Raw genomic sequence first — 53,128 nt, forward strand, 5'->3', positions numbered from 1 at the left:
ATTTCAACGTGATGTCAGATTGCCTTCTGGCGGTTCCATTATTATTGATCATACCGAGGCTCTCGTTTCCATCGATATCAATTCAGCTAAATCGACTAAAGGTGGTGACATTGAAGAAACTGCTTTCATGACTAACCTGGAAGCTGCAAATGAAATTGCGCGTCAACTTCGCTTGCGTGATATCGGCGGATTGATTGTGATCGATTACATTGATATGACGCCCATCCGTAATCAACGAGAAGTTGAAGAACGATTAAAGAAAGCATTATCGATGGATCGCGCGCGCGTTCAAGTCGGAAGAATTTCTCGCTTTGGGTTATTAGAAATGTCGCGTCAACGATTACGACCCTCGCTGGGAGAATCAAGCCGCGTGACCTGTCCGCGCTGCCTGGGACAAGGCACCATCCGCGGAATCGAATCACTCGGTTTATCAGTCATTAGAATTATTGAAGAAGAAGCATTAAAAGAAAATACAGCTCAAGTTCGTACTATTTTACCTTCGGAAATTGCAGCTTATCTTTTGAATGAAAAACGCCAAGCCATTATTGATATTGAAAAGCGTCAAAAAGTGGCGGTGATAGTTGTACCAAGCGTCCATTTACTAACCCCTCAATATGAAGTTGAACGCATCCGTATTTCTGACTTAACGGAAAAAGATGAAAAACTCGCGAGTTATAAATTAGCACTTCGACCGGAAATTTCTACGCAAGCCTCAGCAACACTCACTCAAAAAGCACATCAAGAACCTGCAATTAAAAATATTCCTTTAGAGGAAATGCCTGCGCCTGCAAGTTATGCAACGAGCAGTACGCAACAACCGATGGCCAAAGGTGAGCCAGGTTTAATAAAGAAATTATTTAACTTTTTATTTGAAAAGAAAGAGGAAGAACCTACTGATACAGAGCGCGGTGGCAGTAGCGATTCAAGAGGGGGAACGGGTGTACGTCGAACCCATCCAGCTAACCGCCGAAAAACAGGTCCAGGACGTCATAATCAAAGAAGCAGAGGACGGGGAGGACGTAATACTTCTGGATCTCGGAATTACGAACAGCGTGATCGCACCAAAGAAAGTCGAGAACAAACGGAACAACGTGATCACCGCGAACCAGCCACCGAACCTCGCGATACAAATCCCCATCGCGAATTGAAGCCTGCACGTGAGCAACAACAACGCGACGGAAGACCAGCACGTGAGCACCGTGACAACCGCCCTCACCGTGAACCGCGTCATCAACAACATCGTGAACAAAGAGATTTTAAAGAATCGCAAACTTCTCCCGACCAACCGACAGAACATCAGGATTTGAAGCTGACTCCTTTGCCCCTTCAAAATGAATCGAGGGAGGCGCCAGCCCAGGATCAAATTGTTGAGCAGCGCGAAACAAGACCCGTTCGTGATCACCATCGTGAACCACGTGGACCGAGACAACATAGAGAAAACTGGAATTCACGGGAAAAACGCAATACGCAAGATGCTGCTAAAAACCAAGGAGTTTCTCAAGAGTCACCTCTGAGTGATAGGGAGCATCATTCAACGACTAACTTCACCTCTATTCCTGCAGCATCGCAATCAAATCATGAAGTCATGCCAAAAAATGATTCCGCCATCCAGGAACCAGGGATGCGTACAGCTGATTCAATTACACCCGTCAATATTATTATTGATAATGAAGTTGCTTCTACAGGTACGAGTCAAGAGGGTTCTACAGCAGCCCCTTTACGCAAACATCGTCCGAACTTCAATCAACGCCGACATCATCGACATCGTCGTGATAATAAAAATGAATCAAAAGAGTCGTCGCGTGAAGGAGAAGATAACTACACGCAGAAAAATAAAAGCGACGACGATATCTAATCGAACGACAATATTGTTGTACATCTGTCACCCCGCACGCGCTGCGGGGTTTCTTTTAAAATTTTTATTCACCGTGTGTTGCGCAATAAAGTGAATCTATCCAAGGCTTATCTCAGAAGAAAACGAAGTAAGACAAAATATTTGATTAATAGCTTTGCATTAGATTAAGAATTTAAAGAGGAATGTGATTTTAAAAATAGGATCATTCTAAAGCATAAAATAACTCAGCCCATATTTGCATTACTCTTCGTCGCTACTCATTCTTCGCGCGCGACTTTCAAGCATTACAGGAATAGCGTCAATAATTGGATAAGCTAAACGATCAAATCGACAGAGTAACTCTTGAGCATTAGCATCATAAATTAACTCCCCTTTACAAACGGGACAAGCTAATATTTCAAGTAATGTTTTATCCATAGCAATCCCATCATTTAAAAAATGCATCATACAATCTAACCAGCCAAAGTGCAAAAGGCCGAACGATCATGAAAAAATTTCATTTAGAAGTTGTTCACCCTTCCTGGCGTGAATGCATAGAACAAGGATTAGAGACTTTAGACTTTCATTATTTACAAACGCTCTATGACTCTGAGGATTGGCTTCCCGGTCATGAGTATATTTTTAACGCCTTCACGCTGCCTGTCTCAAAGGTTCAATATGTTCTTTTTGGAGAGTCGCCTTATCCTCGCAAAAAGTCTGCCATCGGTTATGCCTTCTGGGATGGTGATGTTGATGAAATATGGTCACCCACGGGTCTTAGTAAGAAAGTTAACCGAGCGACTTCTTTGCGAAATATTGTAAAGATGATGCTTTTAGCTGAAGGCCTCTTAAATCCTAACAAATTAAGCCAGGAAGATATTGCGGCTTTGGATAAATCGCATCTGATTCAGACGAACCAACAGTTATTTGAAAATTTTCAGCGTCATGGTATTTTGCTACTTAATGCCTGTCCAGTCTTGCAAAAAACCTCACGACTTAAGGACGCTCGAGCTTGGAAGCCCTTTTTAGCTACAATTCTTAAGTTTTTAATCAAAAATAATCCAAATGTTAAATTTATATATTTAGGTAAAATTGCAAACAATATCGAGCCACTTGTTCAATCCTTACATCCACCCGCTTTAAAGGTTGAACATCCCTACAATCATTCATTTATCACTAATTTCAAGGTATTAGATTTTTTTAAACCTTTACATTTGCTCAAAAAATAAGCGTAACTGTCTCTATTTTATGCAGAAATAAGTTCTTGTCACTCTATTTGCTATACTTTGTTAAAAAAGATAAAGTTATAGATAGAGCTAAGGGGAACTCGTATGCGCATACTTCTCGTAGAGGATGATGAGTTACTTGGTGAAGGCACGCGTAAAGGATTAACCCAGGACGGTTACACCGTTGACTGGGTCAAAGATGGAACATTAGCAGATCAAGCCTTAAAGACAGAAAAATTTGATTTGATAGTGTTAGATCTTGGTTTACCTAAAATTCCTGGTATTACAGTATTACAAAATCTTCGTGAACGCGGTGATACCACGCCTGTTCTCATTTTAACAGCACGTGAATCTATTGAGGATCGCGTTAAAGGCCTTGATAGTGGCGCTGATGACTATCTCACTAAACCTTTCGACTTATTTGAATTGTGTGCTCGTTTACGCGCATTACAACGACGTTTTGCATCACGTGCTGCGCCTTTATTGGTTCACAACGATATTACCTTGGACCCGGCCTCGCATACTGTTTCTTTTAAAAATGAGCCCATTAATTTATCAAGACGCGAATTTGCCTTGTTGCATGTCTTACTTGAGAATGCAGGCAGGGTTTTATCTCGTGAACATCTAACTCAATCTTTGTATGGATGGGGAGAGGAAGTTGATAGTAACGCACTGGAAGTCCATGTTCATAATTTACGCAAGCGGTTTGGCCAAGAATTTATTCGAACTGTTCGAGGAATTGGTTACACTATAGAAAAAAGTAAAGATGATAAATGATCAAATCGATAAGATACTTCTTACTGATCAGCCTCTTGATCAGTATTACTCTTGCTTCTGCAATTAATGGTATTGGCAATTACCTTCTTGACGAACAAGTTGTTCAACCCTATCTTGACGCCCAGTTAGTTCGATTTTCAACGCTCATCGATATACTTAACCAATCAACTTCGGCTAATACTAAAGTTCGCTCTGACATCATTAGCTATCTACTAAAAAAACAACCGATTACAGGTCAGCAGTTTTTATTTCAAGTATGGAGTAAAGACGGAAAGTTACTGATGCATTCTGCCAATCAAGCACATATCGATTTAAAAGATGTGCCGTTAGGCTTTAGCGACAAAATACTCAAGAATAATGATTGGCGAATTTACAGCGTTTTTGACAATAAAATGAATGCAAAAATTATCGTGGCTGAACTCTATAATTTACGGCGTGAATTAGCTGACGACATTGCCCGCAGCAATGCTAATATCCTTCTTATCACCTACCCTGTTTTTGGTATTTTGGTTTGGATTATTGTTAGTTTCGCACTCCGCTCTGTCAGCCGTGTTACGACAGAAATTTCAAATCGAGCTTCAACTTTTCTTGAACCTGTGCAACTTACAGAAATTCCAGTTGAAATTAAGCCGTTGGTTGCAGAGTTGAATCAATTATTTATCCGTCTCAAACTTGCATTTGAACGTAATAAACGTTTTGCAGCTGACGCTGCACATGAATTGCGCACACCGCTCGCTGCTTTAAAAACACATGTTCAAGTCGCATTAAAAACTGATAATGATATCGATCGCAATAAAGCTTTGCAGAAAGTCATTGAGAGTGTGGATCGAAGTTCACATGTTGTCGCACAACTTCTCACGCTTAGCCGATTAGGTGAAGAAGATGCACTAACTGATGTTAAACCGATGGATTTACATAAAATTGCAACAGAAATTATAGCCTACCTCGCAATGCACGCGCTCGAGAAAAATATTGAAATTGAGCTCGCCCCTGCCCCGAGCGATTCACTTATTATTGGTAATGATACTGGCATTGGCATTTTAATTCGGAATGTCGTGGATAATGCCATCCGCTACACTCCCACAGATGGCTCGGTCAAAGTGCTCATTATTGATACGGGCACCCAGGTTATTTTACGCGTCATTGATACAGGCACGGGCATTCCGCTTGAATTACGCGAAAGAGTTTTTGAACGTTTCTATCGTATTTTAGGTACGAAAGCATCCGGTAGCGGTTTGGGACTTGCGATTGTTAGTCAAATTGCCAAGCTTCATCACGCTAAAATACGACTCTCGACCCCAACCTCAGGCAAAGGCTTGCAATTCGATGTAGCATTTCCTAAATATCATGCTTAAAATGCAATGACCATGGGCCACCTAGATGAATCAATATGTTAAAACGCTTTTTACCGCGGCAAGAAAACTTCTTCAAATTTTTTGAACAAGCTGCTGATAAACTAGTCTTAGCTGCAACCGAATTTTCCAACATGCTGCAGGATCTTGAACGACATGAATACTATGTCAATCTTATCGCCAAGCATGAAAAAGAAGCGGATGACATTGCCTATACCAACTTTGAATTATTGCATCGCACCTTTATCACCCCTTTTGATCGTCACGACATTCACAATCTAACGGGCACGCTTGATGATATTATTGATCTCATCAACCGTATTGCTCAACGGTTTCCTTTTTACGACTTAAAATCTGTACCAGAGGAAATGGTCACTTTATCAAAACTTAGTATCGAAGCTGTAACACATTTAAAGAAAGCAATTTATTCCCTTCACTCTCTCAAAAATTCAGCCAACATTTTGCATCATTGCAATGAAATTGATCGAGTTGAAAGTCAAGCGCATCAAGTTGTCTTAGCTGGAGAGAAACGATTGTTTAGTGAAGAAAATGATTTCAAACAATTCTTTAAGTTAAAAGAAATTTATGCTCACACCAAGCTTGTGATTAATCGTTGCCAAGATGTTGCCAATATCTTAAAAGGCATCGTGCTCGAGTACTCTTGATGGAAGCGACCTTAACGTTAGTTATTATTACCATCTGTCTCGCATTATTTTTTGATTTTCTTAACGGTTTTCACGATGCTGCCAATTCAATTGCAGCGATTGTTTCAACACGGGTGATGAAACCGCATTGGGCAGTTCTCTTTGCTGCTTTTTTTAACTTTATTGCTTTTTTATTTTTTGGCGTCCATGTTGCAACGACTATTGGTACAGGGTTAGTGGACCCAAGTGTGATGACCACGGATATTATTTTTTCCGCCCTCCTCGGTGCAATTTTTTGGAATATTATTACTTGGTATTACGGATTACCGTCTAGTTCGTCTCATGCCCTGATTGGGGGGCTGTTAGGCGCAAGCATCGCTCACGCAGGCACTGCACCGCTTAATTGGTGGGGGATTAGTAAAGTACTTGCAGCGATCGTCATTTCCCCCTTGCTAGGAATGCTAATGGGAATGATCTTAGTCGTTATCACAACGCGGATTTTTTTCTATTCTAATCCGCATCGAGTAGAAGGTATTTTTTCCAAACTACAATTTTTATCCTCAGCCTTTATCAGTTTGGGTCATGGTAGTAATGATGCTCAAAAAACCATGGGTATTATTGCTATCCTCCTTTTTTCTGCGGGTTTACTAGGAAGTGAATTTTATGTTCCAGCGTGGGTCGTTATTTTATGTAATTTTGTAATTGCATTGGGAACTTGTTTTGGCGGATGGCGTATTGTCAAAACGATGGGAATGAGAATTACAAAACTAAAACCAGTTACAGGGTTTTGTGCCGATACTGCAAGTGCATTTACCCTAGCCCTCGCCACGATTCTCGGCATTCCTGTTTCCACGACCCATACCGTCACCGGTTCAATTATTGGAGTTGGTTCCATTAATGGCTTTTCGGCTGTACGCTGGGGTGTAGCAAGAAACATTGTATGGGCATGGGTCCTGACTTTACCAGCATCAGGATGCGTAGCAGCTGCTATATGGGGCATCACCCGATTAATGCATCTTCAAGTTTCGTTAGTTGCCGCTCCCATTTAGAGGGCAACTTGCATTCTTAAAAAATTATAAAAAACCAAAAAAACTGTGCTCTGCACGGAAGAAACTGGGTGAGCAAGAAAGATTGGCATGATTAATAATCATGCCCAAATTGCTGAGCGATTCAAATAAGGGCCCGCGCTGAATAGCGGTTATATTTAATTTATTAAGATAGCACTCAAACTTATTTAACGACTCATTACTCTTTAAAAAACTTTGAAAAAGCGTTGCCGCAGCTTGTTTTTCTGCTTTGGTATAACCACCCGTATAACGTCGAATTCCATTCAAGTAATTTTTTTGTACCTTACAAAAATAATTTAAAAAACTATTCGTCTCTTCCTTAACAGCTTCGCGATTGCGACGATAGATTTCAGTCAAACAATACAATACTGCTTTATTATACAATTCATCTTGATTTTTATAACTGTTAGGACTTTGCACACAATCAATAAGCAAGCGATCGCCGAGCATAATATTGGATAAAGTGGCGCTATCGATTTCATTAATGAATTCACTCCAACGATTTTGTGGCATAAAGTGAACCATGTAATGCAATAGATCATCTCTAGAAGCACAGTTAGTTAATCCCTTAATTAACCGTTTATTTCCTTCCAAACCATAAGTAGAGGTAACCTGGTAAGACGATTTTTTTATGGATTCATGGAGTGATGCGCGAGCTTCAGCAATGTCATTATCGCAACCGCTTTGAATATAATAATAAATGGCTTCATAATAATCTTCGGCTTCATCAGAGTGTTTAATGATGCGTTGTTTTTCATTTTCACTAAGTGGCCTGGTTGGCTGACTGGTATGAAATAATTGGGTCGTATGCGCTTCTAACATAAGATCTAAACATAAAGCGACTTCGATAGGCGTTCCATCATCGCCAATGACAAACTCTTGCAATTGAAAATCATCAAGCATTGATCGACTGGTTTGATGTGATGTTGCAGTTACACTTGGCATTAAAATGTCATAAGGACTTAAATCTATAAATCTTGATTTAACTTCGAGGGATAAGGCTTTAGCAAAAAGAATATAAGCTTGATTAGCATGCATGAATAATTGAATAGGATAACAACTATCTGTGTGCCTGATGATGGCCCAACGACGACTAAATAAATCACAGCACTTATTGAGGAATTGCCGATCTACTTCTTCTTTAGCAAATTGATACTTAGCAAGAAAATCGAGCAACTCACGCCAAGCCAAATAATCTTCCATGCATACATAAGGATTAGAAGAATTCTTTTGATTGGGCAAAGTTAAAATTTCTTTTAGTACTTTGCCAATAAAGTCTTTTATCGGCATAAAGTCTCCAAAAGGTGAAGCTATTCTCTCAAGAGAGAATAGCTTCATGCACTGCCAACTTTTTACAGTTAAGCTCGATTGAATCTGGGTATAAAGCTATGCGAAACTTCTTTTAAGTTTTCAGGATTACTGACAAATGAAGCTTTATCAATTAATGCACCCAACGTATGATGCATTGCTGCACGACGTAGTAAAATTTTATCTGCAGATGAATTTTTTTCGTCACTATTAATGCTATTAAGCACGGTATCTTTCAAAGTAGTTAAACTTTCACCTGCTAAAAATGCATTATAAGCATATTGCGCTACCCGTTGTTTAATTGATTTGGAAGAACCATATCCTGAAAGATGTCCGAAAAGCGTATTATATTCAGGTTTACGTAAATCAAGTTGCTTACGGTAAAGATCAAGATAAGTAAATATCATTGCAGTATCGATTACTGGGTTACCCGTATATTGCGCGTTGTTTTCAAAAGTGGAAGTAAGCTTAGCACCGTTTAGTAATTTTTTTTCAAGCTCTTCTGCACTAAAGCGTTGCAAATATTTTCCGCGAAGTTCACACGGAAAAGTGCTTAGAAATTCACATAACTCATTTTTATTTACTTTGGATGGATCAGGGAAGATTGCTTTGGCTAGCATTTCGTTTTCTGCTACGCCGTACAATTCCGCTTTCCGCTCAAGAGCCGCTTTATAGGAAGGATCTAATGCTGGAAATAATAGTTCAGAATAAGATTTTTTAGCAATAGGGGCTAATTTCAAAGCAATGGCTAGATAAAATTGATTTGCGTGCGTTTCTGGGTTTTTAATATGACTCGCCTCAGACTTGAGAACGTATGAAGCTCGTTCTTTGAGTACATTACGAACTTTTCGCAATGATCTATCCGATGCTGTAATTTCTGAGTTTTCAAGTAAATGAAGTACGTGTTGCATTTTAGCGACTGCTAATGCAGATTCTAGTTTGATAAGATCAGCATCTAGTGCCACTATTTTTTGTTGTTTTTTTAAAATATTCTCGCCTTGGGCTAGCATTTCTTTGGCAAAATCTTTGACTAGCTGCATACTTACTCCTTAAAGGTATAATTTGATGTCCCATCCCAGAAGATAATGCCAAATACTTAAGGTTTTCTTAAAATTGCAAATATCCTGCTATGATTTTAAAAATTGTATTAAAAACAATTAATTTTACTATTTTATGCACAACTAAATTTCTAATTTAAGTCTTCCTTAATTTAAGCAGCGCAGTATAAGAGTCGAGGAGTAAAAACAAAAAAATCACACGGAGGATTTATGACGATTCAAAATCTTGTATTCAGTGGTGGCGGTGCTGCAGGTTGTGCTTTTGGAGGCGCAATTATGGGCCTAGCCGAACAACCTAACTTTTCTTTTGCAGATATCAAAGTCGTAGCGGGTTCATCTGTTGGTGCGATAGCAGCGCTTATTGTGTCTTTAAATTACACACCAGTGCAAGCAAGTGCAAAAATAGAACAGCTTAATTTACAAAAACTACGGGATGGTGGCCCTAAACTCTCGCAGGCTTATCGATTAATGAACCATTACGGTCGATTCAAAGGAAATGCCTTATTCCATTTTATTTTAGATATTTTGGCTGAAAAAACCAACCGGGATGATCCGGAAAATATTACTTTCGCGGATCTGAAAAAAATGGGATTTAAAGATTTACATGTCGTGACAACAAAATTATATAAAGAAAATGGCAATCCCATAGGCAAAGAAAAAATATTTTCTTATGCAAAAACACCTGATACATCAGTTGCGAGTGCAATTTTAGCATCAACGGCTGCCCCAATTTATTTTGCACGCGTCCGTTTTAAAAAATTAGCAAAAGGAAAATATATATTGGATAAAAAGGGCGATCTTTATAATGATGGTGGTATTTTAAATAACTATCCTATCAACTTATTCGATAAACCTCCTTTTACTGATGCGCCGGGTACACCTAATGCACAAACTTTGGGATTAGCATTATTGTATGCTGATGAAATTCACAAAGAAGAGAAGCCGGTCAAAACGATCATTTACGATAAAAGTCCCATTGATTATGCTAAAGGAATTATTAATGGTTTATTAAGAAAACAACAAATTGAATCGGTAACTCGCAAAGAAAATTTAGAACGTACCATTCAAATCGATCGTTTAAATGTAAGGCTTGATAATTTTGATATTGGGGATGAAATAAAACAACAATTAATAATCTCCGGACGAAAAGCTGTAAGCGATTATTTTAAAACGTATCATTTAGAAACAAAAAAATTAAATAATATCGTTGCCCTACCTCCAAAATTTTCTTTGTTTAGATATTTCAAACCTGCCAATGATCCTGTGTTTGGCTATGAAGAAAAAACAGAGAAAGAAATAAAGGAAGAGAAATTGTCTGCTAGCCAAATGGGTCTTGATTGATAAGCTAGATAGATACGGTGGCTAAATTAATTTTTTCTATCCACCGTATCTTAGCAGGATCACTTTTGCCGGGCTTTACGATCAAGCTCACGGAAATAAGCTAATCTTTCTTTTATTTTTGTCTCAAGACCACGATCGGTCGGTTCATAAAATTGATGCGAACTCATTTCCTTGGGTAAGTAAAATTCTCCAGCTGCATAAGCTTCTGGTTCATCATGAGCATATCGATATGTCTTGCCATAGTTTAAATCTTTCATGAGTTTGGTGGGTGCATTGCGTAAATGCAAGGGCACTTCGAGCGATCCCAATTGTTTAGCAGCCTTCATTGCAGTATTGAATGCTACATAAACTGCGTTACTTTTGGGTGCACATGCTAAATAAATTACAGCTTCAGCAAGTGCAAGCTCACCCTCCGGTGAACCAAGCCTTTCATAAATATCGCAGGATTGTAGGGTCATTTGCATTGCTCTCGGGTCTGCAAGGCCAATGTCTTCATTAGCCATGCGCATTAAGCGTCTACCGATATAACGGGGGTCACATCCTCCATCAAGCATACGGCAAAACCAATACAATGCAGCATCAGGGGAAGAGCCCCGAACAGATTTATGTAAAGCAGAAATCTGATCATAAAAAGCTTCGCCTTGCTTATCAAAGCGTCGCAAACTTACTTGTAACACCTCAGCTAGCAATTCTTTCGTTACGGATAATTGACCGCCCTGCTCTTGAGCAAGATCCGCTAAGATTTCTAATAAATTGAGAACTTGCCTTGCATCACCATCTGCCGCACCAACTAAAATTGTTTGGAGTTCAAGAGAAATTTCTAATGCTAATTGACCCAGACCGCGCACCTTATCCGTGAGGGCTTGTTTTAGTATCGTTAGTAATTCTTCTTCAGATAATCTTTTTAAAACATATACTCGGGTTCGGGAAAGTAACGCACTATTTAATTCAAAAGATGGATTTTCCGTTGTCGCCCCAATTAAAATAAAAGTTCCGTCTTCAACATAGGGTAAGAAAACATCTTGTTGTGCTTTGTTAAATCGATGAACTTCATCAATAAAAAGAATTGTGGCACGATTTTCTTTTTCTTTAGTGAATCTTGCATTTTCAACAGCTTGACGGATATCTTTGACACCACTAAAAATGGCTGATAAGCGTACGAATTTAGCCTGCGTTTGATTTGTCATTAACTGAGCTAGGGTTGTCTTCCCTGTCCCAGGCGGACCCCATAAAATCATGGAATGCAAAACGCCTTGCTCAATTGCGACACGCAAAGGTTTTCCTTTACCCAAAATATGGGTTTGGCCTACAAATTCATCTAAGGTCTGAGGCCGCATTCGGGTTGCAAGAGGGATTATAGCTTTTTCAATATTAGCTTGGTTTTTTTCTTGTTTCATCAATAACGTCTACGCCTGATGGAGCTTTAAATGTAAAAGTACTGTCGGGTATCGGATGGTTCACAGCTGCATGACTAAATTGAATTTTCGTAATATGACCTAACTGATCTTGCAATTGCATGGCTTGGATTTGATTTTGTTTAAACCCCAATCGCATTAAGGCAAACATACTTTCTTTTTTACGGGGTTTAAGTTCAAACCAACGCACCCCATCCGTCGTAGGTGGAGAAGCTGTGACAAAAAAATCTTTTTCGATAGTCGTGCTTACATGACTTAACAATAAAGCGGGGGTTTCGCCAACCGCTTTTTGCAAGGTTTGGACCACAACTTGCTGTAAATCGGGATCATAAATCCAAAGGGTTGTACCATTTGCAATAATAAGCTGCGGAATGGGTTTTTTTACTTGCCAACGAAATTTTCCAGGGCGGACAAAGGACATGCTACCCAAAGATGATTGCACAGCTTTATTGCGATCGTCATAAACCACTTGTTTAAAATCTGCTTGCATCGACTGCACTGCATTAAGCTTCGATTCAAAATCGGTACTTGTAGCCCAGATTGAGGCAGATAAAAAATAAATCACAGTTGCAAGGATCGTGAGGTGAGGGAAAAAGCGGATAGTATTTAATTTAGACATATGGGCTCAGTTCTAAAAAAGTTAGGTGCTAGGCGCGGATGCTGCTAAAACTTCTCGGCTCCCGGTGTGATCTACAGCGCTGACAACACCCGCAACTTCCATTTCTTCCATCATCCGGGCAGCACGATTATAACCTATTCGCAGCCTACGTTGAACTAAAGAGATAGAGGCTCGACGAGTCTCAGTCACAATACGTACAGCTTGGTCATAAAGCGGATCTTGCTCACCCCCGCCCTGGGTATCATTCATGCCGCCACTATCTAGTCTTTCTTCAGTGATGTCCTCGAGATAACGGGGTTCGCCGTAGGAACGCCAAGCCGCCACGACCCGATGCACTTCATCATCCGCAACATAGGCACCGTGAACACGGACAGGTAATCCAGCACCAGGTGGCATATAAAGCATATCGCCATGCCCTAACAACTGTTCAGCTCCTTGCTGATCCAATATAGTTCTTGAATCAATACGGGATGAAACTTGAAAAGCTACGCGCGTTGGGATGTTTGCTTTAATCAAGCCGGTAATGACATCGACTGAAGGCCTTTGGGTGGCAAGGATTAAATGAATACCTGCAGCGCGTGCTTTTTGCGCGATACGTGCAATTAAATCTTCAACTTTCTTACCAACCACCATCATCATGTCAGCTAACTCATCGGCTATCACAACAATAATAGGTAAAGGTTCAAGGAAAGCACGCGCCGAAGCTTCATCTGTCACGAGCGTCCCTGGCATGGGAAGCGGTTGACCTTGTTTATTTGCATCATAAACTTTTTGATTATAGCCGCTTAAGTTTCGCACACCCAGTGACGCCATTAAGCGGTAGCGTTTATCCATTTCTGCAACGCACCACCGCAAAGCATTGGCAGCATCTTTCATATCGGTAATAACCGGCGTTAATAAATGTGGGATACCTTCATAAACAGAAAGCTCAAGCATTTTGGGATCAATTAATATTAAACGTAATTGCTCGGGTGTCGCTTTAAATAACATACTCAACAACATTGCATTTAAACATACAGATTTGCCCGACCCAGTTGTACCTGCGACTAAAAGATGCGGCATTTTTACTAAATCAACAACGACAGATGCCCCAGCAATATCTTTCCCTAATACAAGACTGACAGGAGATCGAGATTGTGAAAACCGCGGTGTTTCTAATATTTCTCTGAGTGTGACTAATTCCCGATTTTCATTGGGAATTTCCAAACCAATGACTGATTTTCCTGGAATAACTTCGACAACCCTGACGCTTACCGCGGAAAGTGAACGCGCGATATCTTTTGCAAGCCCTGTAATTTTGCTTACTTTAATACCGGGAGCAAGTTCTAATTCAAAACGCGTAATAACCGGGCCGGGATGAACTGCTACAACTTTTGCTTCTACACCAAAGTCTGCTAAACGTTGCTCAACCAATCTCGAAAGTTCTTCAAAGGAAATATTGGCAAACGCCTTTTCCACATGGGCAGGTGGGGGATTTAATAAACTTAACGGCGGCAAATGACCGGGTAATAATTTTATACTGGGATCAATATCAACTGGCTTTTTCTTCTCGCGTGGCGGGTCGAGTTTCGCAACAACCACAGGCTTGACTAATGAAAGTGAAGTGAGTCTATTTTGAAGGGTGGACGAGACTTGCGGAAGGATAACGTTATTCACTTCCGGCTTAACAACCAATTCTAACTTCTTACGAAGTCGAAAGTTTTTTGCCTGGCGCCATGTTTTCAAACAACCTGCTTTCATCAATCCGAGCCAAGAAAGACCTGTAACTAAAGTAACACCGCACAGAAACATCGTGATAAATAGTAGGGTTGTTCCAGTTTTGTTAAAAAGTCGTGAAAATCCTCTTCCCACTAAATCGCCTAAAATACCACCCCCACTCGCGGGTAGCGTCACGGTTGCGCCGTAATAAAAACTCATCAATCCGCACACGCCCATAATTATAAAAGCGGTACCACTCGCTTTATAGATCCATTCCCTTCTGTCGGTGGGTTCCGATTCACGTTCTTGTAATCCCAACCAACCAAAGAAAATAATTACAAAGGGTACAAAGAAAGAAGTCATCCCGAAAAGAGATAAAAAGAGGTCTGCCATATAAGAGCCTACGCGACCGCCCCAATTCATGACATTACTACTGCTTCCCGAACTTGACCAACTTGGATCGACAGTGTGATAAGTTACAAGTGATATAAACAAAAAAATGCCGCAAGCAAGCGCAAGTAGAAATAATCCTTCCTGCAAACGATGGCGCATCTGAACGGACAGGGGTCGTCGAGACTTATTACTATTAGCCGATTTATAACGATTCTTCATCATGAATAATCTTTTGAAAATATTGGGTTTACCCATCTTCTCGGTTCTCGTACTATATACTACCTTGATAGTGGATAGGAATAACGAGAAGAAAGAATGCCAAATGTACAACACCACCGATTAATCATTTTAGGTTCAGGCCCTGCTGGCTGGACCGCTGCAGTTTATGCTGCGCGTGCTAATTTAAATCCTGTCTTAATTACCGGTTTAATACCCGGTGGACAATTAAGTCTCACCACAGACGTTGACAATTGGCCTGGCGGACCTGAAAAATTACAAGGTCCAGACTTAATGCAAAACATGAAAGATCATGCTTTGCGATTTAATACCAAAGTTATTCACGACGACATCACTTTTGCCGATCTGCAATCAAAACCTTTTACCTTAAAAGGCGAGCACACTTACACGAGCGATGCTTTAATTATTGCGACAGGGGCGAGCGCAAAGTATCTAGGGTTAGCGTCTGAGGATGCCTACAAAGGTCGCGGAGTATCAGCTTGCGCTACTTGTGATGGTTTTTTTTACCGTAACCAAAAAGTTGCAGTTGTTGGCGGCGGTAACACAGCCGTAGAAGAAACCCTTTATCTCTCTAATCTTGCAAGTCAGGTTACCCTTATCCATCGGCGTAATAAATTACGCGCTGAAAAAATGTTAATTGATCGTTTAATGCAAAAAGTAGAAACGGGAAAAATTGAGATCCTTTGGGATAGTAAAATTGAAGAAGTTCTTGGTGATCCCCAAGGCGTAAATGGCATTCGGATAAAAAATATAGAAACGAACGAGGAAAAAAAGGTAGATGTAACTGGCCTTTTTATTGCCATTGGTCATAAACCCAACACCGATATTTTCAGCAATCAACTGGATATGGAAAATGGCTACCTGAAAGTTAAAGGTGGCATTGGTCCTGGCGCAACTTTAACTAACATCGCGGGCGTCTTTGCCGCAGGGGATGTCTCAGATCCAACGTATAGACAAGCCATAACTGCCGCAGGATCAGGGTGTATGGCCGCTCTTGATGCAGATAAGTATTTAGATGAATTAGGATTAATTAATAACTAAGCCTATTATTATTAAAAATCTATCATTGAAGTGATATACTCCGGCTTCCCTAACTTGAGACATAGAAAAGATGGCAAAAGAAGAACAAATTGAAATGGAAGGAACGGTGGTTGATACACTTCCTAATACCATGTTCCGCGTTGAACTTGAAAATGGTCATGTTGTATTAGCTCACATTTCCGGAAAAATGCGCAAAAACTACATCCGTATTTTGAAAGGCGATAAAGTGACGGTAGAAATGACACCGTATGACTTATCCAAAGGTCGCATTACATTCCGTCACAAAGAAGGCTCCCCGCGACCTACTCCCGCTAAAGAAGAGTAAACTTTTAGATTGAATGCTCACATTTGAATCAGCAGGAAGCCTCAATTTTGGTTACGCCATGATGAATTGAGGCTGCTCTCACTTCATTGAATCACCCGACGCTTTCCTACCTTTCCCTTGATTGCACCTGGATTTAAATAAAAATATTTCAGATCAAGTGATGTGAGTCTGCTAAATCGTAAACAATAAAAAGCCCTATGCGAGGAGGAGTGTGCATAGGGCTTCGTTTCTTAATTTACGTTAGTAACAGGTGTTCCTAACGTATCTTCGATAACGAAATCAAGCTTACCTCTCTTGGTCGTAACTTTGACATGGCCACCGTTACTTAATTTACCAAATAACAATTCTTCAGCCAGTGGCTTTTTGATTTGTTCTTGAATTAGTCTTGCCATGGGTCGCGCTCCCATTTTTTTATCATACCCATTTTTTGCAAGCCAAGAGCGAGCGTCAGCATCTACTTCTAAAATAACGCGACGCATTTCTAATTGTCCTTCTAATTCCGCGACAAATTTATTAACGACAGAGAGTATCGTTTTGGAATCTAAAGATTTAAATTGAATAATTGCATCCAGCCGGTTGCGAAATTCTGGAGAGAAAACGCGATGAACAGCAGCCATGACTTCGGCACCATTATTATCTAAAGCGGTAAAACCAATATTCCCTTTGTCGACGGACTCTGCGCCTGCGTTTGAAGTCATGATTAAAATGGTGTGACGAAAATCAGTTTTGCGTCCATTCATATCAGTTAAAGTGCCATGATCCATAATTTGTAATAACAAATTATAAACATCAGGATGCGCTTTCTCAATTTCATCTAATAAGACCACTGAATGCGGTGCTTTATTAACTGCCTCTGTTAACATCCCCCCTTCATCATACCCAACGTATCCTGGCGGAGCGCCAATAAGACGCGATACGGAATGACGTTCCATGTATTCCGACATGTCAAAGCGCAATAATTCTACGCCTAAGTTTTTAGCGAGTTGTTTTGAAACTTCGGTTTTACCTACCCCTGTTGGCCCGACAAACATAAAGGAACCAATGGGTTTATTCGGATCTCGCAAACCTGAGCGCGCAAGCTTAACTGCAGCACCCAACGTTTCAATAGATTCATCTTGACCGTAAATCATCATTTTTAAATCGCGAGTTAAGTTTCTTAATACTTCTCGATCCGAAGCTGATACATTTCGTTCAGGAATACGTGCAATTTTGGCGACCATTTTTTCTATATCTACCACTTCAATAATTTTTTTACGATCAACTTCAGGTAATAAATATTGATACGCACCAACCTCATCAACAAGGTCAATCGCTTTATCAGGCAAATGTCTGTCATTGATATAGCGTGCAGCTAAGCGAGCTGCTGCATCTAATGCTTCATCAGTATATTTAATTTTATGATGTGCTTCAAACCGTCCACGTAAACCTTTCAAAATCTCAATGGATTGTTCAATAGTAGGTTCGCTTACATTAATGCGTTGAAACCTTCGATCTAGTGCATGATCCTTTTCAAAGATACTACGATATTCTTTATAAGTTGTTGAGCCGATACAAGTAAGCTCTCCTGAAGCTAATAATGGTTTAATGAGATTTGAGACATCCATGAGACCGCCTGAGGCCGCACCTGCACCAATGATGGTATGGATTTCATCAATAAATAATACTGCACCTTTTTGTTCTTTTAACTGATGCAGTACACTCTTTAATCGTTTTTCAAAATCACCGCGATACTTAGTTCCAGCCAGCAAGCTGCCTAAATCGAGAGAATAGATAACGCTTTCTTCCAGTACTTCGGGTACTTTCTTTTCAACAATTAATCGGGCAAGACCTTCAGCAATCGCTGTTTTACCAACACCCGCTTCACCGACTAAAAGTGCATTATTTTTGCGACGACGACAAAGCACTTGAATAGTTCGTTCAATTTCTTCTTCTCGGCCAATGAGTGGATCAATAAGACCGAGCTTTGCTCTTGAATTAAGATTGGCAGTATAGAGTTCAAGCGGACTACTCCCCTCATCACCCCCATCACCTTCTTCATTGAATTGAGTGAAAGGACGATCAGTGGAACTTGGTTTTGTTCTTGCTAAACCATGAGCAATGAAATTAATAACATCAAGACGACTTATATTTTCTTGGCGAATAAAGTAAACACTTTGGCTTTCTTGTTCACTAAAAATTGCGGCTAAAATGTTACTCCCTGTCACTTCTGTTTTACCGGATGACTGGACTTGGAAGACGGCACGTTGAATGACACGTTGGAAACCCAGAGTTGGTTGTGTATCGCGGTCATGAATATTAAGTGGAATAAGCGGCGTGGTTCGATCAATAAACTCAACTAAATTACTACGTAAACGGTTAATGTTAGCGCCGCATGCTTTTAATACTTCTAACGCAGAAGTATTATCAAGGAGCGCAAGTAGTAAATGCTCAACCGTTACAAATTCATGACGCTTACTACGGGCTTCTTTAAAAGCCACATTAAGCGTGTACTCAAGTTCTTTATCCAACATGAAACGCTCCTCCTCGTTTTACTCATGAGCTGCCTCCATGCTACAAATGAGTGGATGCTCGTGATTACGCGCATAACTAAGGGTTAGTGTTATTTTAGTTTCCGCAACATCTTTCGTAAAAACGCCGCATGCTGCTTTACCCTTCATATGTGCTTCAAGCATCGTGCTTGTTGCCTTGACTCTGTCCATGTTAAAAAACTTTTCTAATAACGCCACGACAAATTCCATGGGTGTATAGTGATCATTGTGAATTAGGATTAGGTAGAGTTGAGGTTCACTATTGGTGACCTCTGGTTGTACCACCCAATGCTCTGTACAATTATTAATCACCTCACTTTTCATATGTATATACCTTCTTATAGACTATAAAAATCAGATTTTCCTTAAGGGGAAAAATATATTTTCGAATGAGAATGTGCTTTAAATAAGGGGTATAATATAAAGATTCTTAAAGAAAAAATCTGTATAATATGTATTCATTTAGGACTTTTTAAATACAAGCCCTACTAAAGATGAGAATTGAAGGTTCTAGTTATCTGTTTATCGCTGCCGGCTCACCCCAAAATGATTTGAAAATTCGCTAAAAAAGCGTAAAACAATTTTTAGCGCTTAAATTTTTTGTTATAAATTGAATGGCTTGGAAGCAATACGCTTCGCGCTCTTCCCGGGTGAAGGCAAGCACCCGGGAAACTATTAGAATGGGCGTAAGTTCTGTACTTTTTAGCAATTAGACTTGGAACGCTACATATGCTTTATGATGGCCTCGCCAAACCCCGATGTACTCACTTCCTGAGCCTTGTCCATTAATCTAGCAAAATCATAGGTCACTGTTCTTGCTTTGATAGCTCCTTCTACCCCTTTTAAGATGCAATCAGCCGCTTTATTCCATTGCATGTGTCGTAACATCATTTCTGCGGAGAGAATAAGTGAGCCTGGGTTAACTTTATCTTGGCCTGCGTATTTGGGAGCAGTACCGTGTGTTGCTTCGAATAAAGCCACTTTATCGCCAATATTTGCCCCTGGTGCAATACCAATTCCGCCGACTTGAGCTGCTAAGGCATCCGAAATGTAGTCACCATTTAAATTTAGCGTCGCAATCACGCTATAATCTTCAGGTCGAAGCAAGATTTGCTGCAAAAATGCATCAGCAATAACATCTTTAATAACAATATCTTTATCCGTGTTTGGATTTTTTAGGATTCGCCAAGGACCTTTATCCAATAACTGAGCGCCAAATTCTTTCTCAGCAACTTCGTATCCCCAATCACGAAAGGCACCTTCTGTATATTTCATAATGTTACCTTTATGAACAAGTGTTACCGAATCACGTTCATTATCGATAGCATATTGAATAGCGGCACGAACTAATCTTGCGGTTCCTTCTTGGGAAACAGGCTTGATGCCAATGCCACAGTGATTAGGAAAACGGATTTTGCTGATATGCATTTCATTGCGCAAAAATTCGATCACTTTTTTAGCTTCAGCAGAGTCGGCTTGCCACTCAATCCCGGCATAAATATCTTCGGAATTTTCCCGAAAAATAACCATGTTAGTTTTCCATGGTTCTTTAACTGGGCTTGGAACCCCTTCGAAGTAACGAATAGGTCGCAAACAAGTATAGAGATCAAGCTCTTGTCGTAATGCTACATTTAAAGAGCGAATGCCACCACCGACTGGCGTAGTTAAAGGCCCTTTAATAGCAACTGCAAATTCGTTAAGTGCGACGAGGGTCTCTTTCGGGAGCCACTCATCTTGCCCATATACTTTTGTAGCTTTTTCACCGGCATATATTTCCATCCAATTGATTTTACGTGTTTTTCCGTACGCTTTGGCAATCGCTGCATCCACCACTTTAATCATCACCGGCGTAATATCCACACCGATTCCATCGCCCTCGATGAAAGGAATAATGGGATTATTTGGCACTGTGATTGTCATATCTCTATTTATTGTCACCTTAGCGCCATCACTAGGAATTTGAATGTGTTGATAGCTCATGTTTTGATCCTGTCTGTAGAATGTTAAAATTAAGCGCATAGTACCAAGCGACCTTTATGCAAACAACTAAATCAAATCAATCACTTTGAGGGAAGTCATATAAACTACTTTTTGTTATGATAGGGAAGGTAAATAACGCGCAAGACTAATTGAATCAAGTGATGCGATCATAATATGACTCCTTCTTTCGTCATCGTAGGCTTATCCGGCGGGGTGGACTCCTCTGTCGCTGCCTATTTGCTCAAAAAAGCCGGCCACCATGTGGAAGCTGTTTTCATGAAGAATTGGGAAGAAGACGACACCGAGGATTTTTGTCCAGCAGCTGCTGATTACAAAGATGCGCAAGCCGTCAGTGATTTGTTAGGCATTGAATTACATTGTGTCAATTTTGCGGCTGAATATTGGCAATCTGTCTTCGATGACTTCCTACGCGAACATCAAGCTTTTCGCACGCCCAATCCGGATGTTCTTTGTAATAAAGAAATTAAATTTAAAGCTTTTTTAGATTATGCGAAAAATCGTGGCGCTGATTACATTGCCACAGGTCATTATGCCCGTCTAGAAAAAGTAGGCGATGTTACACGATTATTAAAAGGATTAGATGCTGACAAAGATCAAAGTTATTTTTTACATGCCGTTCAACATACCCAACTGAGACAAAGCCTTTTCCCCCTAGGTCATTTACAAAAAAGTGAAGTGCGTGCGATGGCAAAATCGTTAGGATTAGTCACTGCAACAAAAAAAGATAGCACGGGTATTTGTTTTATTGGCGAACGCAAATTCAAAAGCTTTTTGCAAGATTTTATGCAAGAACAACCCGGGTCAATTGAAACCCTGGAAGGGGAAGTCATCGGCCAGCACCAAGGTTTAATGTTTTATACGGTCGGTCAGAGACAAGGTTTGAATATTGGCGGCATGAAAGGCAAAATTGAAGCAGCATGGTATGTTGCACATAAAGATATTAAACGCAATGTATTGCAAGTCGTACAAGGTGAAGCACATCCTGCACTTTTTAAAGCGTCTTTAACCGTCCAATCGATCCACTGGATCAATCACCCACCCGAACCCACCCTTCCTTTGAGCGCGAAAATTCGTTACCGACAAACAGATCAACCCTGTCAGATTGAACCCCTGCCATCCGGTCATTTCAAAGTTAACTTCCATCAAAAACAACGCGCTGTTACGCCAGGACAATCTGTTGTGTTTTACCAGGATGATATTTGCTTGGGTGGTGGTATTATTGAAAGCTAGATTTATCGAGGAGGGTTTTATGGATACTGCTGTTTTGATGGCCATTTCACCGCTTGACGGTCGCTATCAAGAAAAACTTACGTGTTTACGTCCTGTATTTAGTGAATACGGATTAATCAAGTTTCGCTTGATGGTGGAAATCAAATGGCTGCAAATGCTTATCGAATTCGGCAATCTTCCTGAGTTACCTCGTTTATCACCCCATGCGAATAAAATTTTAGAAGATATGATTGAGAATTTTTCCCTACAAGATGCAGCACGCGTCAAGCATATTGAATCTGGTATTAACCACGATGTAAAAGCACTGGAATATTTCATCAAAGAACATATCGGTGGGAATGCTGAACTCGCCAAACTTACAGAATTTATTCACTTTGGGTGCACCTCTGAAGATATCAATAATCTTGCTTATGGACTGATGCTTCAAGCAGCTCGAACGCAATGTATTTTACCGGCACTTGATGAACTTTTATTACTATTACGTAAATTTGCCCACACCTACGCTGCTTTGCCCATGCTTGCAAGAACGCACGGACAAGCAGCAAGCCCAACGACTGTTGGGAAAGAAATTGCCAATGTCATTAGTCGATTACAACGTCAAATCGATCAATTACTGAGTGCACCCATCTTAGGAAAAATGAATGGCGCCTCGGGGAATTACAACGCATTGCAAATTGCTTATCCGGATGTTAATTGGCAAATTTTGGCTAAGAATTTCATTGCAAAACTTGGACTGACTTGGAACCCTTATACGACGCAGATCGAACCCCATGACGCTATGGCGGAATTTTTTGCTATTATCATGCGCATTAATACGATTTTAATTGATTTTAGTCGTGACGTTTGGGGTTACATTGCGATCCAGTACTTCAAACAAAAATCTTATGCAAATGAAGTGGGTTCCTCTACTATGCCGCATAAAGTCAATCCCATTGATTTTGAAAATGCGGAAGGCAATTTAGGAATTGCCAATGCTTTATTCGATCACATGATACAAAAACTACCGATTTCAAGATGGCAACGTGATCTATCAGATTCAACGGTTTTGCGAAACATTGGCGTTGCGATCAGCCATGCGATTTTAGCTTATCAAGCCATTTGTAAAGGTGTTGGAAAGTTAGAACCTAATCTTCAAGTCATTGAAAATGATTTAGAGCAACATTGGGCCGTATTAGCCGAAGCGATTCAAACGATTATGCGTCGTTATCAATTAGAAGCTCCCTATGAACAATTAAAAACATTAACGCGGGGTAAAGTAATTGATAAAATGACTTTGCATACATTTATTAATACACTTGATTTGCCCCAGGATGTAAAAAAACAATTGCTTGATTTAACGCCTGCCAGCTATATCGGTTATGCGCAAGAATTAGCGAAACGTATTTAAAATGTAGTACTTAATTATAGGACATGGAATGTCGAAATCTGTATACCGTAAGTTACGCGATAAACTTGATGCCTGGCTGTCTGACGAACCGCCACCTACCAATATCATGCCTTATGATTTTAATCGGCTGAAATTTGAGATTCGTCCCGGCGATGTCTTAATTATCGAAGGTCGCAGTCGGGTGAGTAAAATTATTCGCACGATTACCCAAAGCCCCTGGACCCACGCCGCGCTTTATATTGGTCGCTTGATTGATATTGAAGATGAAAGTTTGCAACAAATGATTCGCAGTCATGCTGATGTTAAAGATAATACGCGGCTTATTATTGAAGATTTACTTGATCACGGTACGGTCATCACTCCACTTAATTTCTATCATCACCATCACATTCGTATTTGTCGACCGATAGGCATCACGCCTTCTGATTTGCACTTAGTCATGAGTTATGCCATCAAAGCACTCGGCCAGCCGTACAATGTTAGACACTTGTTGGATCTTGCGCGATTTTTATTGCCGTGGTCCATCTTACCCAGACGTTGGGGATCAACTCTTTTTCGTACGTCGCAAGGGGAAGCAGAAAGCGGTATTTGTTCATCATTAATCGCCGAGGCTTTTTCTTCGGTGCAATTTCCTATCCTGCCTTACGTTAAACAAAATGATGAGCTTGAAGTTGAAATGTATAATCGAAATCCTTATCTCTACACGCCTAAAGATTTTGATTACTCCCCCTACTTCGAAATCATTAAATATCCTTTGTTTAATCCGGAAGAACCGCTTCCCTACTATCGACGTTTACCCTGGTCTAAAAGTGGTTTAATCCATCATGATCACGGTGTTCTCTTGGCGCCACACCACAATCGTGCAAGAAAAATAGTGACAGAAACAGTTAAAAATCCCTCTACCTCAAAAAACAAAGAGCAGGAGAAAAAGGCAGTATTAGAAAAGCTCCCTCCGTCCGATGATGGTAAAGAATGATCTCAATAAGGAAAACAAATGAAATCCAAATTATTATTTATAAGCGCTATGTTTTTGACGCAAACATCTTACGCTTTTTTTTGTCCCAGTAATTTTAATCAAATTGATTTTGGTTATACACCTGAACAAGTCGTTGCCCAGTGTGGCAAGCCGGATAAAGAAGAAACTGAAGAAGTTACACCTGAAGGACCCCAAGAATGGAATTACTACATTCCACAAACAGTTGCGACAGGTACCGCAGGCCAAGAGCAAGGGACACTTAAAACCCAAATGACGTTTGACGCAGCGGGAAAAGCAGTAAATATTAGTGTTAATGGAATTGGCGTCGGTTCAACCACGATCTGCGGCCTTCCTGTACGATTAGGTGACACACGCGATCAAATTAAGAATGCTTGCGGTGATCCTACGCTTGTCAATAAACAAACCACACCTGCTAATTCCCCTGAAAAGAAAAAGGTTACTACTTTTACTTATATGTCGACGCCGCCTGGTGTGTTGGTCTTTGAAGATGGACGCCTTACCCAAAAGCAATAAGTATAACCGGCAAAATTAAGGGATTATTTTAGAGTTTTTGAGCTGATGATATAAATCTAAGAATGGAAAAAAGAAAATTAAAACAAAAATCATGGGGTTGTACGTTTGAAAAAATTCATCAAACTCAGCACCCAAATTAGCTTTTTTATTTTCATAAACGTGATGACCCACGCGAATTTGAATAAATACACCCGCAGCAAAAAGACCTAGGGCGCAAAGCATGTCCATCCATGCAGAAGTCGAAAATGGATAATAACTTGCAATATACCAACACCCTGTTAAATAAGCTGAAACAATTAACCCTACCGGCAAATGAATGAGCGTATAAATAATACTTAAGAATATAATAAAGACCAACGCAATATTAATGCCTTGATCGAAACCGGATACGGTTCCTATTGCTAGCAATTTAATCATGGCAAACAATTGAATAGGCGTTGCAATATAATGAGCAATTTGGTTACCCGTTTCTTGATGAAAAGTTTGGTGAATAGCGTAACGATTTTGCCAATTAAAAATTCCATGCATGTTCTTCTTCCTTAAACTCAAAATAGTTATTTTATCTGATTATCATTCGCTACTCTTCAGTGAAACGCTAAAAACCAATTGCGTAGAGTTATCAGCACTAGACCAGGGTCGTGCGTAAACCATCCGAATTGTAGTTTGATGGGGCACGGTAAATGCAGTTGGTTTTGCTTTAAATACCCAAACTTCATAACTGGGTGCGCCAATAAGCTTTTGCTCAGGCTGCGTAAAACTGTGCTTAACTGGCGTAATTAAATCATGGTTATAATCTCGAAGAAACCATGCATACCCTGTTGTTGGATTTGATTTTAGTTTGATCGTAAAAACAGGTTGGTCTGAAGTGACGGTAATACTTTGTTTGGCTTCTGAATAAACATGATCAGCAGGTTGAGCAGGAGCTGTTTCATCGCTAGGATTCTGTGCCGCATGAGACTGTGAACTTAATAACAAGGTTGCAAAGCTTAGGATGATGGTTTTTAATCGCATGATGGACCTCCGGCATTTTTTAAAGTTTGAAGCAAATCTTGAGCAAAGATAGGGCTTATTTTAACAGCGATGCCAAGATACCAATAGCGCTCGTCTGCAAATGTCCTACATTTGGTGGCATCTTTTTCAGTCATGATAATAGGTAAGCGATCGTCAAATTTAAAATCTTCTTCTTTAAACAAATAGTGATCAGGAAAAATATGCGGGATGACTTTTAATCCTGCTTTGCGTAGAGCGCTAAAAAAACGTTCCGGGTGACCAATCGCCGCGACTGCATGAACGGTTTGATGGGCAAAATTTGTGAGAAATTGCTTAGTTTCCTCATCATACAGTGAGACTAAGTGTCTTGCTTCAACCGACATGGTGGCTTCTTTCGTGTTGCCATTAATCACTTGGAAAGTAACTTGCTTTAATCGTTTAATAGGTTCTCGCAAGGGACCTGCCGGAAGTAAATGCTTATTACCAAAACCTCTTTGTTCATCAATAATGGCGATTTCAATATGTCGACCCAGTCGATAATGTTGTAAACCATCATCACTAATTACGACATCGCAAGGATACTGTTGAAGTAAAGCACGCACCGCAGCAACTTTATTTTTGCAAATAACCACAGGACATCGCACTGATTTTTGTAAGAGAATGGCTTCATCGCCCACCCGCTGGGGCAGATCACTCAATTGCACAAAGTGCGGTGTATTAGATAAAATGCCTCCTACCCCACGCGTAACAATACCTGGTGCGTAACCCTGCTCTGTTAAGTAATGGGCAAGCCAAATGACAAAGGGTGTTTTGCCCGTTCCGCCTACGGTAATGTTACCTACAATAATTGTGGGTACAGAAAAAGTATAAGAAGACATAATCCCGTGACGATAAAGAAAACGTCGTAGCATCACAATGAAACCGAATAACCAAGCAAGGGGAAGTAGAGGTAATGAAAAAAAAGAGAACGTGCGTTGATACCAATAGCGACTTGGATCAAATAATTTCAAACTTAATCGCAACTGATTCAACTTACTAAGCATGCGTCAATACAGCTTCAAATGCTAAGGGTTCTACCGGTGAAATCGTTTCTAAGTCTTTAAATTGCATACGATACAATTTGGCGTAATGACCTTCTTGCCGTAATAGATCGGCATGGGTGCCCTGCTCAATTAAACGTCCATCCTCCAATACGATAATGTTATCTGCATGCTCAACCGTCGAAAGACGATGAGCAATGACAAGGGTTGTGCGGTTTTTCATTAAAGTGTCTAAAGCAGATTGGATGAAACGTTCTGATTCAGTATCCAACGCAGACGTTGCTTCATCTAGAATTAAAATAGGTGCATTACGCAAAATTGCGCGGGCAATCGCAATCCGTTGGCGTTGACCGCCAGATAATAAAACACCGTTTTCACCGATTAATGTTTGTAAACCTTGCGGGAGCGCGTCGACAAATTCCATGACATACGCCGCTTTAGCAGCAGCAATCACTTCTGCTTCTGTAACTTCCCCAAACCGACCATACGCAATATTGTTATAAACCGTATCATGAAACAATGTTACATTTTGCGAAACAATTGCAAATTGACGCCGCAAATCTTTCAATCGGTAATCCCGTAATGAAATACCATCCAGTTTAATTTCACCTTCATATTGATCATAAAATCGTGGCAATATACTAACAATCGTTGATTTGCCACTTCCAGAGCGTCCAACTAAAGCAACAACTTTTCCCGGTAAAATATTAAAATTAATGTGATGTAAAATCTTTTTATCCACATCATAATTAAAACTTACATTATTAAAACTTATCTCGCCTTGCGCTCGGATTAAGGGTATTTTTCCTTCGTCCACTTCGCACTTCTCATCTAAAATTTCAAATACACTTTGTGCTCCTGCTAAGCCGCGATATAACTTATTCTGAACAAAGGCTAAGTCCTTCATTGGCTTTAATATCATTAACATTGCCCCGATCATAGAAACAAAACCACCGGGAGTAAGTAACGATTCTGCTATATCGAGCGTTGCAATATAGAGAGTAAATGACATTGCTGAAACGGTGATAAGTTGCACTGCCGAGACGCCAATAGAGCGCGACACGACAACTTTCATTTCGCGTTGATAATTAATGCGTGCAGCCTTATTAAATTTCTCTGCTTCAAATTGTTGACCTTCAAAAGCACGGACAACTTTATATCCTTCGATATTTTCTTCTGTATGGTGGCTTAAATCACCAATGGAATCTTGAATACTTAAGCTCAATCTTCGAATACGTAAACTAACGATACGCATGATAATGGCAACAACGGGAATGATAATGAAATACATTAACGTTAATTTCCAACTAATTGAAAACATCACGATGATCAAACCCATGATGAGAAACACAGACTGTATGGCCGTGGTTAAAACATCTGCGCTTGCATTAGCAACTTGATCCACACCGTATAATAAAATGGAAAGCATTTTGCCGGTGGTCGTATGATCATAAAAGCGGGCGGGTAACTTTTGCAAATGGCTAAATAAATCTTGGCGCAAAAGCATAATCACACTGCGCGATGCTTTAGCGATACAATAATTGGAAAAGAAATTGGCAATGCCACGCAATAAGAAAACACCCATCACGATAAAGGGTGCCATTAATAAAAAGTGATGATTTTTAGCAACTAAGCCTTCATTCAAAAGGGGTTTCAGAAAATAAATAAACCAGGCATCGACGGAGGAATAAAGCATGCTCGCAATGATGGCAACCACCAATGCGCGCCAATAGCGTTTCACATAAACAAACAAGCGTTTATAGATAAAAGCCGCATTAAAAATTTTTCGATTTTCTAATTTTTTTTCAGACATGAGTGATTTTCAGCTAGATATCAAAAAGAGACGTATCCTATCATAGAATATTTATACGATGTAGACGAGGGTTGACAATTGAAACCCAATCTCATCACTATAACTGATTCGTTTCATCGAGCTGAATATTGCCTTTATTTGTAGCAACTTTAAGGACCTGTCATGCAAGCTCTACAAGCAATCATTGATAATGCCTTTGAAAATCGTCTTGCCTTATCACCCAGTAACGTCCCCGACCACACGAAACAGGCTGTAAGCGAAGTGATCAATCTCCTTGATGCGGGGATTTTGCGTGTTGCAGAAAAAACAACAGAAGGTTGGCAGCTAAATGAGTGGTTAAAAAAAGCCGTTTTACTCTTTTTTCGCATCCATTCAAACGAAGTGATGTCAGGTCAATTTACGCAGTTTTTTGATAAAGTTCCGTTGAAATATGCGGCATTAACGCATGAGGAATTAACCGAAGATGGTGTCCGCATTGTGCCACCAGCAACCGTGCGTAAAGGTGCTTTTATTGCAAGAAATACCGTTTTAATGCCTTCTTATATCAACATTGGGGCCTACATTGATACTGGGACCATGGTTGATACGTGGGCTACAGTTGGTTCTTGTGCCCAAATTGGTAAGAATGTACATCTTTCGGGTGGTGTGGGTATTGGCGGCGTACTTGAGCCCTTACAATCCCTCCCAACTATCATTGAAGACCATTGTTTTATTGGCGCTCGATCAGAAATCGTTGAAGGTGTCGTGGTCGAAGAAGGCTCTGTTATTTCGATGGGAGTTTATATTGGCCAAAGCACAAGGATCTATCATCGCGAAACCGGCGAAACGACTTATGGCCGCATTCCTGCAGGTAGTGTCGTCGTACCTGGGAATCTACCTAGCAAAGATGGAAAATACAGTTTATATTGCGCTGTTATTGTAAAACAAGTTGATGAAAAAACGCGCAGCAAAACTTCTCTCAATGAATTATTACGGTATGAAGCTTAATATGTCGTCCGACAATGCTCTAGATCTATTGAAACAACTTATCGCTTGCCCCTCACTTACCCCTCATGATGCGGGATGCCAAAACTTAATCAAAGCGCGACTCATGGCAGCTGGCTTCACTTGCGAAACCCATCAGTTTGAAGATGTGACAAATCTATGGGCAACATATGGTTCTGGGGCACCGCTTTTTGTTTTCGCAGGCCATACTGATGTTGTACCAACCGGTCCGCTTACAGATTGGCGCACCCACCCCTTTACCGCTGTTATCGAAAATGATCACCTCATTGGACGGGGTGCTTGTGATATGAAAGGACCTCTTGCATCAATGGTCGTCGCTGCTGAACAGTGGGTTACCGAACACCCGAGCTTTAAGGGAACGATTGCATTTTTACTCACGAGTGATGAAGAAGGTCCAGCCTTGCATGGCACCCGAAAGATGCTAGACGTTTTGCAAACGCGTCATTTACAAATTAATTATTGTATTATTGGCGAACCAAGTAGTGTGGATCTTGTGGGCGATCAAATTCGTGTTGGTCGACGCGGCTCTCTGCACGGTAAATTAACTGTGCATGGCAAACAAGGACATGTTGCGCATCCTCATCTAGCAGAGAATCCGATTCATCGCGCGGCACGCTGTTTGCATGAACTTGCCCACTCTATTTGGGATCAAGGTAATGCTGACTTTCCCCCTACTACATTTCAAATCACCAATTTACACAGTGGCACAGGCGCTCTCAACATTGTTCCTGGCCATCTTGAATCAACTTTTAATTTTAGATTTTCAACCGCTATAACCATTGATGAGTTAAAAAAACGCACTACGCAGATTCTTGATCAGGCAGACTTAAAATATGATTTGGATTGGCATTTGGGTGGCGAACCATTCTTGACGCAACAAGGCCACCTCATTAAAGCGGCTGTCGATTCAATCAGAGAAATTACAGGGCTTGAGACAAAATTATCAACAGGCGGTGGAACCTCAGATGGAAGATTTATTGCACCCACCGGTGCTGAAGTCGTTGAACTTGGACCTTCGCATGCAACTGCACATCAAGTGAATGAATCAATACGAGTCCAAGATGTCTTGACGCTTACTAAAATTTACCAATCTATTTTAAATCAACTACTCATAAAAAATTCTTGATACGTAAACGTTTGCATCTCACGCCATTCTGGATTAACCTTACGCGCAGTTTAAACTTGAACGTGCTGGAGAGATGTCCGAGCGGTCGAAGGAGCACGCCTGGAAAGCGTGTATACGTTTACGCGTATCGAGGGTTCGAATCCCTCTCTCTCCGAACATTAAGTTGGTGATAAACGCTTGATGTCACCTGACGTTTCATGTAGCCTTGCTCCAATTATTTAAGCTGATAACAGCGAGTATTGGTCCCTTTGCGACGATAAGCCGCAAACCCCGCCAGGTCCGGAAGGAAGCAACGGTAGTGGCTGATTCGGGCGCCTAAGTGCGGCTGGTGCTCGCTGTTATCAGCTTCGATGAATCATCGACCTTCTGCCTCTCACCCTTTATTTTATTTACCTTATTTCCATGTCAAAGCTTGCGTGTCGAACAACCTAAGGTAATAATCTTCTCATTGCATAGTGAGACCCCACGATGAGTTATCAAGTTTTAGCCCGTAAATGGCGACCCCAAACTTTCACTGACATGGTAGGTCAAGAACCGACTTTGCGCATGTTAACGAATGCCTTAACACAAAAACGTTTACACCATGCTTATTTATTTACCGGGACGCGGGGCGTGGGCAAAACAACACTCGCTCGAATTTTATCAAAATGTTTGAATTGTGAAACGGGCATTACCGCGACCCCTTGCGAAACTTGTCCTACCTGCTTAAGTATCAATGCCGGCCAATTTCTTGATCTCTACGAAGTGGATGCTGCATCCCGCACCAAAGTCGAAGATACACGTGAATTGCTCGAGAATGTTTTATATCCTCCCAACCAAGGTCGATATAAAATTTATCTCATCGATGAAGTGCACATGTTATCAAACCATAGCTTTAATGCACTTCTCAAAACGCTAGAAGAACCGCCAGCGCACGTTAAATTTTTACTAGCAACAACGGATCCCAAAAAATTACCCGTTACTATTTTATCGCGCTGTTTACAATTTCATTTAAAGCGTATTTTACCCCAACAAATTGCTGATTATTTATTACATGTTTGTCAACATGAAGCCATTGTAAGTGAACCCGATGCTTTGCAACATTTAGCGCTTGCAGCTGAAGGAAGCATGCGAGATGCACTAAGCTTACTTGACCAAGCTATTGCTTACGGCCAAGGACAAGTTAATACAGCGGATGTGACTGCGATGCTAGGCAGTGTCGCACAAGACGATTTGTTACCTTTACTTGAGGCACTCAGTCGCCAAGATGCAAGCGCAGTATTTGCGGCTGCCAACGACTTAAGTGAAAGGGCGCCTGATTTCCAACAATTAATAGATGGCATCATTAGCGCACTTCATCACATTGCACTAGCCCAAGTTGTTCCAGGCCATACACTTCAAGCGCCATCCCTGCAAAAATTAGCCGGAATATTTCTACCCGAAGATATTCAACTCTATTACCAAATTGCCTTACTCGGACGTCGTGATTTAAATATTTCCCCCCACCCGCATCAAGCTTTCGAAATGACTTTAATACGCTTGCTTGCCTTTAAACCGCAAACCAGTTCAACGCTCGTTCCAGAGCGTAAAGCTACCCCGCAACCCTTAAATATGGTTTCGAGTAAGCCCACACCGATAAAAACGCAATCTAACATTCAAGTTACGGCTGAAAGGCAAGTAGAAGTCCCGACAGCGAATCCTGAGACCCTACCTGCGACACCGGATGAAGCGTCTGCATGGCGAGAACTCTTACAAAAACTTGAACTGACGGGGATGGCATATGCACTCGCTTCTAACTGCACCTTATGCAAAATAACCGAGAAAGAAGTTGAACTCGCACTCTCTACTTTGCATCAACCCATGCTAAACACAAAATTAAAAACTCGCATTGAAGAAGCATTAAGCCGTCATTTTAAAAAGCCTATGCAACTTGGAATTACCATTACGGCTGATGAAATCGCAACGCCCGTCAAAGAAGAGAAATTTGAACGCGATCAAAAAATACAACAAGCTAAAGATGAAATATTACAAAATCCTAAAATTAAACAATTCATCGATATGTATGATGCAACACTTGAAGTTTCACTATTAACATAAATTATTGATCACTCACTCATAATAATAAGACCGCCCATGACGATTAAAAATAGAGGCGCGCTCAGTAATCCCGTGGGACGTTTTGAGATTCATGATTATGAGGCTTATGACGACGGCTGGCATTTGACCGAGGAAGAAGCGCCGCTCGCTCCGCTTGCAACCGTACTTTATCCAGAACAAACTAAAAGTATTATTACGCATAACGCATCCCCCGATATTAGTTTTGATCAATCCATTAATCCGTATCGTGGTTGTGAACATGGATGTATTTATTGTTATGCACGTCCTGCACATGCGTATATAAACTTATCGCCGGGGATCGATTTTGAAACAAAGATTTTTCACAAAGTTGATGCTGCAAAACGTTTAGAAGAAGAAATCAATAAACCCAAGTACGAATGCAAAGTCATTGTGATTGGCGCCAATACAGATCCCTATCAACCGGCAGAAGCAAAATTAAAAATTACTCAAAGCTTATTAGAAGTCTTAAACCGGTATCATCATCCAGTAGCGATCATTACCAAAAGTGGCATGATAGAACGGGATTTAGATATTTTAGAAGCCATGGCGAAGCGCCAGCTCATTTCTGTTGCAATTAGTTTAACTACTTTGCGTATGGATTTAAAACGCATCTTAGAACCTCGTGCAAGCTCCCCACAAGCAAGGCTCCGCGCGATTGAAAAGCTAAACGGCGTTAACGTCCCCGTAACCGTCATGGCCGCTCCCATGATTCCAATGATAAATGATGCTGAAATAGAAAAAATCCTTGCTCTCGCAGCAAAACGAGGGGCAAAATTCGCGGGTTTTACGTTAATTAGATTACCTCATGAAGTTAAAATTTTATTTAAAGAATGGTTAGCTGCGCATTTTCCTGACCGTGCCGAGCATGTCATGAGTATTATTAAACAAATGCGGGGTGGGAAAGAATATGATGCAACATTTGGCAAACGAATGCGAGGAGAAGGTCAATTTGCAATCCTTTTAGCAAAGCGTTTTGCCTTAGCTTGCAAACGTTTTCATTTAAACGAACAACCGCGTATGCCCTTGGACACTTCTCAATTTAAACCGCGCCGTAAAGAAGAGGCACAAATGAGCCTTTGGTAAGCTGCACATAGATCCATTGCATGAATTTTGTTACACTACGCCGAACGCCAAACCACCCCTAGATGTGAGGAATCTTAATCATGAACAAACCTACCAATGACAAAAATGATAAAGTCGGCTTGAATGAAATCATGAAGCGGGCGCAAGAAATGCAAAAAAAATTACAGGATATTCAAAAACAAGTTTCAGAAATGGAAGTTGTAGGCCAGTCTGGCGGTGGCGCCGTCAAAATCACAATGACTGGGCAGCATTATGCGAAAAAAGTGGTCTTAGACCCGAGCTTGTTGAAGGAAGAAAAATCAATTATTGAAGATTTAATTGCTGCTGCTATTAATGACGCAACAGACAAAATTGAAAGAAATTTACGTGACAAAATGGGTGGCCTCGCTGGATTTAAAATGCCAGAAGGTTTAGGTGATCTTCCTAAATAAACAGTTGGTATCTTTATGCGTTTTAGTCCTTTACTGGAACAACTCATCGATGCTCTCCGCTCTTTGCCGGGTGTTGGTCCTAAAACCGCCCAGCGGATGGCGTTACAACTCTTGACACGCGGCCGTGAAAACGGCCGTCGCTTAGCACGATGCTTAATCGAATCCATGGAACATATTGGTCATTGCAGTACTTGTCGTATTTTTAGTGAAACACCGCTTTGCGAAATATGCGCTTCGACAAGCCGCGATGGAGGGATGTTATGCATCGTTGAAAACCCTATTGATGTTGCAGCCCTTGAACAAACGGGAAGTTTTAAAGGTAAATATTTTGTTTTACTCGGTCACCTTTCTCCGCTCGATGGAATCGGTCCTGAAGAAATTGGTATGGCGGAATTAAAAAAGTTATTTGAACAAGAAACCATACGCGAAGTTATTTTAGCCACCAACCCTACTGTCGAAGGTGAAGCAACTTCTCACTATATTTCAGAACTAGCCAAACAACATTCCCTTAAAGTAACCCGCATTGCACATGGCGTGCCTTTGGGAAGTGAGCTGGAATACATTGACTTAAGCACGTTAACCCATGCATTTTTGGGTCGCGATACCATTTAGTTGGATTGCACGCTTGCTAAAACGCGAGCGATCATGCTCATTACCGACTCATAAAAACCTTAAAGTCCAAATGCGTTATAAACATTGCTAAGCATTACTTCCTTGTCCTGTAAAAAATGTCGGTCGATCGTGCACTTTTCTTTTTGTTGGCGCAAAGTTTCCGGTAAAGTTTGGAAGCCTTGCGTTTGAATATTGCGGATTTCGATGGCGTGATAAACATCATCCGTAATGAGTGGAGAGAAGGTTTGCATTTCAGTTAGCGATAAAGCTTCTAATTGTGTATTTTTCTCATCACAATACGCAACCATTTTACCAATGACTGCATGAGCTTGACGAAATGGTAAATCTTTTTTCACTAAATATTCTGCCATGGCAGTTGCATTCAAGTGGCCATCTTTCGTTGCCGCCAACATGTTCGCTTCGTTAATGGAGACGCTTGCAAGCATGCGCGTATAAATACTAAGTGTTTGATCGACTGTTTTTATGACATCAAAAACAGGCTCTTTGTCTTCTTGCATATCTTTGTTATAAGCGAGTGGTAATCCTTTGAATAAAGTCAGCAAAGAAAACAGCGCGCCATAAACACGACCCGTTTTACCACGACCTAATTCTGCAACGTCAGGATTTTTCTTTTGCGGCATAATACTACTGCCAGTACAAAATGATTGGTGCATTGAAATAAAATTAAATTCTTGTGATGACCACAAAATCAATTCTTCACTTAAACGAGAAAGATGCATCATGATCAAGGCGGCATCGCTTACAAATTCGATAACAAAATCACGATCACTGACGGCATCTAACGTGTTGTGATAAGTATCATCAAAAGCCAATAAGGTCGCGACATAGTGTGGATCAATAGGAAAAGTTGAGCCTGTTAATGCAGCGGCTCCGAGCGGTGACAAGTTAATTCGCGTCCAAGCCTCTTTTAAACGTGCTGTATCTCGCGCTAACATCGCTTCGTAAGCCAACCAATAGTGCGCAAGTTTAACGGGTTGAGCACGCTGCAAGTGCGTGTAGGCAGGCATAATAATCGTTTGATGCTTCTCCGCAAGTTCTAATAAAACTTCGCGTAACCCCAGTAATTTTTGAACGATGGTACAAGTTTGCTGTCTTAAATAAAGATGCATATCTAAAGCAACTTGATCATTCCGACTGCGAGCCGTATGGAGTTTACCGGCCACCTCACCAATTTCTTGCAAGAGCATGCGTTCCACATTCATATGAATATCTTCATCTTCATCATGAAATGTGAGGGAACCTTGCTTTAATTTATTTAGAATGCTGTGCAAGCCTTGATTGATAGCAAGGTATTCTTTTTCGTTAATCACTTGGGATTGCTTTAGCATTGCAACATGCGCGAGACTACCTAAAATATCAAACTGCGCGAGTTGGTGATCAAATGCGATCGATGCTGTGTAAGTTTCTACCGTATGGTCAGTGGCTTCACTGAAACGTCCACCCCATAATTTATTCATTATTATCATTCCTTTTCAATACTTGATGCTGCGTAACAGTTGGCAAACCCCACAATTTAATAAATCCAAGCGCCGCATGATGATCAAATTGATCATCACTTGCATAAGTTGCTAATTGTTTATCATATAAAGAATAAGGTGATTCACGCCCCACCACTATGGCATGGCCTTTATGCAATCGTATACGGACTTTCCCAGTAACATACTTTTGCGTCTCAGTAATAAAAGCTTGTAATACGGATTTAAGTTCTGAAAACCATAGCCCATTGTAAATCATATTAGCAAATTGAATTTCAATAAAGGGTTTGCATTGAGCAACTTCACGCGTCAAGGTAAGGGCTTCAAGGGCGCGATGAGCTGCAATGAGCGTCATAGCAGCGGGCGCTTCGTAAACTTCTCTTGATTTAATCCCCACTAAGCGGTTTTCAATATGGTCAATGCGGCCTACCCCATGCGTACCTGCTATAAGATTTAACGCTTGGATAAGCGAAGCCAAAGATTTTTTTTCACCATTTAGTGCCACAGGACAGCCTCGAACAAAATCAAGAGTTACCTCTTCTGCTTGCTCTGGCGCATTTTGAATAGAGCGCGTGAGTGCATAAGCTTCTTCAGGGGGCGCGACCCACGGATCTTCTAAAACGCCACATTCACAACTTCTTCCCCATAAATTTTGATCGATGCTAAATGGATTATTTAATTCAATGGGTAAAGGAATAGCATTCGCTTTGGCATAAAGGATAGCATCTTCGCGGGCGAGGGGGTTTTCGCGAGCGGGTGCAATAATATCAAGCGTTGGATCAAGCGCGCTAATGCTAACATCAAAGCGGACTTGATCATTTCCTTTGCCTGTGCAACCGTGTGCCACGGCACTAGCGTGTTCTTTTTGCGCAATTTCAACCAAAGATTTTGCAATGAGGGGTCGAGAGAGAGCGGAGATGAGCGGATAGGTTCCTTCATATAAGGCATTCGCTTGCAGCGCTGGTAGTAAATATTCATCAGCAAATGTGTCTTGTAACGCTAAGACATGACTTCCAATTGCACCAATTTTGAGCGCTTTTTCTTGGATGGGAATTAAATCTTTGCCTTCTCCTACATCCATGGCGACAGCAATGACATCGTAACCATATTTTTCTTGAAGCCATTTTATGGCGCAAGAAGTATCAAGGCCCCCAGAATAAGCTAGAATAATTTTTTTACGCATGGCACCCTATCCTCATATCGATTTGCATAATTATACTATTTTTTGTATAAATATACACTATAGGTTTTTTTCTGTAAACCAGAGGAGAGAGCTCGTGGTAAAGGATAAATTAGGATCAAACGCCCTCATACCGGTTATTCAGGGCTTATTACAACAAAAAACAGTGAGCACGCAAAAAGACATTCAAATTGTGTTGAAGAAACAAGGGCTTGAGGTTAATCAAGTCAAAATCTCTCGGATTCTCCACAAGTTGGGGGCTATTAAGGTCAATGAAGATGGACAAGATGTTTATCGCTTGCCGCTTGAACAAATGCAAGTATCGCCGAAAGATACGCTCAAGCAACTTGTTTTAAATATCACGCACAACGAAATGCTGATTGTGATTAATACCGTGCCTGGTTCGGCTAACTTAGTGGCAAGAATGCTAGATCTAAAAAGAGACGTTGAAATTTTAGGAACTGTTGCTGGTGATGACACGATATTTGTCGCGCCCAGCAAAATGAAATATATCGGCAAAGTCTATCAACATATTTTACAGTTACTATTAGACTAAAAAAAGAGCCTTGATAATTTCCATGGGGCATTCATTGGTCATTTTATTGTAGCTAAACAATACGTTATCTTTTACGAGCGTAGGACAAAATTGTTAATCACCTCTTCATCAGGGCGCTCTTAAGATGAGGGTAAGCTTACTCTGCTATAAGTAGTAGCCTTACTTTAAGTTTTGAATCTATTATGAACTCACATAGAAATTCTGCACCCTCTATCAGTCTCATGGGTGCATTCAATTTATCTTTACTTTTCTTTAGCGGAACAATCACAAGTTCCAACGCCGCAGAACCAACCTGCGGTATGACAAAAACCAACGCCGATAACAGTCCATCCACTGCGATACCGGCACTCATTTCTAGAGAAACAACTGCTCTACTTCATGAATTTCATACACAAAGTGTAGATAATAATTATTTAGATTACTTATCTAAAAATCCTAGAAAAGATAAAAAAATGCTTAGCGCTATTGCGGACGATAAATATTTACGAGAAACGTGTAATCAAACACCTTCTTTTCAGGTTGTTAATAAAAATAAAGAAATTCGGCTGGGTATTGTTAATAAAAAAATAATGCCATCATCTTGTAAAGATAAAAACAAATACGCAAAGCAATGTGAGGAGGAAATAAAAGCACAACTGAAAATTTCCTACCAAACTTCAAATTTATTTAATCTTCGCGATGTGACTCAACATGAAACTAACGATTATGCTTTAAAGATGCAAGCCCGAATTAGCCAAATCACAGCCAATTTCACGCCAAAGCAAACTCAAGCGTTTGAGAAATCATACCAAATTTTTTGCAATTTATATTGGCAATACAAAATATCAAAAAATACCGCAAAAACAGGCGGCGCTTGTCTTGAATCAACCATGGAAACGGCTATTAAAATTTTACAAGATCAAAAATTTAATTATCGTTTGCAAACCCTTCGCGTTCGGTCAGCAGCCAGAAATGCAAATAACGAACCTATTTACGATCATACGTTTTTATTTCTGTCTGATAAAAAAATTGCGGACTTTGAAATTAAAAGCACTGCTATCTTCGCGAATGGTAAAGTAGTAAAACGTGATTTAGAGAAAGAAAATAAACAAATAAAAGAAGTAGGTCAAAAATTATTAACTCTTAAAGGCTATGTATGTGATCGATGGAACGTTGGTTTATTCGAAGAGATTAGTCAAGATACAACTGGTTTATATAGTCCAGACGCAGAGTGGGATGAAATAAGACTCAAAACACTTTTTTATTACAATGATTTATTAAAACTCCCTTTTGCGGGTTATGAATTTCTTCGTGAACAATACCAATTAATGGAAGTGAATTTGCCTATGCTAGAACAAACTACGCGAGATCATTTTCAAAAAAAAAGCATCACAAGATAATGTGCAAAGAAAATTAGAATTATAATTTATCGTATTCAATCCGTAAAAATTTTCGCCCCCTTATATTCAGCTTAGAATAAGAACTCGTAGAAAGTAAATTGAACGACCTGTCTGGCTCGTTAATGACATTAAATTAATAAATGGCCGCCATCAACAAATATGGTTTGGCCTGTCATAAACGTATTATTTAATAATAACAGAACTACTTCAGCAACTTCATTCGCTTGACCGATATGACCCACTGGAATTTTTTCAGATAATTGATTAAACATCGCTTGCCTATCGTCCTCTGGCATTGTTTTATATCGTGGCGTGTCGATAATACCGGGCGCAACAACGTTAACTCGGATTGGAGCAAGTTCAATAGCTAATGCACGTCCTAACCCTTCCACAGCACTATTAACAGATGCCATCACGACTAAATTCTTTTGAGGTTTTTGAGAAACCATGCCAGAAAATAAAACAATAGCCCCACCGCGACGGATGTGGGGTGTGCCATATTTAGCTGCATAGTATTGCCCCCAATATTTACTATTGAAGCCTGATTTCGCGCGAATAGTTTCCATTGTTAAGAATGACCCTTTTGGAACCATAGAACCAGGCGTAGTAAGATAATCAAATTCTCCAATACTCTTAAAAAAAGTTTGCACTGCGTCTTCGTTTGCAATATCTAATTGGTAAAATTGAGTATCCTTAGGTAATGTATCTTTTAGTGACTGATCAATAGGATTAAAACCAGTAATTACCAATTGCATGCTTTGACTTGCTACTAACTTAGCAGTTGCCAATCCTATTCTTGAAGTTCCGCCTATAATAATTAAACGTTTTTTTAATAACGACATATCCCTTCCTCTCTATATTCAATTCGAAATTGTCCTAGCTTCATCCATTCGAATGCTCTGCCATTTGCCCTATTGATCCAAATCGCACTGCTGCTATTTTCTTTCTTCTAAATTAAGCCTTGCTCGTTTATTATATTATATACCCCTAGTACTAGGGTGATTATTATCTAAGTCATGGATTTAGGTAGATGTAATGCCGACCATCATTAATTTTGTCTTTGAAAAATCCTATATGGGGACCATCGCTATAACCTTCTCAAAGCCGATAACTCGCAACGATGTAAACATGAATTTTGAGTGGCCGGACTCACTTTTTGATATCTAACTGCCTTACGATCGCTATTTATTTGTAGTGCTGAAGTTATTACATTTTGATGAATAGATAGGATTTAAACTTTTAAATGAAATTTATTATTTATCTAAGGAAGTCAAATGACAAAAAAATCTTTGCGATCATATTGGCCTAATAAAGCTAAATTAGCGATATCAATTTCTATGCAATTTGAAGCAGGAGGCCAACCTGATCGCGGCGTTGAAAGCCCATTCTCAGGTACTCCCTTACCGAGTGAATATCCTGACTTGCCAGCTCAAACTTGGTTTGAATATGGTTATCTAGAAGGTATTCCACGTCTATTGGAGTTATGGGATAAGTATGACATCAAAGTAACCTCTCACATGGTCGGTAAAGCAGTCCTTGCGAATCCTGATTTAGCGAAAGAAATTGTTAAAAGAGGTCATGAAGCTGCTGCCCACGGTATGAGCTGGGAATCTCAATATAATATGAAGAGAGAACAGGAAAAAAAATTTATAGCTGATGGTGTGAAAGCTATTCAAAAGGTAACAGGGGTAACGGCAGTGGGTTACAATTGTAATTGGTTAAGACGCAGTGTCAATACAATTGAAATCTTACAAGCGTTAGGTTTTCTTTATCATATCGATGATGTTAGTCGTGACCATCCCTTCATCATTCAAGCCAATAAGCATCCATTTGTTGTCGTTCCTTATACTTTGAGATGCAATGATATTGTTTTATTTGAAGGACGACATTTTTCACCGGATAATTTTTTCCAAACACTGAAATATGAGTTTGATCAACTTTATTCAGAAGGCAATTCTCGGCAACGCATGATGTCGATTAGCACGCACGATAGAATTGGCGGAACACCTTCTGTCGTTAAAGCGCTGGATAAGTTTTTAGATTATGCAAGCAAGCACCGCGGCATTTGGTTTGCACGTAAAGATGAAATTGCTAACTGGACTCTAAAAAACCAATAAATTTTTTGTAAATTTATTTTTTCAAGGATGATATCATGAAATTTTTAAATTTATTTAATTCAATTTTTTTTACTCTTATCATGATGGGTGCCATACAAATCGCATCCGCAACTGAAATGAATAAAAGGGAGTGGGTCAAACCTAAATCAATTACCATAGATAAATCACTAAACAAATCAACCGCCAAACAAATGCTTGATACTGCCCAACTTTATTATACATTTTGGAATTCAGGGAACACGAAGTACCTTGATGCAGTACTTTCCCCAAATTTTATCGATCACACATTACCTCAAGGCCGTCCGCAAGGTCCAGAGGGTTTAAAGCTTGCTTCAAAAACTTTTCGCCAAGCCGTTCCAAATCTCTCCTGCTCCTTAGATGATTTATTAATCGTTGGAGAAATGGTGACCGCGCGTTTACTTTTTGAAGGCACTTTTGCTGGAGAATTTAAAGGACATCCGCCGACCAATAAACCAGTCAAATTTTTAGCGATTGATATCTTACATATTAAAGAAGGTAAGATTATTGAAGATTGGCATTTAGAAGACAATTTAACTTTAATGCAACAACTGAATGCCGTGAAAATTCAATAATAGTAACAACCAATGAGGTGAAAAATATGCCGCAAATATATATTGAATATTCTGCAAATATTACACAAGTTAACTTTGAAGAAATTTTAAAACATATTAATGCAAATGTTGCAAAGATTGTTGAAGTTTCGCCAAATCGTTGCAAAGGACGACTAATTAAATATCCCGATTTTTTGATTGGTGATGCATACAATGCCGAAGATGCATTTATTTTTGTTCAGGTTTGTATACAAGCTAAACGAAGCGAGCTTCAGAAACAGCAAATAGGCGATGCTGTATTACAAATTTTGAAAGACTTTGCAATGCCAAAACTAACTGATCAAAAGCTAAAGTGTTCGCCCAGAGTTGAAGTACGAGGTTTTGATTTATATCTATTTAGTGATTGGACGTCTTAATTTGTGGAATTATGCGATGAATATCTGCGTGACATTCGCGTAAAGAATTAGTGAACTGATTTCAATTATAAGTACGTTTAAGAATTGTGGCTGACAATGCTTATTTCAGCCTAAGGCTTTGTCAATATTGGAATCAAATATCGAGCCCATAATAACAAGTACGCTTATAGATATAAGTCAACACCTACCATATTAAACAATCCCATCCTTGGTAATTAATGTGATTAGTTATAGAGATAGTCTCATCTAACCCTTAAACTTCCCCAATAGACCTCCTCTACCCGCGTATGATATTCTTTTTGCAAATATAAACTAACTATAAAATAGAGGTAATGATTATGACGAGGAACACAATATTATTAGGCAAAGGAAGGTTAGGTAATGATTGCAATCCCAAGGCTACTTTATTCACTTTTCCCACCAAAGAAAAACAAGCCACTGCGTGGGATGATTTAAAGATAAAATATAAGGCAGTTGAAAAACCCTTTATTCAAACGACTGGTTATTTCGGCGATCAAGGCTTATTTAAAGTTGCAGAAGGCAGATGTAAACATGGTACTAGAGTTATACTTGAACAAAACGTACCAAACAATTCTTCCTCACCCTCTCCTCTGCGTAAAGGATAGGAACAAAATTTTATCGCATAAGTCACTCATCATATAAATTTAGCCTGGACTAAATGAAAGAAATCCAGGCTAAAGTTGCATTCAACCGTCGTTAATTGATTGAGAAATTTTTTGCTGTGTTATTGTTATCCGCTAAAATCTACCACGATTGAAGTTAAGCTGCGATTCATTGCGGAAATTTAAAAGATTTTCGTAAGCTTCATTCGCCCAACTTAATTGATTGGGATATATCGAAGTAATTGCAAGACAATGTTGTTCACCAGAAGTCAAATCTTTTGCTTCTTTTAAAGAGAGCAAGCTATGCTTCACTAAGTCATAGGCAGTATATAAGTTTGTTACTTGTTGGTCGGTTAGCTTTGAAACTTCCTCTAAAGACAATGCGGGCAAAGACTGTTTTTTATGGAAGTTATGCAAATAACTTTTTAGTAAGGAAATTTTGCTGAATACATCGCTATCTTGATTATAACATTGCTGTAAATAGTTTTCGTTTAAACCCGTATATCGAGCCAGGTCGCCAATAAAACTATCTTTAATGACTACCTTTGGTTTACGTGTGGGCTGTGCTTTAAAGAAAATGGTGTGCGTCTGAGTAAGTTGCGTAGTAGGCATTTCTGATTGTTGCGCTGTGTTGGGCACATTCAAGGCTTTTAACTTTTGCATGGCCGCTTCACACCACCGCTTAATATAATGACCTTCAATAGGGATTGTAGCAATAGCGAGGCGTTCTGTTTCGGACAAAGCTTTAGCTTGATCCATACTCAAATACCTTTCCTCAATCAAAATTGTACAAGTGATTAAATTAGTCATTTCTTGATCCGTTGTATTGAGCGCTTCATTAATACTCAATGCAGGATTAGATTTTGTTTTAAAATTTTCTAAATAAACCCTTAATCCAGACAATCTATCATAACGTCCATCATCTTTTTTATAACATTCTGTGATGTAAGATAAATCTAAACCGATATCTTCAGCTATGGAATGGAGAAAATAATATTCATTTTGTGTAATGTCTAACTCATCAGGATCTACTGAGGAAGATACTTCATAATCGGGTGTGGATGATCCTGTCAAATGACTTAAGTCATAGTCAGAACGTTTAACGACATCGGAAAGCGTTTCGTAAGCGATCTGAACTTCTTGAAATAGCGTACTATCTTCCGAAATCGCAACAGGGTGTTTGTCAGGATGGAGCATTAGAATTTTTTTATGATAGGCAGCTTTTATAACCTCAGGCGTTGCAAAAGCACTGACCCCTAAAACGTCGTAATAATTTCTCGATGTTGACATTAACCTTCCCAATTTTTTTAATAATTATGGGGCGAATTTAAACTAAAAAGGTATAAAAATCCACGGCAAGATATTTCATCATTTAAAATACGTAACACCAGATCAAGCTGATGTTTATTTATCCATGGATAATTTTAATAGATGAGATCAATAGTAATATTTTCTTATGTATTTCATAGATTTATAATAACAATTCAATCGACTTCGTTCTTACCAACTATTAATAGTAAAATATAATGAAATGTGAGGGTGGTTTATGAATCAGGAAATTAATCTTTTAATTATCAAGATTGGTCAACATTTTAAAGAAAAAAATCTTTCTTTGGTTACAGCAGAATCATGTACCGGTGGGGGGCTTGCATATCAAATAAGCAAAGAGCCTAAATCCTCATCTATTTTAGAGCGCGGCTACATCACTTACTCTAATCCTGCTAAAGAAAGTTTACTTAACGTTAAACCTACCACATTACAAATGCATGGCGCGGTTAGTAAAGAAGTTGCGGTGGAAATGGCTGCGGGAGCTCTCAAGAATAGTCAAGCTCAGGTAAGCATTGCCATTACGGGCATAGCAGGCCCAGACAAAGTTCCACACGCAAATAATGAATCTCAAGCAGAAGGCACGGTTTGGATTAGTTACATCGATGTTTTTGGAAATCAAATTACCAAAAAAAAAGATATAAAAGGTACTAGAGCTCAATTTATTGATCTAGTGATAATATTTTCATTACAAATACTTGCAGACCAATCTAAACATTTATTGAATTAAATAAATGCAATCGATGGTTAATTTTTTGTTAAAATAAGGATTCATAGGATCGCAAGAGGGAACGAGAATGAGAAAGGTTCGAAAATTGATTTCATTTATTTTTTTCGTATGGAACTTAATTGGTATTTACCAAACAATTTTTTCAAAAAAACGTAAGCCTCGGAAAAAATAACGCTGAATAGTTATTTATCCAGTATCTTTTTGAAAATTTCTCAGAAACCTTATGACGCTGAAGCGTATCTTTTCATAACATTATTAACATGTTGCAGAAACGATTTTTTATTATGTATTGCATAAACTAGTTGTTTAGATAGAAATATCAATCAAAGATAATGCCTTAATCCTTAGTTTGTACTTTACTGATATGAAGCATGCACCAAAGCAATTCTATTGTTAAAAAAAACTGCGGACTGACTAAGTCCGCAGTGCATGAAACCTTACTGCTTATTTCGAGGTGAAGGTGGACTAACTTGCACTTCTTCATTTTTATTAGCGGCACCATGTTTAAAGATGTTGGCAACATTTTTAATTTTTGCAAACATTGTATTATCTGTAACTTCATGTTCACGAGGTTTTGGCTGTTCAGCAACTGATAAAACTTTCAAAATTAAAGGCGCTTGACGCTCAATGATATCAACTTCATCTAAATCATCTTTATTAAAATTTCTGATTTCTTTTAAAAAGGCTTTATGGTGTTTACGATCCCCAGCGAATTTTTGCAATAAGTCGGAAGTCGTGGAATGGTGAAGCTTAGGTTGACTTTGTATCTTCTTAAGAAGTTGTTGGTGTTCATTACGATAACTTGATTGTTGGTAAACTTTCCAAGCCTCAGAAGCAACAATCTTCTCTTCATCAGTCATGGAAGCAATGACTTTCTCATCGATAGCTTTATATAAAGCGCTATTTTTAGGATTAAGTACATAGAGACGATACTTAGATTCATTTGCTATTTTATTGTTTAAATCAATCATGGCGCCAATGACAATTAACGCTTTTTTCATTTCTCTATTTGCTTTTTCTTCTTTGCTGATATCATCCCTGCCAAAATTTCCCGGTGCAGTTAGATTATAATCCGTATCTAAATAAAACTTGGTATTATTTGGACCATCTAGATAAGCGCCTGGTGAGCTCAACTCCCAAACAAGACTTTTGAGACTTAATAATTCTTGATGACGGTTTGATCCAGCTTCGCTGATTTCTCTTAGGGTTTGTTTGATTTTTAAGAATGATTTGATTTGGGACATTTTTCTCTCCTTAGATAATTAACAACGCTTTCATTCATAGAAAGCTTAAGCCTAAATCGTTAAGACCCTAAAAGTGTATTAACTTTTACTTAAGGAAATCTTAAGAATAGAATTTTACTTTTAATTAGGTTTTTAACTGAAGAAGAGAGAAAATCAAAAATAGTTACACAATAATGCAATTAATGCAATTTAGAACGATCAGGTTCGGCTAGACTAATAGGTGCGGTTAGCATGAACTTAGGCACGGCTACTTCAAATTGATTGCCCACAAGATCTTGCACGACATAGAAGCCTTCCATTGTTCCTTGTGGAGTGGCGAGTTGGCAGAAACTCCGATAAGTAAAAGGTTGATCTGGTTTAAGTAGCGGTTGCAAACCCACAACACCCACACCTTGAATTTCCTCAATCTTACCCGTCATATCAACCAACTTCCAATAACGAGTAAGTAACTGAACAATGGATTGACTTTCATTGTTGATGGTAATGTCATAAGACCAAACAAATTTACGAATCGCAGGGTCTGATTGCTCAGCTACAAAACTAGGCGCAGTCGTTACAATAATTTTGGGTAATTTTTCATTCATCATGTTCGCTACACTAACAAAATAACTAATAAACATAATATAACATAAGCGATAAATCCAAGCCACGCACCGGACTTGGTGAATTCAAAATTGATTTTATCATCATGATCTTGCATTGTGAAATTCAACCTTTTTCGATTGCTGAAATCAGCTTCTGGTGCATACCATCAAAACCCGAATTACTCATTATAATAACATGATCGCCAGGTAGTAACGTTGGCGTAAGCGCTTCAACCATGTCATTAACGGTGGCGAATGAATGCGTTGGCTGTTTAAAATCGGCAAGCATGGTATTCATCCCCCAATCTAATTCAGTTTTTTTACAATAAACAAGATTAGCTTCAGAAAGTGCTTGAGCCATTTTCTCCTTATGTACTCCTGCACGCATGGTATAGGACCCAAACTCAAGAATAGCAATAATTCTCGCTTGCTTTCCCACGTGCGCTCGTAAACCCGCTAAGGTGGTTTGAATTGCAGTTGGATGATGTGCAAAGTCATCGTATATCGCTATACCATGTAGATTGGCGCGCACTTCCATTCTGCGTTTAACATTCTGAAAAGTTGATAAAGCAGCGACAGCATCTTGAGGCGTAATTTCTATATGATGAACTGCAGCAATCGCGGCTAATGCGTTATGAACATTGTGAGCGCCCAATAAGTCCCATTCTACCCTACCCACTTCTTTATTATTAAAAAAGACGTCAAATAGCTGCCCGTCGGGCTTCACCAATTTAGCTTGCCAATTGGCCTTTTGATTACCCAATGTGATTAAAGGTGTCCAACATCCTTTGGCTAAAACATTTTCTAAATTAGCATCTTCTTGGGGATATATAATGCAGCCATTGGGTGGAACGGTTCGAACTAAATGATGAAACTGAAGTTGGATAGCTGCTAGATTTGGAAATATATCTGCATGATCATATTCTAAATTATTTAAAACGAGGGTCTTGGGACGATAATGAACAAATTTAGAGCGTTTATCAAAAAATGCGGCATCGTATTCATCCGCTTCAACGACAAAATATTTGCCCCCTCCTAATTTTGCCGAAATTCCAAAATTTTGCGGCACACCGCCGATTAAAAAACCAGGTTCTCTTTTATTCTTTTCTAATATCCAAGCAACCATGCTACTGGTTGTTGTTTTGCCATGCGTGCCTGCCACAGCTAAAACCCAGCGTTTTTTTAACACTTGCTCAAAAAGCCATGCAGGACCTGACGTATAGTAAATTCCTTTAGCGAGAATATACTCTAACGCAGGGTTGCCTCGTTTGATTGCGTTACCAACTACTACACAATCAATTTCATCTAAATCCAAATGTTTCGGATCGTAGCCATTGAATAAGGTAATACCGGCTTCTTTTAGCTGTGTACTCATCGGTGGGTAAATATTCATGTCAGAGCCACTGACCGCCATTCCACTTTCACATGCAAGGACTGCACAGCCGGCCATAAATGTACCGCATATGCCTAAGATATGTATTCGCATCAGGTAGTAACCTCACTCAAAGAATTACATTCATCAATCTTCCAACATCCAGTCCATGAAAACTTGAGAATGACATGATATGATATGTGGGCAATTTGTTCCGGCAATCTTAGCATCAAGGCACGATCAATTTAAGCGTCTCGTTAAAGGAATAACGAATATGGACGGCCAAGGATTATTTGATGCCATCGGCGATAGTGCGGTTCTTCTTGATAAAGCAGGACGAGTGATCAACTGGAATCCAGCTGCTATTGCCTTATTTGGCTACTCCAAACGCGAAGCAATTGGCTGGTCGATCAATTTTGTTTATGACCGTAATTATCCTTTCCCTAAAATAATTCAAGAAATTAATGCCGGCCAAAAAAAATGGCAGGAAGAAACACCTTTCACTCGTAAAAATGGTGTCAAAGGGTTCTGTCGATCTACGCTCTGCACGCTTCCTCCGAATGAGCAACATAAAATTACCGCTTTACTTATCCATCATAATATTTCCACCTATAAAAAAGACTTAAATGACGTACTTAAAGTAAAGGAACAACTTCACTCACATTTAACCTCTCTCCTAACTAGTTTTTCAGCGGTCAACATGCTGAACATTGAAGCTTTAAACAGTTTGGAACAAAATGAGCGCCGTTTACGAGAAAGCGAATTACGCTTTCATTTACTAGCTGAAAATGCAACGGATGTTATTTCCACACACACACCCGATGGTACGTATTTGTATATATCACCTGCTTGTAAAACTTCAATTGGTTATAAATTTGATGAGTTAATTGATAAAAATATTTTCAAACTGATTCACCACGACGATCTTGCCAAAGTGAAAAAAGCCTTTAATAAACGACGTGAAGATTCTAACAACCGTCCGATTGTTTATCGAATAAAAAGAAAGGAAGGAGAATATCGTTGGTTTGAAAGTAACATTCGCTTAATTATTGATGAACATGATCGAAGTTTAAGTGAAATCCAACTTGCATCGCGGGATATCACTGATCGCGTTCTCGATAAAAAAGCCCGTTTGCGGGGACAACAACTTGCGCACGTATTTCGTTTAAGTACCATGGAAGAAATGGCTTCCGGTATGGCACATGAAATTAGTCAGCCTCTGGCTGCGATTGTTAATTACACGCGGGGTTGTGTACGCCATTTGCAAATGAGTGATCACGATCGCGATCAATTAAAAAATGTCATGGAAAAAGCAGTCGTGCAGGCTGAGCGTGCCGGGGAAATTGTTCATCGTCTGAAAAATTTCTTTTGCAAAGGACAACTCGTTAAGACACCTTGTAAAATTAATAATATGATTCGCGAAACGGTCAGTTTAATTCGCCATGAACTCATCACTTCTAAAACAAAAATTGATTATAATCTTGATAAGATTGGACCTTTCATCTTTATTGATAAAATTCAAATTCAACAAGTCATTCTTAATTTGATTCAAAATGCCATTGAAGCCATGAATGAATGTCATTTGAAAGAGAAACGCATCCACATTCAAACTAAATTCATTCAGCCTGAATGCATTGAAATTACTTTGAACGATACGGGCCCTGGATTCTCAAAAGAAATTATTCATAAAGCATTCACCCCTTTTTTCACGACTAAAGCCCATGGAAGAGGCATGGGACTCGCAATTTGTCGCTCTATTATTGAAGCGCATGGTGGTGAATTCACAATTAACGCCAACACTAATAATTCCAGCTGGATTCGTTTTTCTTTACCCATGTCCATTTGATAGGAGTAAGACATGTCTACACTTGAGCCCATTGTTTATATCATCGATGATGATCACGCTATGGTGGAGTCTTTAACATGGATTATTGAATCAATCGGCTTGAAAGTTAAAACTTACGTCCGCGCGCAAGAGTTTTTGGAAGAATATGACCCTCAACAGCATGGCTGTTTATTACTAGATGTCAGAATGCCTGGCATGAGTGGCCCTGAGTTACAAACTAAATTAAATGAGCAAGGCTTACCAACCCTACCTATTATCTTTATCAGTGGACATGGCGATGTACCGCTTGCTGTGCGCGTAATGAAAGCCGGCGCAATTGACTTTTTGACCAAACCTTTTAACGATCAAGTCTTACTGGAAAGTATAAACAAAGCTTTACGTTTAGATAAAGCCAATCGCGAGAAGCGTCAAGAGTCAGCCCAAGCGCGTGCTAAATTTGCCTTACTTTCCCCCCGTGAAGTTCAAGTGCTACAAGGTATTGTGGCTGGGAAACCAAACAAAGTTATCTCAGCAGAACTTAAAATTTCTCTCAAAACGGTAGAGGCACATCGAGCCTCGGTAATGAAGAAAATGGTAGTCAAATCAGTACCTGAATTAGTGAAATTGGTGCTTACCAATAGCATTCAAGAAGAGGCAATTGAAGAGGAATGACTCAAATATTAACTTTTAGTACTTTTCTAAATCAAATTAGTGCTTTCCTGATGGGGCTAACCCTTAATTAGCTAGGTACATGTAAGTACTTTCTCCTGGTCTTTTCCCAATTTTTATTAGCGTTATTTAGTGCGATGATTGGTATCCCCCACTAAATTGTATAGATAAGAAAGCGTTTAGGAGAAGGCAGCCATGGACACCAGAAAACAAGTGCTTATTGTTACCAATGCAATCACTGATAACGAAGTCCTGCAAATTCAAAAAGCGTTTAATTCAGAAGAAGCTCAAAAAGCTGAAATTAAACTTAGCCTTGTACACGTTATCCCTCGACTTCCTACGTGTTACTTTAATATTCCATCAATGGGTGTACTCATTGAGAAATATTACGATGAAGCTAAACAATCCTTAACGACAGTGGGCAAGCATTTAACCATCGCTAAAACCGATCAATGGCTTATCACGGGTAAGATTCGGACAGAAGTCCTTCGTCTAGCCAATAAATTAGGGTCAAGTTTTATTTTAGCAAGTGCGCAGCAAATTCAAGAATTACAACGTTCACTTTTTTTTAAAAATATTCACCAGTACGCCATGATCAAAAATATTAACCAATTGAAGCAACTCTAGGGTTTAACTCAAGTAGGATCTCCTTTCTATTTTGACGACATACTTGAGCATTTTCCCCAGATAGAATTCTCCCATCTATCTGGGGATTTTTTTATGATAAAACGTGTATTGATAAATGTGATCTAAGATAGAATTTTATGATAGTTTAAAAAATCACAGCCTTAAGCTTAGAATATGTGCGGCTTAGTATGCTTCTTATTTAACTAAAGGTTATGCGATTCATTAATTATCATAAATTTATCTTTCCATTATTGAAACAGCAATATCCGTTATAAGTCACATAAACCAACCTCCCATTTACGTACCTCCTATGGTTGCAACGGATTATTTCTAAAGCGATTTATCATACGCTCGGTCAGGTATTGGGTATCTAATTCGAATAACATATTGCTAATATTTTGTTAAGGACCATATGATCTAATAATGCTAAATAATATTGAGTTGAGAAAAAAATGCAAAATCGAGACGAGAATCATTCCATTAACCCCATGTCAGTGAATTTTTTACTGAACCCGTCAACGTCCACAAATGACTCAATCATTGAAAACAGTAGCAATATTTCAATTGAGGATACCAATCAAAATCAGGAAAACTTAGCAAATATTCCTGAAGCTCTACCGGCAATAGCTAATCAAAAACAATGGGATTATTTTGTTAAATATAATTTTAAAAATCAGTTTGCTTCAATTCTGGAAATGAAAAGTTTATATCCATCTATTAACAGTGATCCATCTCAAATTTTTATTGTTTTATTTCCAACTATTGATGATTCTCAAGAATTTTATAAGCATATTAAAGCTCATTGTTCCGGTCAATTTTTATCTGTGCACGAAAGGAAAAATGTTGTATTTGCTAGTAACAATAGAAAACAAAACATGTTTAGTATCATCACAATGGATGATTGCTTAAAAAACTGTTGCTATAAACGATTTAAATATCTCAATACTCCTTTTGCAAATTTAAAATCTGGTGCAGAAAAAGAAATTAGTAATCATATCATTAAAAATATGAAATCTAATTTTATAGAAACTAAAATTCCGCATTTTTTTGATTCAACTTATCAAGCGCCTTCGAATCTTACACAGGTCCTAAAGAAAAATAGAATAGTCTCTAAAAAAAGAAAAAATCCTTTTACTTATGATGACATCATTACTGACAACAACAACAACAACAACAACAACAACAACAACAACAACAACAACAACAACAACAACAACAACAACA

The 53,128-nt window shown here is 39.4% G+C and carries 50 protein-coding genes, 1 tRNA gene and 1 other RNA gene (1 of these 52 only partly in view); 32 read left to right on the forward strand and 20 right to left on the reverse strand.

Going from position 1 to position 53,128, the window contains the following annotated elements:
- A protein-coding gene (locus H0W64_03190) for an Rne/Rng family ribonuclease (GenBank protein ID MBA3660708.1) crosses the window boundary here: on the forward strand, positions 1-1,855 show its 3' portion. 836 nt of this gene lie to the left of the window's left edge; the window shows 1,855 of its 2,691 coding nt (coding positions 837-2,691); the start codon falls outside the window, past its left edge; its stop codon occupies positions 1,853-1,855.
- 240 nt (positions 1,856-2,095) lie between these two features.
- Here the strand turns inward: H0W64_03190 and H0W64_03195 are convergent, their stop codons facing one another.
- Positions 2,096-2,272 (reverse strand): Trm112 family protein, encoded by a 177-nt coding sequence (locus H0W64_03195; protein ID MBA3660709.1) that lies wholly within the window; start codon positions 2,270-2,272, stop codon positions 2,096-2,098.
- A 68-nt stretch (positions 2,273-2,340) separates the two neighbouring features.
- Here H0W64_03195 and H0W64_03200 point away from each other — a divergent pair, with 68 nt between their 5' ends.
- From H0W64_03200 to H0W64_03220, 5 genes are all read left to right on the forward strand, one after another.
- On the forward strand, positions 2,341-3,063 hold the full coding sequence (locus H0W64_03200; protein ID MBA3660710.1) for a uracil-DNA glycosylase: 723 nt from the start codon (positions 2,341-2,343) through the stop codon (positions 3,061-3,063).
- A 102-nt stretch (positions 3,064-3,165) separates the two neighbouring features.
- Positions 3,166-3,837 carry a response regulator transcription factor gene (locus H0W64_03205; protein MBA3660711.1) on the forward strand — a complete coding sequence of 224 codons (672 nt, stop codon included), beginning with the start codon at positions 3,166-3,168 and terminating at the stop codon, positions 3,835-3,837.
- Positions 3,834-5,192: a two-component sensor histidine kinase gene (locus H0W64_03210; protein MBA3660712.1), complete on the forward strand. Its 1,359-nt coding sequence runs from the start codon at positions 3,834-3,836 to the stop codon at positions 5,190-5,192. The genes H0W64_03205 and H0W64_03210 overlap by 4 nt, the downstream gene beginning before the upstream one ends.
- A gap of 35 nt (positions 5,193-5,227) precedes the next feature.
- Entirely contained in the window at positions 5,228-5,854 is a 627-nt protein-coding gene (locus H0W64_03215; protein MBA3660713.1) for a DUF47 family protein, read from the forward strand.
- The gene (locus tag H0W64_03220) at positions 5,854-6,882 is read left to right on the forward strand and encodes an inorganic phosphate transporter (protein ID MBA3660714.1); all 1,029 of its coding nucleotides are present in this window, start codon (positions 5,854-5,856) and stop codon (positions 6,880-6,882) included. Before H0W64_03215 ends, H0W64_03220 begins: the two co-directional genes overlap by 1 nt.
- 24 nt (positions 6,883-6,906) lie before the next feature.
- On the opposite strand, the gene H0W64_03225 is transcribed toward H0W64_03220, so the two are convergent.
- On the reverse strand, positions 6,907-8,190 hold the full coding sequence (locus H0W64_03225; GenBank protein ID MBA3660715.1) for a hypothetical protein: 1,284 nt from the start codon (positions 8,188-8,190) through the stop codon (positions 6,907-6,909).
- Between the two features lie 68 nt (positions 8,191-8,258).
- On the reverse strand, positions 8,259-9,248 hold the full coding sequence (locus tag H0W64_03230) for a hypothetical protein (GenBank protein ID MBA3660716.1): 990 nt from the start codon (positions 9,246-9,248) through the stop codon (positions 8,259-8,261).
- 228 nt (positions 9,249-9,476) lie between these two features.
- Here H0W64_03230 and H0W64_03235 point away from each other — a divergent pair, with 228 nt between their 5' ends.
- A complete protein-coding gene (locus tag H0W64_03235; GenBank protein ID MBA3660717.1) occupies positions 9,477-10,607 on the forward strand; it encodes a patatin-like phospholipase family protein in 1,131 nt (376 codons plus the stop codon).
- A gap of 59 nt (positions 10,608-10,666) precedes the next feature.
- Here H0W64_03235 and H0W64_03240 read toward each other — a convergent pair whose 3' ends face one another.
- From H0W64_03240 to H0W64_03250, 3 genes are read right to left on the reverse strand one after another with little or no spacing between them, the layout of a single operon-like run.
- Positions 10,667-12,004, reverse strand: coding sequence for a replication-associated recombination protein A (locus tag H0W64_03240; protein MBA3660718.1), 1,338 nt, complete (start codon positions 12,002-12,004; stop codon positions 10,667-10,669).
- Positions 11,979-12,641, reverse strand: coding sequence for an outer membrane lipoprotein chaperone LolA (lolA, locus tag H0W64_03245; GenBank protein ID MBA3660719.1), 663 nt, complete (start codon positions 12,639-12,641; stop codon positions 11,979-11,981). The genes H0W64_03240 and lolA overlap by 26 nt, the downstream gene beginning before the upstream one ends.
- Positions 12,642-12,662: 21 nt before the next feature.
- Entirely contained in the window at positions 12,663-14,954 is a 2,292-nt protein-coding gene (locus H0W64_03250) for a DNA translocase FtsK 4TM domain-containing protein (GenBank protein ID MBA3660720.1), read from the reverse strand.
- 93 nt (positions 14,955-15,047) lie between these two features.
- Here H0W64_03250 and trxB point away from each other — a divergent pair, with 93 nt between their 5' ends.
- Together trxB and infA are read left to right on the forward strand one after the other, a co-directional pair.
- On the forward strand, positions 15,048-16,010 hold the full coding sequence (gene trxB, locus H0W64_03255) for a thioredoxin-disulfide reductase (GenBank protein ID MBA3660721.1): 963 nt from the start codon (positions 15,048-15,050) through the stop codon (positions 16,008-16,010).
- A 70-nt stretch (positions 16,011-16,080) separates the two neighbouring features.
- On the forward strand, positions 16,081-16,335 hold the full coding sequence (infA, locus tag H0W64_03260; GenBank protein ID MBA3660722.1) for a translation initiation factor IF-1: 255 nt from the start codon (positions 16,081-16,083) through the stop codon (positions 16,333-16,335).
- A gap of 230 nt (positions 16,336-16,565) precedes the next feature.
- Here infA and clpA read toward each other — a convergent pair whose 3' ends face one another.
- From clpA to icd, 3 genes are all read right to left on the reverse strand, one after another.
- Positions 16,566-18,845, reverse strand: a complete 2,280-nt coding sequence (gene clpA, locus H0W64_03265) for an ATP-dependent Clp protease ATP-binding subunit ClpA (protein ID MBA3660723.1) — start codon at positions 18,843-18,845, stop codon at positions 16,566-16,568.
- 18 nt (positions 18,846-18,863) lie between these two features.
- Positions 18,864-19,187 (reverse strand): ATP-dependent Clp protease adapter ClpS, encoded by a 324-nt coding sequence (gene clpS / locus H0W64_03270; GenBank protein MBA3660724.1) that lies wholly within the window; start codon positions 19,185-19,187, stop codon positions 18,864-18,866.
- A gap of 399 nt (positions 19,188-19,586) precedes the next feature.
- Positions 19,587-20,843: an NADP-dependent isocitrate dehydrogenase gene (icd, locus tag H0W64_03275; GenBank protein MBA3660725.1), complete on the reverse strand. Its 1,257-nt coding sequence runs from the start codon at positions 20,841-20,843 to the stop codon at positions 19,587-19,589.
- Positions 20,844-21,017: 174 nt separating this feature from the next.
- On the opposite strand from icd, the gene mnmA reads away from it, so the two are divergent.
- From mnmA to H0W64_03295, 4 genes are read left to right on the forward strand one after another with little or no spacing between them, the layout of a single operon-like run.
- Positions 21,018-22,094 (forward strand): tRNA 2-thiouridine(34) synthase MnmA, encoded by a 1,077-nt coding sequence (mnmA, locus tag H0W64_03280; protein ID MBA3660726.1) that lies wholly within the window; start codon positions 21,018-21,020, stop codon positions 22,092-22,094.
- Positions 22,095-22,113: 19 nt separating this feature from the next.
- On the forward strand, positions 22,114-23,481 hold the full coding sequence (gene purB / locus H0W64_03285; protein MBA3660727.1) for an adenylosuccinate lyase: 1,368 nt from the start codon (positions 22,114-22,116) through the stop codon (positions 23,479-23,481).
- Between the two features lie 28 nt (positions 23,482-23,509).
- A complete protein-coding gene (locus tag H0W64_03290) occupies positions 23,510-24,457 on the forward strand; it encodes a hypothetical protein (protein ID MBA3660728.1) in 948 nt (315 codons plus the stop codon).
- Between the two features lie 18 nt (positions 24,458-24,475).
- Positions 24,476-24,991: a hypothetical protein gene (locus H0W64_03295; protein MBA3660729.1), complete on the forward strand. Its 516-nt coding sequence runs from the start codon at positions 24,476-24,478 to the stop codon at positions 24,989-24,991.
- 15 nt (positions 24,992-25,006) lie between these two features.
- Here H0W64_03295 and H0W64_03300 read toward each other — a convergent pair whose 3' ends face one another.
- Genes H0W64_03300 through msbA form a run of 4 tightly spaced genes read right to left on the reverse strand, consistent with a single transcriptional unit; the run spans position 25,007 to position 28,834 of the window.
- Entirely contained in the window at positions 25,007-25,519 is a 513-nt protein-coding gene (locus tag H0W64_03300; GenBank protein MBA3660730.1) for a DUF962 domain-containing protein, read from the reverse strand.
- Positions 25,520-25,561: 42 nt separating this feature from the next.
- The gene (locus H0W64_03305) at positions 25,562-26,002 is read right to left on the reverse strand and encodes a protease inhibitor I42 family protein (GenBank protein MBA3660731.1); all 441 of its coding nucleotides are present in this window, start codon (positions 26,000-26,002) and stop codon (positions 25,562-25,564) included.
- Positions 25,993-27,024: a tetraacyldisaccharide 4'-kinase gene (locus H0W64_03310; GenBank protein MBA3660732.1), complete on the reverse strand. Its 1,032-nt coding sequence runs from the start codon at positions 27,022-27,024 to the stop codon at positions 25,993-25,995. The genes H0W64_03305 and H0W64_03310 overlap by 10 nt, the downstream gene beginning before the upstream one ends.
- Entirely contained in the window at positions 27,017-28,834 is a 1,818-nt protein-coding gene (gene msbA, locus H0W64_03315) for a lipid A export permease/ATP-binding protein MsbA (protein ID MBA3660733.1), read from the reverse strand. Before msbA ends, H0W64_03310 begins: the two co-directional genes overlap by 8 nt.
- Positions 28,835-28,996: 162 nt before the next feature.
- On the opposite strand from msbA, the gene dapD reads away from it, so the two are divergent.
- The 8 genes from dapD to recR all read left to right on the forward strand — a co-directional run bounded on the left by dapD (position 28,997) and on the right by recR (position 35,188).
- On the forward strand, positions 28,997-29,821 hold the full coding sequence (gene dapD / locus H0W64_03320; protein MBA3660734.1) for a 2,3,4,5-tetrahydropyridine-2,6-dicarboxylate N-succinyltransferase: 825 nt from the start codon (positions 28,997-28,999) through the stop codon (positions 29,819-29,821).
- 1 nt (position 29,822) lies between these two features.
- Complete coding sequence (gene dapE, locus H0W64_03325) at positions 29,823-30,965, forward strand: succinyl-diaminopimelate desuccinylase (GenBank protein ID MBA3660735.1); 1,143 nt, start codon at positions 29,823-29,825, stop codon at positions 30,963-30,965.
- 67 nt (positions 30,966-31,032) lie between these two features.
- Positions 31,033-31,119: transfer RNA gene (locus tag H0W64_03330), tRNA-Ser, on the forward strand.
- A gap of 83 nt (positions 31,120-31,202) precedes the next feature.
- Positions 31,203-31,299, forward strand: an RNA gene (gene ffs, locus H0W64_03335) — signal recognition particle sRNA small type.
- Positions 31,300-31,433: 134 nt separating this feature from the next.
- Entirely contained in the window at positions 31,434-33,041 is a 1,608-nt protein-coding gene (dnaX, locus tag H0W64_03340) for a DNA polymerase III subunit gamma/tau (protein MBA3660736.1), read from the forward strand.
- 36 nt (positions 33,042-33,077) lie between these two features.
- On the forward strand, positions 33,078-34,145 hold the full coding sequence (locus H0W64_03345; GenBank protein ID MBA3660737.1) for a PA0069 family radical SAM protein: 1,068 nt from the start codon (positions 33,078-33,080) through the stop codon (positions 34,143-34,145).
- Between the two features lie 80 nt (positions 34,146-34,225).
- A complete protein-coding gene (locus H0W64_03350) occupies positions 34,226-34,576 on the forward strand; it encodes a YbaB/EbfC family nucleoid-associated protein (GenBank protein MBA3660738.1) in 351 nt (116 codons plus the stop codon).
- 15 nt (positions 34,577-34,591) lie between these two features.
- Positions 34,592-35,188, forward strand: a complete 597-nt coding sequence (gene recR, locus H0W64_03355; protein ID MBA3660739.1) for a recombination protein RecR — start codon at positions 34,592-34,594, stop codon at positions 35,186-35,188.
- 59 nt (positions 35,189-35,247) lie between these two features.
- Here the strand turns inward: recR and argH are convergent, their stop codons facing one another.
- Together argH and H0W64_03365 are read right to left on the reverse strand one after the other, a co-directional pair.
- Positions 35,248-36,666 carry an argininosuccinate lyase gene (gene argH, locus H0W64_03360; protein ID MBA3660740.1) on the reverse strand — a complete coding sequence of 473 codons (1,419 nt, stop codon included), beginning with the start codon at positions 36,664-36,666 and terminating at the stop codon, positions 35,248-35,250.
- Positions 36,659-37,867, reverse strand: coding sequence for an argininosuccinate synthase (locus H0W64_03365; protein ID MBA3660741.1), 1,209 nt, complete (start codon positions 37,865-37,867; stop codon positions 36,659-36,661). The genes argH and H0W64_03365 overlap by 8 nt, the downstream gene beginning before the upstream one ends.
- Between H0W64_03365 and H0W64_03370 the strand changes: the two genes are divergently transcribed.
- Together H0W64_03370 and H0W64_03375 are read left to right on the forward strand one after the other, a co-directional pair.
- Complete coding sequence (locus H0W64_03370) at positions 37,866-38,420, forward strand: hypothetical protein (protein MBA3660742.1); 555 nt, start codon at positions 37,866-37,868, stop codon at positions 38,418-38,420. The two genes, H0W64_03365 and H0W64_03370, sit on opposite strands and share 2 nt — an antisense overlap.
- A gap of 182 nt (positions 38,421-38,602) precedes the next feature.
- The gene (locus tag H0W64_03375) at positions 38,603-39,799 is read left to right on the forward strand and encodes a hypothetical protein (protein MBA3660743.1); all 1,197 of its coding nucleotides are present in this window, start codon (positions 38,603-38,605) and stop codon (positions 39,797-39,799) included.
- Positions 39,800-39,927: 128 nt separating this feature from the next.
- Here the strand turns inward: H0W64_03375 and H0W64_03380 are convergent, their stop codons facing one another.
- A complete protein-coding gene (locus H0W64_03380) occupies positions 39,928-40,641 on the reverse strand; it encodes an SDR family oxidoreductase (GenBank protein MBA3660744.1) in 714 nt (237 codons plus the stop codon).
- A 432-nt stretch (positions 40,642-41,073) separates the two neighbouring features.
- Between H0W64_03380 and H0W64_03385 the strand changes: the two genes are divergently transcribed.
- The 4 genes from H0W64_03385 (at position 41,074) to H0W64_03400 (ending at position 43,530) form a co-directional block, all read left to right on the forward strand.
- Positions 41,074-41,916 carry a polysaccharide deacetylase family protein gene (locus H0W64_03385; GenBank protein MBA3660745.1) on the forward strand — a complete coding sequence of 281 codons (843 nt, stop codon included), beginning with the start codon at positions 41,074-41,076 and terminating at the stop codon, positions 41,914-41,916.
- Between the two features lie 35 nt (positions 41,917-41,951).
- A complete protein-coding gene (locus H0W64_03390; GenBank protein MBA3660746.1) occupies positions 41,952-42,509 on the forward strand; it encodes an ester cyclase in 558 nt (185 codons plus the stop codon).
- Positions 42,510-42,535: 26 nt separating this feature from the next.
- Positions 42,536-42,904, forward strand: a complete 369-nt coding sequence (locus H0W64_03395) for a hypothetical protein (GenBank protein ID MBA3660747.1) — start codon at positions 42,536-42,538, stop codon at positions 42,902-42,904.
- 338 nt (positions 42,905-43,242) lie between these two features.
- Positions 43,243-43,530, forward strand: coding sequence for a hypothetical protein (locus H0W64_03400; protein ID MBA3660748.1), 288 nt, complete (start codon positions 43,243-43,245; stop codon positions 43,528-43,530).
- Between the two features lie 132 nt (positions 43,531-43,662).
- Here the strand turns inward: H0W64_03400 and H0W64_03405 are convergent, their stop codons facing one another.
- Complete coding sequence (locus tag H0W64_03405) at positions 43,663-44,817, reverse strand: J domain-containing protein (protein MBA3660749.1); 1,155 nt, start codon at positions 44,815-44,817, stop codon at positions 43,663-43,665.
- A gap of 256 nt (positions 44,818-45,073) precedes the next feature.
- Between H0W64_03405 and H0W64_03410 the strand changes: the two genes are divergently transcribed.
- On the forward strand, positions 45,074-45,583 hold the full coding sequence (locus H0W64_03410) for a nicotinamide-nucleotide amidohydrolase family protein (GenBank protein ID MBA3660750.1): 510 nt from the start codon (positions 45,074-45,076) through the stop codon (positions 45,581-45,583).
- A gap of 437 nt (positions 45,584-46,020) precedes the next feature.
- Here H0W64_03410 and H0W64_03415 read toward each other — a convergent pair whose 3' ends face one another.
- The 3 genes from H0W64_03415 to mpl all read right to left on the reverse strand — a co-directional run bounded on the left by H0W64_03415 (position 46,021) and on the right by mpl (position 48,897).
- Complete coding sequence (locus tag H0W64_03415) at positions 46,021-46,827, reverse strand: hypothetical protein (GenBank protein MBA3660751.1); 807 nt, start codon at positions 46,825-46,827, stop codon at positions 46,021-46,023.
- 179 nt (positions 46,828-47,006) lie between these two features.
- On the reverse strand, positions 47,007-47,414 hold the full coding sequence (gene apaG / locus H0W64_03420) for a Co2+/Mg2+ efflux protein ApaG (GenBank protein ID MBA3660752.1): 408 nt from the start codon (positions 47,412-47,414) through the stop codon (positions 47,007-47,009).
- Between the two features lie 121 nt (positions 47,415-47,535).
- On the reverse strand, positions 47,536-48,897 hold the full coding sequence (gene mpl / locus H0W64_03425; GenBank protein ID MBA3660753.1) for a UDP-N-acetylmuramate:L-alanyl-gamma-D-glutamyl-meso-diaminopimelate ligase: 1,362 nt from the start codon (positions 48,895-48,897) through the stop codon (positions 47,536-47,538).
- Positions 48,898-49,057: 160 nt separating this feature from the next.
- Between mpl and H0W64_03430 the strand changes: the two genes are divergently transcribed.
- From H0W64_03430 to H0W64_03445, 4 genes are all read left to right on the forward strand, one after another.
- Positions 49,058-50,629, forward strand: a complete 1,572-nt coding sequence (locus tag H0W64_03430; protein MBA3660754.1) for a PAS domain S-box protein — start codon at positions 49,058-49,060, stop codon at positions 50,627-50,629.
- 12 nt (positions 50,630-50,641) lie between these two features.
- Complete coding sequence (locus tag H0W64_03435) at positions 50,642-51,280, forward strand: response regulator transcription factor (GenBank protein ID MBA3660755.1); 639 nt, start codon at positions 50,642-50,644, stop codon at positions 51,278-51,280.
- A 192-nt stretch (positions 51,281-51,472) separates the two neighbouring features.
- Complete coding sequence (locus tag H0W64_03440) at positions 51,473-51,904, forward strand: hypothetical protein (protein MBA3660756.1); 432 nt, start codon at positions 51,473-51,475, stop codon at positions 51,902-51,904.
- Between the two features lie 452 nt (positions 51,905-52,356).
- A partial coding sequence (locus H0W64_03445) for a hypothetical protein (protein MBA3660757.1) occupies positions 52,357-53,128 on the forward strand: 772 nt, incomplete at its 3' end.

The sequence above is a fragment of the Gammaproteobacteria bacterium genome (genome assembly GCA_013816845.1).
In the GTDB taxonomy this organism is placed as follows: domain Bacteria; phylum Pseudomonadota; class Gammaproteobacteria; order DSM-16500; family DSM-16500; genus Aquicella.

Excerpts from the sequence above, each read along its gene's own strand:
- H0W64_03290 (MBA3660728.1), top strand. The coding sequence starts at position 23,510 with ATGTCGAAATCTGTATACCGTAAGTTACGCGATAAACTTGATGCCTGG.
- dnaX (MBA3660736.1), top strand. The coding sequence starts at position 31,434 with ATGAGTTATCAAGTTTTAGCCCGTAAATGGCGACCCCAAACTTTCACT.
- H0W64_03310 (MBA3660732.1), bottom strand. The coding sequence starts at position 27,024 with ATGCTTAGTAAGTTGAATCAGTTGCGATTAAGTTTGAAATTATTTGAT.
- msbA (MBA3660733.1), bottom strand. The coding sequence starts at position 28,834 with ATGTCTGAAAAAAAATTAGAAAATCGAAAAATTTTTAATGCGGCTTTT.
- dapE (MBA3660735.1), top strand. The coding sequence starts at position 29,823 with ATGTCGTCCGACAATGCTCTAGATCTATTGAAACAACTTATCGCTTGC.
- clpA (MBA3660723.1), bottom strand. The coding sequence starts at position 18,845 with ATGTTGGATAAAGAACTTGAGTACACGCTTAATGTGGCTTTTAAAGAA.
- H0W64_03375 (MBA3660743.1), top strand. The coding sequence starts at position 38,603 with ATGAACTCACATAGAAATTCTGCACCCTCTATCAGTCTCATGGGTGCA.
- clpS (MBA3660724.1), bottom strand. The coding sequence starts at position 19,187 with ATGAAAAGTGAGGTGATTAATAATTGTACAGAGCATTGGGTGGTACAA.
- H0W64_03385 (MBA3660745.1), top strand. The coding sequence starts at position 41,074 with ATGACAAAAAAATCTTTGCGATCATATTGGCCTAATAAAGCTAAATTA.
- H0W64_03380 (MBA3660744.1), bottom strand. The coding sequence starts at position 40,641 with ATGTCGTTATTAAAAAAACGTTTAATTATTATAGGCGGAACTTCAAGA.
- infA (MBA3660722.1), top strand. The coding sequence starts at position 16,081 with ATGGCAAAAGAAGAACAAATTGAAATGGAAGGAACGGTGGTTGATACA.
- dapD (MBA3660734.1), top strand. The coding sequence starts at position 28,997 with ATGCAAGCTCTACAAGCAATCATTGATAATGCCTTTGAAAATCGTCTT.
- H0W64_03220 (MBA3660714.1), top strand. The coding sequence starts at position 5,854 with ATGGAAGCGACCTTAACGTTAGTTATTATTACCATCTGTCTCGCATTA.
- recR (MBA3660739.1), top strand. The coding sequence starts at position 34,592 with ATGCGTTTTAGTCCTTTACTGGAACAACTCATCGATGCTCTCCGCTCT.
- H0W64_03415 (MBA3660751.1), bottom strand. The coding sequence starts at position 46,827 with ATGTCCCAAATCAAATCATTCTTAAAAATCAAACAAACCCTAAGAGAA.
- H0W64_03250 (MBA3660720.1), bottom strand. The coding sequence starts at position 14,954 with ATGATGAAGAATCGTTATAAATCGGCTAATAGTAATAAGTCTCGACGA.
- purB (MBA3660727.1), top strand. The coding sequence starts at position 22,114 with ATGGATACTGCTGTTTTGATGGCCATTTCACCGCTTGACGGTCGCTAT.
- trxB (MBA3660721.1), top strand. The coding sequence starts at position 15,048 with ATGCCAAATGTACAACACCACCGATTAATCATTTTAGGTTCAGGCCCT.
- H0W64_03295 (MBA3660729.1), top strand. The coding sequence starts at position 24,476 with ATGAAATCCAAATTATTATTTATAAGCGCTATGTTTTTGACGCAAACA.
- H0W64_03210 (MBA3660712.1), top strand. The coding sequence starts at position 3,834 with ATGATCAAATCGATAAGATACTTCTTACTGATCAGCCTCTTGATCAGT.
- H0W64_03395 (MBA3660747.1), top strand. The coding sequence starts at position 42,536 with ATGCCGCAAATATATATTGAATATTCTGCAAATATTACACAAGTTAAC.
- argH (MBA3660740.1), bottom strand. The coding sequence starts at position 36,666 with ATGAATAAATTATGGGGTGGACGTTTCAGTGAAGCCACTGACCATACG.
- mpl (MBA3660753.1), bottom strand. The coding sequence starts at position 48,897 with ATGCGAATACATATCTTAGGCATATGCGGTACATTTATGGCCGGCTGT.
- apaG (MBA3660752.1), bottom strand. The coding sequence starts at position 47,414 with ATGATGAATGAAAAATTACCCAAAATTATTGTAACGACTGCGCCTAGT.
- H0W64_03365 (MBA3660741.1), bottom strand. The coding sequence starts at position 37,867 with ATGCGTAAAAAAATTATTCTAGCTTATTCTGGGGGCCTTGATACTTCT.
- H0W64_03390 (MBA3660746.1), top strand. The coding sequence starts at position 41,952 with ATGAAATTTTTAAATTTATTTAATTCAATTTTTTTTACTCTTATCATG.
- H0W64_03195 (MBA3660709.1), bottom strand. The coding sequence starts at position 2,272 with ATGGATAAAACATTACTTGAAATATTAGCTTGTCCCGTTTGTAAAGGG.
- H0W64_03215 (MBA3660713.1), top strand. The coding sequence starts at position 5,228 with ATGTTAAAACGCTTTTTACCGCGGCAAGAAAACTTCTTCAAATTTTTT.
- H0W64_03300 (MBA3660730.1), bottom strand. The coding sequence starts at position 25,519 with ATGCATGGAATTTTTAATTGGCAAAATCGTTACGCTATTCACCAAACT.
- H0W64_03225 (MBA3660715.1), bottom strand. The coding sequence starts at position 8,190 with ATGCCGATAAAAGACTTTATTGGCAAAGTACTAAAAGAAATTTTAACT.
- H0W64_03440 (MBA3660756.1), top strand. The coding sequence starts at position 51,473 with ATGGACACCAGAAAACAAGTGCTTATTGTTACCAATGCAATCACTGAT.
- H0W64_03370 (MBA3660742.1), top strand. The coding sequence starts at position 37,866 with ATGGCACCCTATCCTCATATCGATTTGCATAATTATACTATTTTTTGT.
- H0W64_03240 (MBA3660718.1), bottom strand. The coding sequence starts at position 12,004 with ATGAAACAAGAAAAAAACCAAGCTAATATTGAAAAAGCTATAATCCCT.
- lolA (MBA3660719.1), bottom strand. The coding sequence starts at position 12,641 with ATGTCTAAATTAAATACTATCCGCTTTTTCCCTCACCTCACGATCCTT.
- H0W64_03405 (MBA3660749.1), bottom strand. The coding sequence starts at position 44,817 with ATGTCAACATCGAGAAATTATTACGACGTTTTAGGGGTCAGTGCTTTT.
- H0W64_03200 (MBA3660710.1), top strand. The coding sequence starts at position 2,341 with ATGAAAAAATTTCATTTAGAAGTTGTTCACCCTTCCTGGCGTGAATGC.
- H0W64_03345 (MBA3660737.1), top strand. The coding sequence starts at position 33,078 with ATGACGATTAAAAATAGAGGCGCGCTCAGTAATCCCGTGGGACGTTTT.
- H0W64_03435 (MBA3660755.1), top strand. The coding sequence starts at position 50,642 with ATGTCTACACTTGAGCCCATTGTTTATATCATCGATGATGATCACGCT.
- mnmA (MBA3660726.1), top strand. The coding sequence starts at position 21,018 with ATGACTCCTTCTTTCGTCATCGTAGGCTTATCCGGCGGGGTGGACTCC.
- H0W64_03235 (MBA3660717.1), top strand. The coding sequence starts at position 9,477 with ATGACGATTCAAAATCTTGTATTCAGTGGTGGCGGTGCTGCAGGTTGT.
- H0W64_03350 (MBA3660738.1), top strand. The coding sequence starts at position 34,226 with ATGAACAAACCTACCAATGACAAAAATGATAAAGTCGGCTTGAATGAA.
- H0W64_03410 (MBA3660750.1), top strand. The coding sequence starts at position 45,074 with ATGAATCAGGAAATTAATCTTTTAATTATCAAGATTGGTCAACATTTT.
- H0W64_03205 (MBA3660711.1), top strand. The coding sequence starts at position 3,166 with ATGCGCATACTTCTCGTAGAGGATGATGAGTTACTTGGTGAAGGCACG.
- icd (MBA3660725.1), bottom strand. The coding sequence starts at position 20,843 with ATGAGCTATCAACACATTCAAATTCCTAGTGATGGCGCTAAGGTGACA.
- H0W64_03305 (MBA3660731.1), bottom strand. The coding sequence starts at position 26,002 with ATGCGATTAAAAACCATCATCCTAAGCTTTGCAACCTTGTTATTAAGT.
- H0W64_03400 (MBA3660748.1), top strand. The coding sequence starts at position 43,243 with ATGACGAGGAACACAATATTATTAGGCAAAGGAAGGTTAGGTAATGAT.
- H0W64_03230 (MBA3660716.1), bottom strand. The coding sequence starts at position 9,248 with ATGCAGCTAGTCAAAGATTTTGCCAAAGAAATGCTAGCCCAAGGCGAG.
- H0W64_03430 (MBA3660754.1), top strand. The coding sequence starts at position 49,058 with ATGGACGGCCAAGGATTATTTGATGCCATCGGCGATAGTGCGGTTCTT.